Consider the following 40,786-nt stretch of genomic DNA (forward strand, 5'->3'; position numbering starts at 1 on the left):
TTTTGGCGCTTGGCGAAGAAGCGGATTTCGAAGCACTAAACTGTCTGCCAGCACTGAACTTGATACAGAGCACAAAGCTTCATTTAAGCACTGAACCCGCTTTTTTGCCAAACGCCTGTTATGGGCTGGGCTTCTTTGTCCGGTACTAATTTGTTTCGTATTCAAGTCCAGGGAATTTGTCCGTAAACTTATTTATGAGTTTGTGAATATTTCCAATTCCCCAATTTCTTGCAACATAAAATTCTTCTCCGTTGAAAATTAATTCAGGTGCGTCATTAGTTTTGTACTTTCTGTATTTAATTTCCGTTTCGGTAAAGTCTTCTTTCTTTTTTAGTAGAAGAAAACTACAACTTTTATCTTCTTTAAGATAATTGATAATGTTCTGGTCAATCAAGCCTTTCGCATTTAACAAGTTTATTGTTTGAAGTCCAATGTCAGATTTTTTAAAGTTTCTTTTAAATGCTGAACCATCATATTTGATGTTATATGTGCTTCGGTCTTTGTCAGAAGATAAACTGTCAAGTGCTTCTCTGATGCTGTCTCTTGTGTCTTTTTCTTGTTCTGGGTCAGAACTTATTGCATAAAGTGATGCTAAAATTAATTTTTGGTTTTTCTCCCAAAAACTTGACAGTAGTTTTCTTTCTTCGTTTCCAAGTGCCATAATTAATTCTTGTTTATGTCCGTCCGCTTCTTCGTCTATTGAAGGCTGGCTTAAAGATTTTAAATATTCAGTTAGTATATTTTGTGTTCGTGTCGAAATGTTTTGATTTAAAGCAGGTTCAATCAAATAATCGACAATTGATTGATAGTTAATTTGAATAAACGCTTTACAGTTGCATTCTGGCTCGGTCAATTCTATGAGTTCAAGTGTTGAAATTGGTGTTAAGTAAACATATATTACAATGTTGTCGTCATTTTCTGTTGGGTTAAAAAAATTGAAGTAGCTGTTCGTTTGGTCATTGTTCTCTCTGCTTTCAACTTTATTTTCAATTACTAACTTGATGTTTTTTGTTTTTCCTGCAATTAAAAGTGTCAATTCAATGTAAATGTCAAGCCTACCAACATTTTTAATTGCGTATTCAGACTTAATGAATAGTCTTTCAATTAAGTAATCTTCTGTAACAAATGAATTAAAAAGGTCGCTGTGTTTAGTTTTTAACTTGTCATTACTGAATTTTAAAATAATGTCTAAAAACTTTTTGATTGGAAATTCACCCAAATTATGACTTTCCAAATTTCCGAGTAACCAAGCAAGGAAACCGCTGTGACTTATTTCTCGTCTGCTTACTCCCAAAATTTCTGAGAATGATTTTGAATAATAAAAATTTTCCAACTTTTGAAAGTCAGGGTCATTTTTGAATTTTATTATTTCATCTCTGATTTGGTCTATAGTAAAATTGTCTGTCATTGTCGATGTTGTTGCGGTCTGTTAGCCTTGCCCATAACGGTTGTGCTTCCGCAACAACCTTCGTAAGGCATCCATATAGGTAGGCATTGCGAATGTGGTTGCGGGTATATTTGAATTATATTTTTCCCACCCCATTCTCCAACATCCCGATCTCGTCAATACTGATCCTCACCTTATCTCCCACGGCCAATGTAAAATCATCCGGCACGATACCCGTTCCTGTCATCATAAAACACCCAATCGGGAAGGTATTCGCTCGAAAAAGCCAAGCTGCCAATTCCTGTGGCTTGCGCTTCAACTGTGTCAAAGCAGTCTCACCGGTAAAAGCCAACACGTCATCTCTATAGATTTCCAATTTGATATTGGCAGTTTCTTCGATGGCTTTTTCTGTGATAAAAAGACAAGGCCCAATCGCTGCGCAACCTGCATAAACCTTAGCTTGAGGTAAATAAAGTGGGTTTTCTCCTTCAATACTTCTGCTACTCATGTCATTTCCGCAGGTATATCCCTGGATTTTTCCAGATGGTGAAATCACCAAAGTCAATTCCGGCTCAGGCACATCCCAAGTAGAATCCTTACGGATATTTACGGCCGCTCCAGGAGCAGAAACTCGACTGGCAGTCGCTTTGAAAAATAACTCTGGTCGATCAGCATTGTACACTTTATCGTAGAAATCCGCTCCGCCGGCATCCTGAGATTCTTCCATTCTGGCAGTTCTGCTGCGGTAGTAAGTCACTCCGGCCGCCCAGATTTCCTGATTTCCCATTGGAGCCAAAATTCCTTTTGCAAGTAATTCATCCGCTTCTTTAGAAGAAACCATTTTCCAAGATTTGGATTCAGAGCTTAGATGATCTTTTAGATTTTCTTGCGCCAGCAATACATCCCAATCTAATACTGGTCCTAAAAATGATTGATTCTCATGATTCAAAAGTGTGCCTGATGGCAGTTTGTAGATTTTCATAGGTTAATGGGGTTTGATTGGAAATTTATGAAAAAGATTTGAGAGAAGGGTAAAAGAATTGATCTGAAAGACTTCCAGCAAACCGACTAATTGAGATTTAACCAGATTAATTTTCTAATCCGCAAATTTGCTAAGCAACTTTTCCCCATTACCTTTGCTCATAGATCATAGGGGGTGCCTTAACAAAACGGGCTGAGATCATACCCATACGACCTGATCCGGGTAATGCCGGCGAAGGGAAATGAACAAGCGTAGCAACAAACAATATCAAACAACCGAAGCGGTACCCTTCTGGATTTTCGATTTTGTCATTGCCACAGGGTAAACAATAACGGGGAGCTTCCCTAGAGCTTTCTCATGTTTCACTCAATCTCCCACAAGGGAATTATTACACATGAAAAAAGTATTATTTAGCTTGGCTTTTTGCCTTGCCGCCATTTCAAGCTGGGCTCAGCAAAGCCTTAGTGGAAAAGTACTGGATGCAAAATCCGGAGAACCATTATTCGGTGCTTCCGTCTGGACAGAAAAACAAGGTCGAGGGGCAGTAACCGATGAAAATGGAAATTTTACTATCTCCAAACTGCAGACAGGAGAAATCCAGCTTCGCGTTTCTTTTGTAGGCTTTGAAACTCTTCAGCAAAGTCTGACACTTCCCAAATCGGAAGAATTGACGGTTAGGTTGAATCCCACTGAATTGCTAACTGAAGAATTCATCGTGTCTGCCACACGAGCTTCGGCGACTACTCCAACTACTTTCCAAACAATCGATAAAGCGGAGCTTTCAAAACGAAACTTGGGTCAGGATATCCCAATTCTCTTAAATTTCACGCCTTCGGTAGTCACTAACTCAGACGCCGGAGCAGGGATTGGCTATACCAGCATGAGTATTCGGGGATCGGATCAGAGCAGAATCAATGTTACAGTCAATGGTATTCCGATGAATGATGCCGAATCACATGGCGTTTTTTATGTCAATATGCCTGATTTTGCATCATCAGTGGATAATCTCCAAATCCAACGCGGAGTAGGCACCTCCACTAATGGAGCAGCAACATTTGGAGCAAGCTTAAATTTCCAAACTGACACACGTCAGGACGAACCTTATGCTGAAATATCCAATTCCGCCGGTTCTTTCAACACTTGGAGACATACAGTAAAGGCAGGAACAGGCTTGCTCAATAATCGATTTGCAGTAGATGCACGCCTTTCCAAAATCACTTCAGATGGTTATGTGGATCGGGCATTTTCGGATCTCAAATCCTTCTTTGTTTCGGGAGGCTATTATGGAGAAAATCACGTGGTAAAACTGAATGTTTTCTCTGGAAAAGAACAAACCTATCAAGCATGGTATGGGCTTCCAGAATCCAAATTGGAGGATGATCGGACTTTCAACTATTATACCTACGACAATGAAACTGATAATTACCAACAAGATCATTATCAGTTGATCTACACCGGAAAAATAGGTTCTAACTGGAAAACGAATGCTGCACTTCATTACACCTACGGTCGTGGATATTATGAGCAATTCCGAGCAGATGATGATTTTGCAAGTTATGGACTTCCTGATGTAGAAATTGGCGGTGAAATGATTTCAAGCACCGATATCATCCGAAGAAGGTGGCTAGACAATGACTTCTTTGGCGGGATTGCATCCATCAATTACATTTCTGACGATGGAAAATGGGATGTAATCTTGGGTGGTGGTGCCAACAGATACGACGGTGATCACTTTGGCGAAATCACGTGGGCAAGAATCGCCGGAGAAACCAATATCCGTGATCGTTATTACGACAACAATGCGGTAAAAGACGATCGCAATATCTATCTAAAAGCTACTCATGAAATTATCTCCGGCTTATATCTTTTTGGTGATTTGCAGGTTCGGAGTATCGACTACTCCTTCTTCGGAGTCAATGACGACAGAAGAATCGTTGATGGTCAGGAAAGCTACACCTTCTTCAATCCGAAATTTGGGTTAAGCTATGAAAGAAGTAACGGCCAAGTTTGGTATGCAAGCTATGCTGTTGCAAACCGTGAACCGAAACGATCGGATTTTACTGATAATCCAATCACAGAAATCCCAAGACCGGAGCGCTTGAATGATATTGAGGCTGGTGTGAGGGCTCAAAAAGGCAAATTCAATTATAATGCAAATTTCTACTTCATGGACTACAAAGATCAATTGATCTTGACTGGCCAAATCAATGATGTAGGAGCTTATATACGCGAAAACGTAGCCAATTCTTACCGTGCAGGTATTGAGCTCTCCGGGGCTTACCAAGTTTCCAAAATGCTGACAGTAGGAGGAAACTTGACATTGAGCCAAAACAAGATCAAGGAATTCACCGAATACATCGATGATTATAGCACCGAGGAGTTCCAGCAGGAAGCGCTGACTTATGAAAATGCAGACATTGCTTTTTCTCCCAATACGATCGCGTCTGCCATCGTAGAATTTAAACCAGTGGATAATCTATCTCTGAATTGGATGTCAAAATATGTAGGAAAGCAATTCTTGGATAATACTAGCAACGATGCAAGATACTTGGATTCTTTTTTCACCAATGATATCCGAATAAGCTATCAAGTTCAGCCGAGGTTCTTCAAAAGTTTAGAGCTAAATCTATTGGTTAATAACATCTTCAATGAGCTGTATGAGCCAAACGGCTATACTTTCAGCTATTTCGTACCTGGAGAAAGACAAAAGGAATTGGTGACTGAGAATTACTTCTATCCAATGGCCGGGACCAACTTTTTGCTGGGGTTAAATTTGAAGTTTTAAGCAGAAAAGCACTGATTTCCCCTAAGTAGATTCGGGAAAATCAGTGCTCTCTTGTTACCGTCATTGCGATGTCGAGGTAGGAGACAGAAGCAATCTGTTTCTGAACTTATGATTTCAATTTATATCCATTCATAATGCTTGGTTTTGAAAGCTAATTTCGAAAACTACTCCCCACACCTATATTGAAGCTATTATAGTGATCATTTACGGATCCTACAAAGCGCTTAAAGTAACTCAGTCAATATGGTGAGAATGTACGAAAAAGAAAGGTAATGAATCTCCACATCCGATAATCCGGACAATTGAACTATGAAAACGATTGAGATTCAACAGATAATGAGAAAATATTTGAAGCCTTTAAAAAACTTGCGTAGGCATTCAAAGTTGATTTCTTAGAAAAGGATTTAGCTACAAGCGATACTAATCTTTCTCTAAGCAATGACCCTTATTTCGATAATCCAAAAAATCTTGCTGAAATTGAAGCCGGAATAATTGATGTGAAAGAAGGTAGGGTAGTGAAATTATATCGAATGGAGCGGAAAAAGTTATTCCACCTTTAATCTGCGAAATTTTCCCAATAAGTAAGCTGCAATTTTTTCAAATCTCCAACCTCTCCTTTATTTCCTCCAAAGCAGCTATTGCATCTTTCTCTTTACTGAAATCAAGCGCTAAAAATTTGGTGCCATTTGCAAGTAATACACATTTATAGATCGTGACTTCCCTCGAGAGTGTGGGACTAATCCCATTCGGAGTATTTGTACTTCGAAAACTATGAAGAATCAATTCCGCATGCTCGATCTTCGGTAACTCTTCCCATTGGCCAAATTTGAACCAGAGGACACTTTTATATTCCTTGAATCTATTACTGCGAAAATCAATACGTATTCCTGAATAGATAGAAATCAAAAGCATTCCAAACAAAAATGCCCCACCTCCAACTAGACCTATTTTCTGAGAATCTGTGCTCACGTCAATAAAAATTGGAACAAGCAAAACAATCAGCCCTGCAGAGATGAGGCATATTCCAAGTAGCCTAGCACCATTAATTCCAGAGTTTTGATTTTTGTGATTGAATTGATCCAATTGAGTTTGACTTATTTTAAACCTCAATAAAATAAAACAATCGCTCATTTACATACTATTTCTACCTTAAGCTCTATTTCTCGATCGACCAAGGTGCGGTCCACCCAACTTCCCTTGTAGGCAATATCCCATTCAAAGCGATCAATTTGAAGGTTGGCTATGAAATGATTCCTTCCTACATTTTCCACCCCAAAAGAAACCTTATTTGAAATTCCTTTGATAGTAAGCGAGCCTGTGACGAGCAATTTATTGCCTTGAGATTTCTGAACTTTGCGAATATTGAGATGAGAAAGAGGGTACTTATCCACATCAAAAAAGTCTGAGCTTTTAAGGTGATTGGTAAGATTCCTGATAGGTATGGGGTCACTGGCCGGGATATCAGTCACGGTAATGCTTTTCATATCTACTGTAATTTCTCCACCAATCAGTTCATCATTCTGATAGAGAAGAAACCCTTTTTGAATTGCAATCTCCCCTTCGTGCTTTCCCATTCCCATCATTTTCGTCCCTTTCCATAAAATCTTGGACTTGATAAGATCAATTTCTACCGTATCGCTTTTGCATGCGAAAGTTGAATGAAAAGTGTCCGCAATATCAATTCGAGAATCATGGCTAACTTTCTCTTCATTTAAGACAAAAGTCAGTACAACCAGAAAGTAAGCTATCCCTTTACTCATAATCAGGAATATTCAAGCCCAAAATAAGGTCACGGTGAATTGTCATCATTCCATTCTCAAGAACAGGATTCATTATCCCTGAGCCGCTTCGATTGTCCGAATTCCTTTTCTTTTCCTTTGTCAAAAGTGGGTCATCTGCGAACACATATTCATCTAGGTAATACGCAGTTTTTCCGGGCTCTTTTACCGTGATATGAATATGCTCAGGCTCATCCCTACTTGGATATGCACCTGGCCGGAAGGTGTAAAAAGTATAGCTTCCGGCAGCATCCGTCTTCACCCAACCTCGAATAAACCCGTGTCGCTTTGCCCAGCCCGTTTCATCTCCTTTGGTTTGGTAAACGCCTTTCCGGTTGGTATGATAAATATAGATAATCACATCAGCCGCGGGTGTTTCTCCATCTTTTTGAAATACACTGCCAGTGATTTTTAGCTTGGACTCGTTTTCCAAAAAGAGCGGAAGCGTATCAATCGAGCTCAATTTCTTGTCTCCCGACTCAAAGATTGCTTCGCAGCCTTCGCAAGGGCCACCGACAATTATATCAGCGGGAGTTTGCGCCTGGCAAGAAATGGAAAGCAAAAAGAGTAGTACTAATATGTAGTTGTCCATCTTCAGATTTTTTTCCAAAAGGTTGATAAAAGTTATTTTGGTAAAAAATCGACTACGCTAAGCTGAGGGAAAAGTAGGTCAAGACGATTGCAATGCAGAAAATCTATGCTTGAAGTTATCCACATAATTTCTACTCAATCGGAGTACCTGTTGATTGGAAAGCTGGATATCATAGTCCCCATTTAGGCGAGATTTATATGAAATAACTTTGGTGAGATTTACGATAGTGGACTTATGAATTCTCACAAACTTCTCAGGATCCAGCTGATCCAAAACCGATTTGAGTGTGGCTGTATGAAGGTGTTTTCTGTCTAAAGAATGAATGGCGATGTAAGGAGCTTCCGCTGCTATATAGAAAATGTCCGAAGTTTTGATCGCAGTTTTTATCCTTGACGAACCTACAATCAGCTGGTCTATGTATTTTGAATTAGATTTCTCCTCTTTGATTGGCTTCTTTTTTCGTATCAACACCAAAGCAATCACCGAATAGATCAACAAGTATTTGTACAAATCCTCTGAGACCGTGTATCTCAAATTCCTGAGGAAAGTAAAGGTATGCTCATAGAAAAGTGCAGAAACCAAATGCACCAACCCCGCAAAAAGCAGCATGTGAAAAATGGAAGCGAGCAAAACAAAAAGTAGTCTCTTCACCAACAAAACAGGAATCTTGGCAAGTGCCAAAACCTTACTAAAAACACGATTCAGGATGAGAGCCACTGGCAAAATCAGGATCCAGAACGTATTGAAAAGGAAGGACTCTGATGCGTAAAACGAGTAATCATTATACCGTGAATGGAGGTAATCCTGAAAAATCGTCACCAGCAATATCAGAACCAAGACGACGAGATATTTCAGCGTCGCTTTGATTCTGGTTTTCTTTTGCTGGATTTCTTTGCTCATGGATCTAAGGTCTAACTGTCAGCAGCGCAAATAACTTCTCGTTCACATAGTAATTTCCCGTACCCAATTTCTCCTTTCGAAGTACGCCATCCTCCGCAAGTTTATTGAGGTAATTGGCAGCGGTGATTCTTGATACGCCCAGATCTCGCACGATAAACTCAATCTTAGTATAGGGATGCTTGAAGAGATTATTCAGCAGCCCCTGAGAGTAAAACTTGTAATTGTCACGTAGTTGAATCTTCATTTCTGCCATCAGAACTTTCAGGTTTTCGATCAAAATAATTGTCTCACGAGCAGTATTTTCCACTCCCGATATCATATAAGATAACCAATTTTCCCAATCCCCATTTTCTCGGACTCCTTGAAGTAACCTGTAATAATCCGCTTTGTTTCGAATGATATGGCTACTGAGATACAGAATTGGAATCTTCTGCAATCCACCCAAAATCAGATACAAAATATTGATAATCCTTCCTGTCCGTCCATTTCCATCATAGAACGGGTGGATACTCTCAAACTGAAAGTGAATGATAGCCATCTTCACCAGCGGATCATAATCGCTTAGTTCTGGTCGATTGATAAACTGCTCCAGATTTGACATCAGCGCAAGGATCTCATCGGCATCTTGCGGAGGTAGGTAGACAGTCTCTCCAGTCTGAGCATTTTTCAGCGCCGTGCCGGGAAGCTTTCTAAAACCCGCATTATTTCCCACCAAAATTTCTTGAATCTCCAATATGATCTGATTGGTCAGCAATCCTTTCTTCTCCACCAACTCAAATCCATGCTTCATCGCCGCCACATAATTCTGAACTTCTTTGATCGCAGGAGTCATGGATTCAAATTCCAAGTCAGACTTGAATAGCTCATCATGTGTGGTGATAATATTCTCCACGGCAGAACTGTCCTTGGCTTCTTGGATCGCCAAGGTATTCAGCAAAATCTCGTGATTGGGAATGGAATAAATCAAGCCTTTCAGCTCCGCCAAAGCTGCATGAGCAGCTGGAAGTTGCTTGAGGATGGACTTGGATTCCAAGTCATCTTCGTAAGGCAAAGGAGTCAGTAGCCAAGTCATATGTAAAGATTTTTCGATTTTCTTTACAAAGGTAGATCCTTATGTAAAGAAAGCAAGGGTTTTCTATACATATCATTAGACATATGTAAAGATTATTCGATTTTCTTTACATATACAAAGGGATATGTAAAACAACTTTATATATAGGTATGGAAAAATATGTGCGAATGTAGGGACGAATAATGATTCGCACCGCCAGTCTGCGAAAATTTAGTTATTTAATTTAGCGCAGATCCAAGAAGCCTCTGCCACAAGTTCATCCATCACATAAGCAACACCTTCTTGTTTAATCAAACGTTCACTCACACGTATGTTTTTTACAACGTATTTGATTTCCGTTTCATACGTTACTCCTTTAAAGAATTTAACTTTATCCATGCTCACAAGCCCAAAAAAGCCATCTGCAAGTCCAAGCATTTTAATTCCTGCACCTCCACACTGAGCCATTGATTCAATTAAAATCATTCCCGGAATAAATCCTGAATCTGGAAAACTCCCCAAAAGCATTGCATCATTGCTCTTGCTAAATGTCTTAATCCCAATAATTTCTTCAGCAGAAGCACTGACAATTTCATCTACAAAAAGGAAAGGGAAACGATGAGGAATTAAGGATTCAATAGTAGTATTCATGATGAGACTATAATTTTCATAGGAAAACATAATATATCAATTTCACAGGAAAGACACTTTAGAGCGATGCGAATAAAATTCTGAATACCAGCTAACAAGGTTGCTAACTTTTCTGGGCGAAAGATTTTTCGCCCCTTCTACCAATCCAACCATATCAATCCGGAAACAACGTCTTATCCATTCCTGGTACAATCCGCAACGCATTTTTGTAATACAATTTTTTCAAAACCTCATCGGAAAGCCCCAAACCATACATTGACCAGAAGGCATGGTACTTTTTGTAATAAGGAAAATACTCGTCCTCAGTCTCTAGCACCCGGAAGTAAGTGTAAAACTCCTCTTTATTGTAAGCATCCTTTCCGAAAAGAACGCGATCCTGATACTTTTCAAAAAATTCCTTGGCACGTCTCGGCTGGCGACCAAACTCAGCAATCACAGCACCAATCCCAAAATTCACGTTTGGATACTTCTCCAAATGCGCACTTGCCGCATCCAGGTCATTGGCCATCCAGCCCATGTGAGCATTGATAAATGTCGTTTCCGGGTGCTTCGCAAAAATATCGTGTTGCTCAGCCATAATCTGCTCGAAAGGCGCTGGATTATCAGCTCCTCGCTTACGATTTGGATTGATTTTCAATTCTAACCAGCGCTCATTGTTTTCATCGACGGGCTGCCAAAACTGGGCAGGATCGGCAGAGTGAATGATCACAGGTATTCCCAATTCACCTGCTTTTGCCCAGACAGCATCCAAATCCGGATGATTTACCGGAACTCTTTTACCAGTTACATCTGTCACATTCAGACCAAGACTTTTATAGATCTTCAAGCCACTTGCGCCTGCGGCCACATCTTCCTCCAATTCCTTCACTGCTATCCTAGACCAATTTTCATCCCCAAATCCGGCAAAATTGAGATTGGTGAAAACCATAAATCTCCCGGGAGCATGGGTATTGAATTCTTTGATCATCCCTTTGATATATTCCTGCTGGGTATTACTATCTCCGCGACCAAAGCCTCTCCCGCTTAGATTCACCATCACTCCCATGTTGATCTCATCCATTTCGGAGATCAACTGATCGATTTTCTTCTCGTCCACTCCGCCCTGATGGCTGTGAATATCTACAAAAGGAAATTTTGCCCGCTTTACTGGATGCTCAGGTACTTTCAAGGTGGAAGGTGGATTGTATTCCTCAAAACTCATGTCTTGGGCTAGGGAGGCATTTCCAAACAATAGAAGTAACGATACAAACAAAAATTTTGTAGAACTATTCATAGACTAGCTTTTAGAGTTGATTAGGCTTGCTTACGCAAAATATTATAGAACAGTTAAGTATATTGAAAATAGAAAATCCCGAGTCTTCGCTCGGGATTTTCAAATATGAGTATTTATTTAGTCGTGCCACTTTGGATCACCTGTCCAAAGAAGATGGCATTCATGTAGAGTTTATTGGTACCAAACCAGAATGCCCGGAAGTTCATATTATCAGCGAAGGCAACGATACGCCCGCTTCCAACTCCAGAAATTTGAATCACAGATCCGTTCTCAATACCCGGAAGATTTGAAGGATGAATATATCCTGATGCCAACGGCTTATCTGTGTAAACCAATGGATTTGCATACGGATTTTCTGATGGCTCTAAGAATAGGTTGTCATTTCTGAAGGTGTGGATATCTGAATTGATATAACCATAGCCGATTGGGTGAGTGAGGTCAAGTGTCGCATTGAAAATTGCTCCACCTGTTACTTTCGCCCCTCTTTCGTTTTCATAATCTGAGTAGCTTTTTTGAAGAGCAGAATCTGGTTCAGCTCCATCACGAAACTTCAAATCCCCCACTTCATTCTCAGAAAGGAATTGAAGTGCTCCGCCTTTTGCAAGCAATGTTCCTCCACCCGAAATCCAGGATTTAAGTGTAGCAGCTCCAGGTTTTCCCAAACTACTGTATCTACCATCTGGCATTAGAATAACATTGTATCTGTCCAGCGTGCTGCCTCCGATTCTATCCATTGGCAGCAGAGTGATAGGCATTTCGTAGCGCTGATCCAGCAAGTGCCAGATTTCACCTGCTTCGTAGCTGTCCACGCCACCCTCTACCAGCAAGGCAATTTCCGGCTTGTCCAGCGGCAACATATTTGGAGAACCAATATTCAGCCCTTCAGTATATCCAGTGGTCAACCCGTAGATATCTACCGTGGATTCCAGGGCTATTTCAGAAAGTTTGTTGAAAAATGCCTGATCATCCAATCCGCTATCTCCTTTGTCAATGAGCAAAGTACCTCGCCCATATTCTTTACCTTCTGCTGTGGAGAATTCTCCTGTAGCGACTCTAACCTGAAAATCTGCTTCCATCAACTTATATGCAGCCTTCGGTGAATAATAATCCGTCCACTCCATCGCGTACTGATAAGCTCCCACATCACCAATCACTTTTCCTGGAGTCAAAGCCAAAGAACTTTTTGAGATTTCATTCACACTTGCAAGGTTCAAAATCTGACTATTCAGCGCCATATAGTCCAAATTGAAAGCCATAGGATAGGTCCAAGCGGAAATATCATAAAACAAGCTGTCCTTAAATGTATTTCTTGTCTCGAACATCGCCTTGATCAATCTATACTGAGGCTGATCCGCTGGAACTATGTAGGAATTCTCGCGCTGAAATTCTTTCCCATTTACAGTAATATCATCATTCAGACTGAACACTTTGATGTCATGCTGCAAGATCAAATCTGCTAAATGATAGCTTCTCGCATCGTCATCCTTACTTCCAAAAATGTAGGCTTTATTCACATCCGCATCCACTTCCTTTTGAATGTCGTTGTAGAAATCCTTCATGAATTGATTCAACTCCTGACGCATTTCCTTAGCCGCCTGAAAGGAGGAAAGGTTTGCCGTGAATTGATTTCTGATGGTAAAAGGAAAACTCAACATACCATTTACACTTTCTTGCAAGTGACCTCTTGAGCTTGCCTGCTCAAACAAAATCCCGATAGATCCCTGCACATCCGGATAGGTTGAGCCTTTTCCATAATAATAGTCATCGTAACTCTCCTCACTATAATACATCGAGCCAATCTGATCCAACGCTTTTGCATGGTAGGTTCCGATTTTCTTCGTCAACTCAAAGTTTTTCACCGGCGTAAGTGGGTGCATTCTTGCCGGTACTCCTGGCTGGAAAAAGAACGTACTGTTTGTTCCCATCTCATGAAAATCCAAATGGATATTCGGTAGCCATTCTTGGAAAACACGAACTCTATTTCTAGACTCTGGATGCTGAACCGGTAGCCAATCACGATTCAGGTCAAACCAATAATGATTAGTTCTGCCTCGTGGCCAAGCTTCGTTAAACTCCGCATTGTTAGGATCCCCGTTCATATTATACGACTTGTGCGTATTTACCCAAGACGCGAAGCGATTCAAGCCATCGGGATTAATAGCTGGATCCAGTAGCAAAATCATGTTGTCCAAGTCTCCGGCGATTTCCTTGGCGGCAGCAAAATGATACGCTGCCAAAAGAGAAGCATTGGCACCACTGGGCTCATTGCCATGAACAGAATAGCCCATAAACATCACTACCGGCATTTTCTCAATATCTACTGAAGCTCCCGAATCTCTAAGTTTTTTCCGATCCGCTTTGATCTGCTCAATCTTCGCAAAATTAGCCGGAGAAGTGATGGTCAGCAAAACCTGCGGTCTTTTCTCGTAAGTTCTCCCTGTTTCTTCGAAAGTCACACGATCCGAAGCCTCTGCCACAGCCTTCATGTACATCACAAGTTGATCATGACTTACATGCCATTCTCCCACTTCATAGCCCAACACTTCCTTTGGTGTCGGGATGGATTCATCGTAAGTATATCCCTTGGGTAGGTAATAGCTTAAGTCAACCTGAGCGTAAGTACACAGCGCAAAAAAGGACAAAAGCAGAGAAAGAAGACTTTTTTTCATAGAGAGAGGGTGTTTAACTTTTTGCTAAATTGGTACATTGATTCCTTAAAAAAAGCTATTTTGGTTCAATGGTTAAAATAATTGAAGAATACACATGGATTTATTAGCTCCCGGAGAAGGCCTACTTACTTGGCAAATTTCATTCCTTTTATGTCTCGTTTACCTAGGTTTCTGGGCTTATGCGCTTTTCGATGCTTTACGCTCAGAATTTAGAGCGCCTCATAGCAAGTTTTTATGCGTACTAGCCATTCTCTTGGCACCAGTTATCGGCACATTTCTTTATTTGGCTATGGCGAGAAGTAGCAGAAAAAACAGACGTAATTTTAATCCCGAATTTTCAAAAAATATAACTTCTAACTAAATGACCCTTTCTTTTATTCAAAATATGGGCGGTGGCTTCATAATTATCTTCCTTCTTTTTGGTATTCTATATGCCATATTGTGGATTTACTGTCTAGTGGACATCATTCGCTCTGAATTCAAAGACCCCAACATGAAAATAATCTGGATTGTAATTCTCCTTTTTGCGCAGGGAATCGGTCCGATAGTCTATTTAGTTTTGGGAAAAGGTACGAAAACCACTTACTCTTCTTGATATGTTTGGATTAGGAGCTATTGGATTAATAATCTACGTATTTACTATTTTCGATGTGGTGAGCGGTAAGTTTACCAACCCAAACGACAAATTGATCTGGGTTGTGATTGTGGTTTTGGTTCCATTAGTAGGGGCTATTCTTTGGTTTTTGATCGGTAGGGGGAAGAGGATTTGAGATAAACATTTATGATTACCCGCGATGATGCCAGTAGCCATAATTTCTTTGCTTTACTTGATGGAAGACAGAAGACGAATGACCGAATGACCTTGCCTTTTTCTGGTGCAAGTGAGGATATACATATCTGATAATTTGTATGTACGCTTTTTCTGCCAGTAAGCGAATTCTCTTTGGTTAACGGATTGAAAGACCGATGACCGGAGTAAAGCAGAATTCAATATGCCTATGGATTTTCGATCATAAATTTTCTACTGGCAAGATTCCGTATAATCATATCTGATAAAATTGAGAAAGCACTATCCAAAGCTAAAAGCCAGAAAAACTTTAATGTTCACAAATATTGTGGAAGCCTAACACTAAAGAAAGACCCATAAGTCATTCAGAAGTTGATGAGAAATGAATGGGGATAGTTCAACATCACTCTTTACTAGCTATCATGTGATCACACTCTAGCTAATTTTTTGAACAATAGAACAGTGTTTGTTTCTTTTGTTACTCAGTTAGAATTATTGGGATATAATGGCTTAGATTCTGAGGGAAAGCTGATTATTGGAAAATTCTACTATTGTTGATATCAATTCAGAGATAAAGAAGATTGTGGTTGAATTTCGAAAAGCATACAAAATCCAGGTGCCTGAAGCAAAAATTGCAGCGACAGCTTTTTACCTAAACATGTCTTTGTTGACTGGTTATACACCTCTTTCGAAGCTCAAGAAATTAAATATTCTCCTTTACCTAAAATAAAAATTTATATAGGCTTACCCTGCACTAGGCATAAGCTCGATTGCTCATCCCTTTCCATAAATCTCCTTCAATGCCCCAGTAAGTTCAGGACATTCAAAATCAAACCCAGCTTTTTGGATCTTTTGTGATGAAACCCGATTGCCTCCCAAAACCATTCCGGCCATTTCCCCAAGGGCTAGTTTCAGCGCAAAGCCTGGCACTCCAATTCCCACATAAGGTTTTCCCTTAGCTTTGGCAGCAGCCTGAGTAAGTTCCTGGTTGGTCGCAGGATTTGGACCGACTGCATTGAATACTCCTTGAAGCGTAGTCTTTTCCAAAGCGAACACAAACATCCTCGCCAGATCCTCAATAGCAATCCAACTCATCCACTGATCTCCACTTCCTAAAGGAGCAGTAATCGGTGGCTTCATCATCTCGCCAAGTGCTCCACCATTTGCATCAAGCACGATACCTATTCTCAGCATCACCGTGCGCAGCTGAAGTTCTTCCATTTTCTTCATTTCATTTTCCCAAGCAACGACCACCTGAGCCAAAAAATCCGAGCCAGCTTCCTGTGTCTCATCCATCAGGGAAGTGCCCGTATTGAACCCATAATACCCCACGGCTGACGCAGATATAAAAGCACTTGGTTTCAAGGTTGCTTTTTCCACAGCATCATGGAGCAATCGTGTGCTTTGAATTCTGGAATCCAAAATAAGTTTTTTACGCTCATCTGTCCATCGCTTGTCTGCAACTCCAGCGCCTGCCAGGTGTATGATAGCATCTGCCCAGTCCACTGCAGCTGGATCTATGGTCTGCTTTTCCACATCCCATATAAATGATCTTTGCTTTTGCTTGGATCGGCTGAGCCAAGCCACTGAATATCCCTTCAGTTCCAGCAACTGGGTAATTTTGTGGCCAATAAGACCAGAACCTCCGGAAATAAGAATATTTTTCATATGATTATAATAACTTTTTAAAGGCCATATGGAATCTCGCCAGAATTAATCATTCCTCTCTACGATTTTTACTCATGCTCGATTTCATAATTGGGTGATTTGTATTTAGATAACCCCAAAACTTCCAAATAAGTTAAACTTCTCAGATTGATTTAGGATTATGAATGCTTCTTTAAATTCAATATCTATTCCTAATTTGGGCTAACTATTTGAAAATACTAGTTTGAACAGCGCTTCTTTTTTTCGGTATATTCTACTCTGGATCATTTTAGGTCTCTTGGTTGGCTTACTTTCTGGCTCTGCATCCGCCATTTTTCTTGTGGTGTTGAATTGGGCTACGGATTATCGAGAATCTCATATTTGGATCATTACTTTGCTTCCCATAGCAGGCTTTGTGATCGGCTGGAGTTATTACCGTTATGGGGAAATTTCGGTGAAAGGAAATAATCTTTTACTCGATGAGCTTTATAAAACTGAAAAGCCAATTCCGCTCAGAATGACTCCGCTGGTTCTTTTTGGGACGATTTTGACTCATTTATTTGGCGGGTCGGCAGGTCGTGAGGGTACAGCCGTACAGATGGGGGGCTCGTTGGCGGATCAACTCACCAAGTATTTTAACCTTGATCCAGGAGACCGCAGAATCATTTTAATCGCTGGCGTTGCCGGTGGATTTGCTTCTGTATTTGGAACTCCGCTGGCAGGTGCAATTTTTGCCTTAGAATGGATGCTTCATCGGGAAATCCGCTGGAAATCGTTGTTTCCAGCCATTTGGACGGCCTTAGTTGCCGATTGGGTCTGTGCGACTCTATTTGGCGTGGGTCATACTCCTTATTTTATAGATCTCGTCCCTCCACATACTTTGGTCAACCTACTTTGGGTCATTCCAGCGGGAATAGCCTTTGGGTTTTCTGGGAGATTATTTGCCCAAAGCACTCACTTTTTTTCTCATCAATTTTCAAAGTACATTACTTATCCACCACTTCGCCCGGTCATAGGCGGGCTCCTGATCGCAGCATTTGTATATTTTTCGGACAGTACTACCTACATTGGTCTGGGCATTCCTCGGATCGTAGAAGCATTTGAGACCCCACTTCCTTGGTATGATTGGCTCGCAAAAACCGGCCTGACCAGCTTTACTTTAGGAGCTGGATTCAAAGGAGGGGAAGTCACTCCATTATTCTTCACAGGAGCTACCCTGGGCAACGCACTTGCTACCTGGATTCCACTTCCGCTTGCCTTGCTGGCAGGAATGGGTTTTGTAGGTGTTTTTTCTGGCGCGACCAATACGCCAATGGCATGTACAGTGATGGGTATGGAATTATTTGGCTATGAATCAGGCATCTTTTTGGGTATTGCATGCCTGATAGCGTATCTTTTCAGCGGAAAATCCAGCATCTATTCTTCCCAAAATCTGGATAAGAAATTCCATTTGTATCCTGGAGAAGGAATTTCCAACATTTTGCGAAATAAGTCCCAAAAGAAAGATTGATATCCCTTCAAAGTCTATTTCCAAAGCATGAGCCTCAAGCTGAAATTTTTCTCCAATCCTGATCGTAACATCATCTTCATAAAGAAGGTGATCAAGGTGCAGGAAAAAGTAGTTCAGATCAGCAGTATTTTCGCTTTTGGAATTTTACTTTTTCACCTGGGATATTCCATAGATCCTCAAGATCAAGTCACTACTTCTACACTCTTCAACATCTCGCTGACCCTTATAGGACTCGGTTACTTTGCTAAAGTACTATTGGTAGAAAAATCCATCTTTCCTGCGCGGGTGCTTCTTGAATTACTCCTTTCGATTATACTTATTCTCACGGCGCTAATCCGATGGAATGTACTCGGAGACGAAATGACGCAAGTGATTTTAGATTTCACTGCGCATTATCACCTTATAAATGGGTTGGTGATCATTCTTTTCTTTATAGAGCTCAGCAAGTTCAGCCTCACCATAAATGAGCTGAAACTCAGTCCTTCGCTTGTATTTATTCTTTCATTTATCCTGTTGATCTTAGTGGGCGCAGGACTTCTCAGCCTTCCTGAAGCTAGTACAGACAGCATAAGCTTCATAGATGCCATATTTACTTCGACTTCGGCAGTCTGCGTCACGGGACTGATTGTGCTGGATACTGCTAAGGATTTCACGTTTTTTGGTCAGGTAGTCATCATGATTTTGTTCCAGATAGGAGGGCTTGGAATCATGGTTTTCACGAGCTTTTTCGGATTCTTTTTTAAGGGCAGCTACTCTATAGAAAACAGACTGTTCATCCGTGATTATATCAATGAAAACAATGTAAATGAGATCTATAAGACCTTATTTAAGATTATCTCTTTTACGGTTTTAGTAGAAGGAATTTGTGCTTTTATGATCTATCATTTCACAGATTCAGCTCAGTTTACGGGTCAAGGTGATCACCTTTTCTTCTCGCTTTTTCATGCTATTTCAGCATTTTGCAATGCGGGTTTTTCTACACTGAGTAATGGCCTGTATGAAGAAGGTTTTCGAGAAGCGTACAATATGCATTTAGCTATTGCATTGGCAATAGTACTGGGAGGAATTGGCTTTCCAGTGGTTTTAGACTACTATTCATATCTAAAGCACGTGATCATAGGAAGCGTAAAAAGCCTCTTAGGAATAGAAAAATACCGGCATGCTCCGCGCGTTTCCAGCGTCAACACTAGATTGGTGATTTATACGACGGGAATCCTACTTGTCATAGGAATGATCGTATATACGATATCGGAGCAAAATTCCACCCTGAAGGGACTTAGTGTGTATGGGAAATTTGTTACGACAATTTTTGGGGCTGTGACTCCAAGGACAGCAGGATTCAATACCGTGGATATGCGGGAATTAGCTGTTCCCACGATATTAATCTACCTTTTTCTGATGTGGATAGGCGCATCTCCCGGATCTACTGGAGGTGGACTAAAGACCAGTACTTTCGCAGTTGCGATGCTCAATACTTTTAGTATTGCTTCCGGAAAAACCAGAGTGGAAGTTTTTAGAAGACAAATTAATAATGAGACTCTCAATAAGGCTTTTGCCGTGATATCCCTATCGGTATTGGTTATGGGAATAGGTGTATTATTATTGATGATATTAGATCCAGAGTTGGCCTTAATGGATGTTGCATTTGAAATATTCAGTGCCTTCTCCACGGTCGGGCTCTCGCTGGGAATCACCTCGCAATTAAGCACAGGTAGCAAATTAGTTTTAATGGCCATTATGCTTATTGGAAGAGTAGGTACACTAACTATTCTAGTTGCAATCGTGCGAAAAATAGGTGAGCAACGCTACAAATATCCAGAGGAAACCGTATTTATAACTTAAAAAAATAACACATGAAATGAGCATGAATGAAGTATTCACAGCGAGGATAAAAAAAAGCCATGCAAATCCCATGTAATCATTAATTATCAACTATTTGTATATCCGCTTTTCTGCCAGTAAAGAGACAAAAGCATCAATGAATTGGGTGAACTCAAGCAATCACGCTACTTCGGCCACTCGTCATCCCCGCCTTACATTAGGCAGGGGTCTTCGGTACATTAAAGCAAAGAAGATAAGGCCACTGGCATCATTGCGGATAATCATAAATATACCACATGAAATATATAATCGTAGGCATAGGCAACTTTGGAGGCTATCTGGCTAAGCGTCTAACTAATCTTGGTCATGAAGTGATCGGAATTGATTCCAGCGAAAGCAAAATAGAAGTGATCAAGGACAGCATCACACATTCAATCGTAATGGATGCAACAGATCAGGCTGCAGTGAAAAATCTACCTCTTAAAGATACCGATGTAGTCATCATTGCCATCGGTGAAGATATCGGAGCATCGATCATGAGTACAGCTATTTTCAAGCAGCTAAAAGCAAAGCGAATTATCGGCCGTGCTATCAATGACCTTCATGAGACAGTCATTCAGGCTATAGGAGTGGATGAAATAATCCATCCGGAGGAAGAAACTGCTGATAGACTTGCTAAAAGACTTGAGATGAAAGGAGTGCTGGATTCACTGGAAATTTCTGACGAATACAACATCGTGGAAGTCAAGGTGCCAAAACGCTATTTAAAAATGACTGTAGCAGAAGCTGACATTCGAAAAGAGTATAACCTTAATATACTGACTGTCATAAAACTAGAGCAAAAGAAGAATCTATTGGGTATCAATACTCCGCACAAAAATGTGATAGGTGTGGTCACTCCAGAATATAAGTTCGAAGCTGAGGACATCTTATTACTTTTCGGAAAGATCAAAAACATTCAGGAATTCCTACAGCTGGGAGATTAAAACAGCTTCTCTCCACAGTTTTTGCAGTAATTATCAGTCAAATGAACTGGGCTGAACCTACATTTAGGACAGCTATTTTCTCCCAAAGATTTTTCATCTTTTCTTTTCTGAGAAGCCATCTCGGAAGATACAATCCCAGTTGGAACTGCAATTATCGCATAACCAAGGAGCATAATAAGCGAAGAAACAAACTGTCCCAGCGGCGTCACTGGATAGATATCACCAAAACCTACCGTAGTCAAGGTTACTATAGCCCAATACATCCCTACAGGAATGCTCGTAAAACCATGCTCTGGGCCTTCGATGAGAAACATAAAGGTTCCCATAATTAAAACTATTGCAACTACGAATCCTATGAATAGCAGAATCTTATGAGAACTACCTCTTAGCGATTTGGTCAAATATTCTGCCTCCGCCACATAGCGACCAAGCTTCAAAATACGGATCACGCGCAAGAGACGTAAGGCTCTCACCACAGTCAATAATTGGGAATCAACTATAAAGAAACTTAGATAGGTAGGTAAAATTGCAAGCAAATCCACCATACCAAAAAAACTAAATATATATCCACTAGGCTTTCTGGATAGCCAAACCCTCAATAGATATTCTATTGTGAATAAAATGGTAAAGAGCCATTCTAGAATTAAAAAAGTCTCACCATACTGAGCTCTAAGACTAGCAACCGAATCTAAAATTGCAACGAAAATACTCCCGAAAATCATAAACAAGAGTATGATATCGAAGGTCTTAGAAGCCCAGTCATCAGACTCAAATACAATATGAGCAAGTCGTTTTTTGGAGAGTATCATGAGGGAATTTAGAAAAATTTAAAAGCTAAAACCAAAGCTAGTCGAGGTAATATACCCGCTTCACACGGGTACTGATATTTGTCAGCAACTCATAGGGAATCGTTCCAATTTGATCTGCCAGTTCTTTCAGAGAGATTTTCTCACCATATACGATGGCTTCATCTCCTGCCTTCACGTCCATCCCGCTCACATCCACCATGCACATATCCATGCAGACATTTCCGATGACGGCAGCCTTTTGACCCTGGATAAGTACATAGCCTTTTCCGTTGCTGAATCTACGGTCGTAGCCATCTGCATAACCTAGCGCTAGGGTTGCGATTGTACCACCAGCAGGCAAAACACCCTTTCGGGAATAACCGACAGTTTCGCCAGCTTCTAATTCTTTTACCTGCGAAATTGTAGTTTTCAGCGTGCTGATCGCCCGAAGTGCCAACTCATGCTTGCCAGTCACTTCAACTCCATACAACCCAATCCCCAGTCTTACCATGCTAAATTGAAATTCTGGGAAAGCAACTATTCCAGCAGAATTGAGCGCATGAATCAGCGGATGGTAAGAAAGAATATCGAGCACTTCATTTTTCATTCCCTCAAAACTCTTCAGTTGGCTCAAAGAAAATTCACGATGGATTTCCTCATCAGCCCCGACTAGGTGGGTATATATAGAAGCTATTTCCAATTGTGGATTTGACTGAATCAAGCCCTTCAATAGCTCTAACTGTTTTTTCTCAAACCCCAATCTGTGCATTCCAGTATCCATATCGAGATGAATTCTCATTTTTTTCTGATGAATAAGACACCAAGAAGCGAGACTCTCAAAAAACTCTGGACTAAAAACTACCGGCTCCAAATCAAACTCGCTGCAAAGTCCAAAGGATTCCTGCATGGCATTCAAAACCATTATTGGAAGCTTGATGCCTTGCTTCCGCAAAGCAATGCCTTCATCCGAAAAAGCAACTCCCAAGTAATCCGCGCCCATAGTCTGGATTTGGTTGGCGATCTCCACTGCACCTCCACCATAGGCAAATGCCTTCACCATCACCATTACTTTGGTTTTTGGTGAAAGCTGCTTTTTATAGAAATTATAATTGTGCGTGAGTGCATTGAGATTGATCTCTAAGGTGGTGCCATGGATTCGCTGTTGAAGGCGATTGACCACTTCCTCAAATTTGAAAACCCGAGCGCCAGTGATCAAAATCATATCATTTGCAAAAGTCTCAGGATCCAGACTAGCCAAAAGTTCTTCTGTAGAACTGAATCCTGTAAAAGTTTCTTGAAATTCCTTCTCCAAAAAGAAAATCTCCTTGCCCACACCATACAGATGATCGAATTGATATTTCCTAATCAGTTCAGCAACTTCCCTGTAAATTTTCTCTGGTGAACCTTGCTGAAGCAAATCCGACAAAATCAGAATTTTTCGTCTTTTAGGCCGCTGCTGTTGCATAAAGTCCATCGCAACCTTCAACCCGGCCAAGTCATTATTATAGGTGTCGTCGATCAGCAGCGAATCATTGATTCCCGGCTTCAGCGTCAATCGCATGTCTACGGATTTCAGATGCGCAATTCCTTCCTGAATCGACTCTGCATTTTGTCCCAACGTCATCGCAGCTACGATCACATGAGTTATATTTTCTAAGGAAGCCACATCGGTAAATGGCACCTGAAAAGTATGAGTGCTGAGATCCGCTTTCATTAAAATCAACCTCGCTCCATTTACTTTCACTTTTACCGATCTGGTAAATTCAGCTCCTGCCCGATCTGACCATCCTACTAGCTTTTCCTTAGAAAAAAGTTTTTCAATTTGGATAGAAACCTCTTTTTGATCAGTGCAGTAAATCAAGAAATTTGAAGCCGAAAAGAGAGATAGCTTCTCTTGGAGCTTAGATTCTAGATTATCAAATCCTTCCTGATGTGCAGTTCCCAGATTGGTAAAAATCCCCAAGTTCGGCTTGATCATTTCTTCCAAAGCGGCCATTTCACCAGCTCTGGAGATTCCCGCTTCCAGTATTGCTACTTGATGATATGGTTCTATTCCAAAGATCGAAAGCGGAACACCAACTTGGGAATTATAACTTTTTGGACTTTTGGCCACTGCATATTTTTGTCCCAAAATCTGCCCTAGCCATTCCTTTACAATTGTTTTCCCATTGCTTCCCGCGATGCTTACTACTGGATTTGAAAATAGCTCTCGCTGATATTTAGCCAACAGCTGAAGTGCCCACCGTGTATCTGAAACTTTAATAAAACAAACATCAGGAATGCCTAACGCATCAAAATCCAGATGAACCAAGAATGTCTTGACTCCCAATTCTGCCAGCTGAGGGATGAAATCAGCACCATCGGCTTTGGCTCCTCTCAGAGCCACAAAAAGCGTTTTTTCAGGATGAAGAATTTGTCTGGAGTCAATGGCAATTTGAGAAACCAGTAACTCATCCTTTCCACTCAGGAAACTTCCTTCAGTGATTTCAGCGATTTGTTTTTGACTAATTTCCTGAAACATCTTGCTCCGGATTTATTTTCTTTTTCTTAAAAAACACCTGCTTCACCCAGCGCGGAAGGAAAAATGCCCCCAAAATCAAATATGGATAGTAAGAAAGAAGTCTCCACAAAATGCTCGTAACGAAGGTATAATTTGTCAAGAATTCAGTAAAGAATTGACCAAAGAAAAACTCCGCTGTTCCGCTACTGCCAGGAGTCGGTGAGATCATCATCACAATCCACATGATGACCTGTCTAGCAAAAACGATCACATGATCATATGCTGACAATGGCACAAATGCGGAAATCAGTGCATTCAGCATCAGATATCTGGAACTCCAAATGAATATCGTCACTAGGGTGATTGGCAACCAATAATTCCATCTTTTGCCAGAAAGCTCTTTGGAAGCTTCAATGATCTGGTTACCATATTCCTGTGCGTCGTGCTTCCATTTACGCAGCCATTTGATCGAAAAAATCTTTATCAAAACCCACTTGAAGACTCTAGGTCTATAGAACAATGCCGCAGCCATCACTAAACTGTAAGTAGCATAAAGTGAGTAAGAAATCCAGAAAACAGCCTCGAGGCTACTTTGAAGTTGTATTTCCAGTAATTTACTATCTGGAAAAATATATCCTTGAGCGAAAAAGAGAATAATAGGCGCACCTATTACAAAGAATAAGTTATCCAAAATCGCGGTCACCATCACGTATGCAACTGCTCTTCCGAGTTTGATCCCTTCCTTGTTCAAGATAAAAATAGCAACTGCTGTCCCTCCCACCACGGATGGCGTCACTGCAGAAGCAAACTCCCAAAGGATGATGACATAAATGGAGCGCTTCCAAGTCAATTGCCTGTCAGTGATCTCCCTTATTCGATACACATAGCCCACATCTCTAAATAAGATCACAAAAATGGCAACGATAATCCAGGGAATGGATGCGTCAAAAACCCCGCTCAGAGAATCCTTATTGACCGATGGATCGAAGTAAAACATGCCGAATACAATGGCAAGACCAATGATTACCGGCACCCAAATTTTATTCGGATTGAGTGTCTGAAAAATCTTTTTGTTATCCAATTTCATACGCTAGACAGCAACTATTGGCTCAGTCTTTTCCACCCAAAAGTTATTGAAACCATCTCCTATGACGATGGTAACCAAGGAAAGTTGAAGTAATTCTAAAATTGCTAGAAAGGTATAAATCACAAAAATTTTATCGGGTTTGTAGCTGATGAATTCAGCGAATGGTACTTTTTTCTTAAAACTGATTTTCTCCAAGACGAAGTCTTTTTGCTGGGCAATAGTATATGGATACTGGATTACGGTGTGTTTTGTTTCATCCACACGTGATGCCATTTTGGCCATAGTCCGCTGGAAAACTTTCAGCAGTTTATACAAATCCATATCCTGCATTTCCGCATCCACATCATCTACTTTGCTAAGTACTTTCAATTCCGCCTCGATATTTCCTCGCTTTTGCTTTGACATCTCTTCTGCTTCCATGGAGGAAAGCTCCTCGATGACAGACTTGTACTTTTTGTATTCCAGTAGATTCCTGATCAATTCCTCGCGAGGATCTATCTCCTCGCCAGCTTCATTAAGATCTGGTCTTGGCAAAAGCATTCGAGATTTAATCTTCATCAGCGTAGCTGCAAAGAGAATAAAATCACTGGCGAGTTCCATTTCCAATTGCTCCATCTGATGCACATAATCTAGGAAGTCATTGGTAATCTTGGAAATAGGAATGTCATAAATATCCAGTTCATCACGCTCGATGAAGAAGAGCATCAGGTCAAAAGGACCTTCGAAGAGTGGTATTTTGATTTCGAAACTCAATGGATATCTAAATTATTGGTTAATTTTGCCACCTTGTAGCCAAAGATATTCAATTAAGCTAAATTAATTGAAAACGGCAGGAGAAAGAGGCAATCGCCTTTTGACCAAATTACTTGATCGGAAAAACAAAGGAGCATAGTTGTTGTTATTCTACTTTGACCACATTACCGCTGTAAAATGCTGATTGAACCAGGAGAATTATTAGCCCAAATAAATAGCCCCGCTGACCTTAAAAAGTTTCCGAAGGAAAAACTAGTACAAATCTGCGATGAACTTCGACAGTTCATTATTGATAATGTATCTGTTTACGGAGGACATTTTAGCGCTAGTCTTGGAGTAGTTGAGCTTACAGTTGCCCTTCATTATGTACTTAATACCCCAGAAGATCAGTTAGTCTGGGATGTAGGGCATCAGGCTTATGGCCATAAAATTCTGACAGAAAGAAGAGAACGGTTTCATACCAACCGTCTTTACGGTGGCCTTTCAGGTTTCCCTAAAAGAAAAGAAAGCGAATACGATACATTTGGAGTAGGTCATTCCAGCACATCTATTTCTGCTGCATTGGGAATGGCCGTAGCTTCGCAATACAGAGGACTTACTAAAAAGCAGCACGTAGCTGTGATCGGTGATGGATCCATGACTGGTGGAATGGCGTTCGAAGCCATGAACCATGCAGGAGTGGCAGACACAAACTTGTTGATCATCCTGAATGATAATTGCATGGCAATCGATCCAAATGTCGGTGCGCTGAAAGATTATTTAACAGATATCACTACCTCAAAAACCTACAACAAAGCAAAGGATGAGGTTTGGAAGATTTTAGGCAAACTGAGCAAGTTTGGAACAAGCGCTCAGGATGTAATTTCCAAAGTAGAAGGGGGAATCAAATCCACTTTACTTCATCAAAGCAATCTATTCGAATCATTAAATCTCCGATACTTCGGTCCGGTTGACGGCCATGATGTCAATCATCTGGCAGAAGTGCTGAAAGATCTGAAAGACATTCCAGGACCAAAAATCCTTCATTGTGTCACGATGAAAGGGAAAGGATATGGCCCTGCAGAAAAAGGTAATCAAACGACTTGGCATGCGCCGGGGGCATTTGATAAAGTAACTGGGGAAATATATAAAACGACTCCCACTACTCCACAAGCTCCAAAATATCAGGACGTTTTTGGACATACCTTGGTGGAATTGGCTGAGCTAGACGATAGAATCATGGGCGTGACTCCAGCGATGCCTTCTGGTTCGTCTATGAATATTATGATGAAAGCGATGCCAAATCGGGCATTTGATGTGGGAATTGCCGAGCAACATGCCGTGACTTTCTCCGCTGGATTGGCTACACAAGGACTCGTTCCTTTCTGCAATATCTATTCTACTTTCATGCAGCGTGCATACGATCAGGTCGTACATGATGTGTGTTTACAAAATCTACCCGTTGTATTTTGTTTAGATAGAGCGGGATTTGCTGGCGCTGATGGACCTACACACCACGGTGCTTATGATATCGCATACTTCCGTTGTATTCCCAACCTAGTGGTGTCAGCACCTATGAATGAGGAAGAGCTGCGAAACATGATGTATTCGGCTTCGATTCACAATGGTCCATATTCTATCCGATATCCAAGAGGTAAAGGTGTGATGCCAGAGTGGAAAACGCCGTTTGAGAAGATTCCATTAGGCCAAGGTAGAATCGTAAAAGAAGGCGAAGAGATCGCAATCCTAACGATTGGACACATTGGAAACTATGCGGTAGAAGCCTGCGAAAAACTTGAAAAAGAGGGTTTAAATCCAGCACAATACGATATGCGATTCGTGAAACCTCTAGATGCAGAGCTACTTCATGAGATTTTTGGCAAATTCAAAAAGGTAATCACGGTAGAGGATGGTTGCCTGATGGGCGGATTTGGTTCGGCTGTGATCGAGTGGATGATAGATCATGGGTATCAATCTCAAGTGAAGCGTCTGGGTATTCCTGACGATATCATTGAGCATGGAGAACAGGATGAGCTGCATAGAGAATGCGGTTTTGATCCAGAAGGTATAGCTGAAGCCGTTAGAGAAATGGCTGAAGTTTCCAAAACAGTTTAAACAAATGTCTGCTATTCATTTTTTTGAAAAAGGTAAAGGTCAGCCTGTTGTACTGATTCATGGTTTCTGTGAAATTGGGGAGATGTGGAGGGGTTTTGCGGAAGTTTTATCTACTGATTTTAGAGTGATTTGTCCAGACCTTCCAGGTTGTGGCGGATCTCCTATTAGTTCAAATTCTATTTCGCTAGAGGAAGTTGCTATTCTCTTGGAAGAGTGGATGGAAGAAAATAATATCCAAGATCCTATCGTCATTGGCCATTCCCTTGGTGGATATGTCACGCTAGCTTTGCTAGAACTCATGGGGTCTAAACTCAAAGCAGTAGGACTATTTCATTCCACTGCTTTTGCGGATGACGAAGAAAAAAAGGGAATGCGAGATCGCACTGTTATTTTTCTGAAAAAGCACGGTGTAAATACCTTCGTAACTTCTTTTGTTCCACCACTTTTTCCTGAGGAAAGAAGAGATGAATTAGCTAATGAAATCAATCAAGCTATAGCCCAGGCAAAGAATTGTAGCTTAGATGGATTAATCGCATTCACCAAGGCGATGCGAGATCGCAAGGATCGATTTGAGGTGTTAGAGAATTTCTCAGGGCTAAAATTGATGATCGCTGGCACACTAGATGGCGCGGTAAAAATCGATGCTAGTCGAAAGCATAAATCAGCAATCACCGACTACTTCGAACTTGAAGACACAGGTCACGTCGGAATGATCGAACGAAAAGAGGAGACTTTGAAAATGGTGAGGGAGTTTTGTGAGCGAATTATCCAATAACTTTTTCTACTTCAGAAATTAAGGCTTTCACTTTTTCTATATATGGAAATACGGTCTCTCTATCAAAGTCAAATAGGTCATCGTAGTCGCCTTTTTGCCTCCAAGTGAAAAGTTGAGAATATATTTTTCCATGCTCCTTATCGATTATCCCTGTTTTTATAAATAGGGCAGAAAACACGGTTTTTACACCATTGTGAGTGTAGGAATCTTGATTTTTTAGGATGATTAATGCTGATACTGCGTAGAAAGCAGCATAATAAAGTCTATTAATTGCCGAATTCCACTTATTGTTTTCCGCAAGAAGTAACGCATCATCAAAAGTTTCGCGAGAACGGGCTAAGCGGTATTTAACAAGGTCGGATTTAGATGCACTCATTTTATTCGAATTGCTCCCTTTGCTATTCTCTTAAATAAAGGCGTAAAGGATCGCGTCTTATCCCAGACACTTTTAGAATATATTATAGGTGAGATAACTGCACCTGTGCGAAGTTCCAGCTCATAAAAATCATCCATTATTTCGAGTTCTTTTTCTAAAGGAACAATGTCAGAATCGAACAACAAAAGTATATCCCAATCTGAGAGGCTTTTAGCAGAACCATCAGTCTGAGAACCGAAAAGGTACAGTTCTGAATCGGGATACTTAGCTGTAGCTAAGTCCACAATTCCTTTTACAATTTTATCTTTATCAGACATATACAAAAATAGTAGAAATTGTGGGGATTGAGTAATTCCTTAATAAGTGAAGGAAACTTTGAAAGGGTTTCCAGACTAAATTTCTCCCTTTCGCAAACTGGAAATAGGGAAAATCAAGTCGTAATTGTTCCAGTTAATATTTCCATCAATCACCTCAAAGTCAGCAAAAAGTTTTTGATCCAAATATTTTTTAATCTCAGGATGTGATGACTTTTCAAGAAACCCCTGAAAATCTACAACGCTCTCCACTCTATCAGAAAATATGATCTTGATTCTAAATTCGCCCAAATATTCAGCAGAATCTACTGACAACAACTCTTGTAAATCTTCGCTATAATTAACTGTTACCTTCATTTGATTAACTTTGGTGTTTTTTCAAGCGGGCCTTGAATTCGCTCAGATCACCTCAAATAGAACTAAGAGAGGAACGGATAAAAGCTTGACTATTATTTATTTCTTTGATTCATGTATTCGGTAAAATTCCAGCCAACCATTATCCTATTCTCTGCTTTTGTTCTTTCAGGATTCTGCTCGATAAATTCATCATAATAATACCCTTCACATTCAACAGTCTTATAATAATAGTTCAACAATTCTATTAGCGATTCTTTGTCGAATAGTCCATCAGTTCCCATCTCTTCTGGAATTTTACTTTGAAGTATCGGCTGGATTATCAAAAGGGATTGTAGATCCAATTTAAACATTCCAATGTCATTAGAATGGAAGTTCAATATTTCAGACGAATCGCCATCTTTCATCATTTGGACTTTAACAGAAAAACCGCCAGTTGAAAAGGTTCTTAAATTTTGCCATCCTTTACAGATGTTGAAAGAATCTATTCTAATTTTTTCTTCTTCTATTTTGAATGTAGTTTTATACGATGAGTTTGGTAAGCCTAAATTGGAAATATCAACACCCAACTCATCCAACAAAAATTCAGATTTTTTTGTCGATACCCAATTGTTGAACTTTTCAAGTTGTTGGGATTCGATTACAATTGGTTCTTGAAGTTTAACTTTCTTTTTTTTCTTGTATTGGTTTGTGTAATAATCGGCACTGAGAGATTTAGAGCCTTCTGAAACAAAGGCAATTTCGAAAACCTGAGGACCATACTTGGTCGGTGGCTCATCTGAGAGCATAACCTGAACGAAAATTGATTCGATATCCTGGCCAAAAACTAATAGTGGAAAAGATATGAAAAGCAGTATTATCAAAGTCTTATTCATATAGAATTATAGCTATCTATCAGATATCAAACAAAATCAAAGCTGACTCCCCAACACCCCCATCAACCTCTCCAAATACTCCTGATCCACGGCATCAAAATCATCCAATTGATCGGAATCCACATCGAGTACCATGGCGACTTGTTCCCCTCTAAAAACAGGGACTACAATCTCAGACTTGGAAGCAGAACTGCAGGCGATATGACCTGGGAAAGCATCCACATCAGGAACCAACATAGTTTTGCCTTCTTGGCAAGCCGTACCGCAAACGCCTTTTCCCAAAGAAATCCTAGTGCAAGCAATCGGTCCCTGAAAAGGACCAAGTACTAACTGATTCTCTTTGACCAGATAAAACCCAACCCAAAAGAAGTCAAAAGCCTCTTTTAGCGCCGCGGAAATATTGGCAAGATTTGCATAAAGGTCAGGTTCGCCAGAGATCAAGGCTTCGATTTGCGGCAAAATTGCTCCGTATTTTTCGGCTTTTGTAGCCAACTCAGGAATGTATAGATTTTCAGACATGATGATAAATTCTTAAGGTATCTTCCAAGATTTCTATTGTCTCGGAAACAGGGGTAGGAGGAACAGGAGCTGCTATTCCGCTACCAAATTTGTTACTGCTTGTAAACACACGCGCTTCGTCCCATAGTTCGGATGCCAAAAATTTATTCAATGAATAACTCCCTCCTTCGATAATTACACTTTGAATGTTTCGCTTGTAAAGATCTTCCAAAATATCCCTAATCTGAAAATTAGGGATCAATTTGACATATTCAAGCGTTCCTCTCACTTCAGCTTTCTGTGTATTATAGCAAATCGTAGGCACTGCTTCATCAAACAGTTTGAGTGAATTGGGAAGCTCCAACTTGCTATCAATAACCAATCTGAGTGGGTTTTTGCCGACCCAATCTCTTACATTCAAAGCTGGATCATCGTATTTGGCAGTGTTTTTTCCCACCATTATCGCATCTTCTTCAGCTCTCCATTTGTGGACTAGTTGACGGCTGGAAGCATTGGTGATCCACTTGGAAGAAAAGTCCTCTCTAGCCACAAAGCCATCCAGCGTCTGCGCCCATTTCAAAATGACATAAGGTCGCTTCTTTTCGATCTGGGTGAAAAAGCGTTTGTTTTGAATCCGAGCTTTTTGTTCTAAAAGACCTGTTTCCACTTCAATACCCGCATCCTTCAGAATCTGAATCCCTTTTCCTCCTACTAATGGATTGGTGTCAAAAGCAGCAATTACTACCTTCTTGACCTTTTTCTCTACCAACAAATTAGCACAAGGGGGTGTTTTGCCGAAGTGAGAACAAGGTTCCAACGTCACATAAACGGTGGCTTCAGCCAGTAATTCTTGGTTTTTCACAGCATTGACTGCATTGACTTCTGCATGTGCTTTGCCGTATTCCTGGTGGTAGCCTTCGCCAATAATCCTGTCCTGATGAACGATCACGCAACCCACCATGGGATTTGGACTTACTTTTCCCCTACCAAACTCAGCCAGTTCAAGGGATCTTAGCATGTATAGCTCGTCGGAAATCATCAAGGCTTTTTCTTAAATGTGATTTGCTTGAGAACAGAAACCTCTCGCGCAACAACGTCTATATCGAAGATAGTGTCTAGGTAAAGATCGTCCTTGGCATCGAAGTAAATGCGGTAGGATCCTTCCGGAGCTTGGAAATTAAAATTCCCGGAAGCATCTACATGAGTGGAAACGCTGTCCTTTCCATCGCTTAAATAGATGGCAGGGTAAAGTGCCAAAGGTTTTAGAATGCCACTAATTTGACCTGTACCAGTTCCTTTAATCAGAGTAAAAAATGGATCCAAATTATAAGTAAGCGGAGATTCGGAAACTTGCTTGATTGACTTTTCAAGATCTAAATCCAATATAATATCGTAGGATATCCCTTGCTCGATATCTATCGACGTGGTCAAATTAATTTCATTAAACGTTGGATCAGAAAGCGCCAAAACATAATTTTTCTCATCCAAAAACATAGAGTGATTGTCACCCAAGATGATTTTGGCACTGATAATCTGCCCGGTAGGTAATTCGTTTCTACCTAAAAGCAATTGATTCCCACCAACCAATTCACTCACTTTTACGCGCTTATCCCCAGATTTATATTCTAAGAAAAAAGTCTGGCTCTGCGTCTCTCTGCCCTCTACCAAAACTTCGATATCCACTCCTTCAATCTCTACGAAAACAGAATCCCATTTGGCAGGGCTGTCCACCAAAATGAGATTTAAAAGTGCCTTTGGACTAGAATCCGGATCTTCACAGGATGAGAAGATTAACACACAGATAATGGGAATTAGATAAAAATGCAGTTTTTTCACAGGGTAAATTTAGTCCAAATCTTTTCAAACCGGGAAATCAAGTAAATCTACATAGGATTCGAAAAACGCACCCTTTAAGTTGTCAAAAATCTCAAATACTAACTGATTGTCTGAATAGCTTCCTATTTTTGGGCATGATGAAATGGGAACGCCTTTTATCCCGAGGCAGATTTGGGGACAGTCCGGGGTTTATACCTACACAAGTGGCTAGAAGTGAGTTTGAAGTAGATTACGATCGAATTATTTTTTCTTCACCCTTTCGAAATCTTCAGGATAAAACGCAGGTATTCCCATTGCCCGAGCAGGCTTTCGTGCATACACGACTTACGCATAGCCTGGAAGTTTCCAGTGTGGGAAGATCTCTGGGGAAATCAGCTGGGGAAATGCTCCTAGAAAAATATCCACAGCTGACCAAAACTGGTATTACGCCATTTGAAATAGGGGCAATTGTGGCTGCTGCAGCTTTGACGCATGATATAGGAAATCCACCTTTTGGTCACGCAGGAGAGGAGGCAATTTCTGATTTCTTCAAATTCCACCCTGCGGGAAAATGCTGGGAGTCTCACGTACGTACAGAACAACTAGCTGATTTGCAAAATTTCGAAGGAAATGCTCAAGGCTTTAGAATGCTCGTTTCCAAGCAATTTGGGCTGAAACTCACCTATGCTACTTTGGCTGCATTTACCAAATATCCTCGTCCAAGCATGATTGCACAGCGGGATATCGCCCGTAGAAGTCAGAAAAAATACGGCTTCTTTATAAATCAAATAGCAGATTTCGAGCAAATGGGTGCAGTCTTGGGGATGGAAAAATCCAGCCCAGAATGCTGGTTCAGACATCCGCTGGCATTCCTGGTAGAAGCCGCTGACGATATTTGCTACTCTATCATCGATCTGGAAGATGGCTGCACGCTTGGTTTGGTAGGTTTTGAGGAAACGGTGAAGCTTCTTGCTCCAATTTTGAAGGATAAGTTTGATCCGAAAAAACTGAAAGAACCTAGAACTGAAGCGCAAAACCTTGGTGCTCTCCGTGCCTTAGCCATCGGAGAATTAATCGGTGAATGTGTGGATGTATTCGCAAACTATGAGGAAAGTATGTGTAAAGGGAATTTTGACAAAGCCCTTACTGATATCATTCCTTCTGCCAAAGCCTTACAGAAAATCACCGACGTTTCCATTCAAAAAATCTACAGGTCTAAGATTGTTTTGGAGAAAGAAGCCGCTGGATTCCAGGTCCTGGAAGGCTTGTTGGAAGTATTTTCCAAAGCACTTTATCACCAGTTTTATGATCCGGAGAAATTCTCTGGTCAGGACAAAAGCATACTTCGTTTGTTGCCCGAGGATTTCCCGCTGAAGGGTTGGGGAGCGGAAGTCAATCCGTATCCGTTGCTTCGAAGTTTGGTGGATTTTATTTCAGGAATGACAGATAAATATGCGCTAAATCTCTATCGCAGGGTCAAAGGAATCTCTTTCCCAGGATCTTAAATTACAGAAGTGATCCACCAAGTATTCCCGAATGGATCTTTAACCCCTCCACTTCGTCCATACGGCTGATTTGAGACCTCTACAACCTTCTCAGATCCTAACTACATTGCATTCGCGAAAGCTGCATCTGCATCTTTGACATATACAAAAAGTCCAGCGTTCTGCGGGTCATAATCGGCAGTAGCTTCAGCTATCATCAGAGTGCTATCTCCGATTTTGATCTCCGCATGCATAATTATATTCTCGTCTCGCATCTCTTTCAATGCTACTTTTGCATCAAAAACTTCCTCAGCAAACTTGATAAAAGAGGCAGCATCTTTAAGAATCAAATAGGGCATGACAGCCTGATAATTTTCCGGAACCTGAAGTTCATTGTTGATAGCTTCTTGATATTATGGTCTTTCTAAAAACACATTCCTCTTGAAAATAGATCAAAGGAAATTCCACCAAACTAAATCAAATACCAAAGCGGCTTAAATCTTGTTACTATTTAGGCTCTAATTGGTAACCAATACGTACCTAAGTCTGTCTGGAAACTATATATTCCAAGCTAATTTACTTATCCGCTTAATAAAACCCATATATGAAAAAGACCCTGATCATCATTCTAGGTGTATTTATATTTCTGATAGCTGCCGCAGTGGCTGTTCCGTTTCTCTTTAAGGACAAAATCGCTGCAAGGATTGACAAAGAAATTGCCCAATCTGTGAATGCCAAGGTTATTTACGACGTAGATAATGTGAGCTTAAGCCTCTTCAGAAGGTTCCCCAATGTCTCTGCCAGAATCAAGGATTTTGATATTGTGGGAAATGCTCCATTTGAAAACGACACCCTGGTTTCTCTTCAGGAGCTAGCTATAGATTTCAACCTTAAATCTGTCCTTTTTGATGATTATCCAACTTTGACTGGAGTGCATTTGAATGGTGGAAACGTTTATATCAAAGTCTTGGAAGATGGTACAGCCAACTATGACATCACTTTTCCTTCAGAAGAGGTAGCCGAAGACTCCACTGAGAGCAATTTTCAAATCGGTGTCGATGAGATGGAAATCAGCAATTTAAATGTCGTTTACGACGATAGACAACTTAATTATTTCATGGCTTTGGGAGGAGTAAATGCCAAAGGATCCGGTGAATTCACTGCAGATGTCTATGATCTTCCGATCGAAATGGATGCTTTGATCGCAGACATTACATATGATGACATCAGCTACATTTCCAACAAAACTTTCAAGGGAGAAACACTCCTAAACATTGATATGGAGAACATGAAATTCACGTTGGGAGAAGGTAATTTCCAGTTGAATGACTTTCTTTTTAATCTAAATGGATACCTCGCAATGCCAGGCGACGACATGGAGATGGATTTCAACATCGAAGGAATAAACAATGAATTCAAAAGTATTTTGTCGTTGGTTCCGGGGATTTATTCAGAGAGTTTTTCCAGTTTGAAAACTTCCGGGACGATGGATTTTACTGGAAAAATTAAGGGTATATACAATGACGATAAAATTCCGTCTTTTGATATTTCCTTGAAAGTGGCGGATGGGATGTTCCAATATCCTGATCTGCCAAGACCTGTGAAAAACGTAAACATTGACCTGCAAGTCAAAAACGATACGGACAACATAGATAATACTTCCGTCTCCATACCCACCTTCAATCTAGACTTTGGTAGCAATCCGATCTCAGGAAAATTGTACCTATCTGACTTGGTCAACTACACGATTGATGCAGCGCTGAAAGGAAAATTGGATCTGGAAGAATTGACCTCTATTTTCCCAATTGAAGGAATAGCATTGAAGGGAAATCTGAACGTGGATGCCACTGCTAAAGGTAGATATGATTCCGTTGCAGGTATTATTCCTGCAATTGACGCTAAATTACTTTTGGCTAATGGCTATGTGAAAAGCTCGGAATACCCAGCGCCAATAGAAAAATTAAACGTCAACGCATCAGTCCAAAACCCTAGTGGCAGTATGACGGATTTTCTTGTAGACCTGAGCCAGTTTGGTTTCGAACTTGAAGGTGAAGCTATCAACGGTAACATGAAAATCCGAGATTTTGAAAAGCTAATCTGGGATGGAGAAATCAAAGGCGGAGTGGATTTGAAAAAGATTCTGGCCATTTTCCCAATGAATGATATGACTATGGAAGGCCGCATACAAGCTGATATCAACACCAAAGGATCATATGCAGCTGTGGAAGCCAAGCAGTACAACCAACTGGAAACTCGCGGATCTATGGATATCAGCAATTTCAAGTATTCTTCCACAGATATCCCACAAGGAATTCAGATCGCAAAAGCCAAAGCGGAATTCACTCCAGAGCGAATTAATCTGACAGAGTTCGACTCTAAAATCGGTGAAAGTCCACTTCAAGCCACAGGCTCACTTTCCAATTACATGGAATATTTCTTGGGTGAAAATGGCACGCTGAAAGGACAACTGACCATGAACAGCACTAGGTTTAATGTGAATGAATGGATGAGTGAAGATGCATCCGCTGATACGACAAGTACGGAGCTTTCGGTCATTGAGCTTCCAAAAAACATTGATTTCAACATGTCTGTTGCGGCAAATGAAGTTTTGTATGATAATTTGAATCTCAAGGAAGTGAAAGGAAATATGTCCTTAAAAGATGGTGTGTTGAGCTTTTCCGATGCATCTATGAAAACCATGGGAGGCATGATCGCATTAGACGGAAAATATGATCCTAGTGATCTGACTGCTCCAGCATTCAACTTCAATTTGAATATTGCTGAGCTTAGCATTTCTGAGGCTTTTAAATCTTTCAATACTATAAAAGCTTTTGCTCCGATTGCACAGAATCTAACAGGTAAATTCAATTCCAATCTTAATTTCTCAGGAAAACTCGGTCAGGATATGATGCCTTTACTTGCTAGTCTAGATGGTAAAGGTTTGCTAAAAGTAGCCGAGACAGCCTTGAAAGACAGCAAAATCCTCGAAGGAATCACCAGCCTGACCAAACTCAAAGACGTCAATACGCTTCAATTGAAAAATGTTTCCATTCCGATTACTATTGAAAATGGAGTGATGGACGTTAAGCCGTTTGATGTGAAACTTTGGGATTACCAAGCCAATATCCAAGGAACCGCTGGTTTTGATGGCTCGATTAATTACCTGATAAATATGCTGGTTCCTGCTGGAAAGTTTGGTGCTCAGGCAAATTCCCTTTTGGCCAGCATCACTGGGACGGAGATGGATGAGAACAGCACAATTCCGCTTGCATTGAATCTTTCTGGAACTTATAACTCACCGAAAATATCCCTTGCCGGTGGTAGTAGCATAGAGTCTTTGCTGGCAAATGCACTAAAAGCGAGAGTAAGTGGGGAAGCACAAGGGCTACAAACAAAGGCAACGGAGCAGTTTAACGCAGCTCAAGACAGCATGAAGCAAGTACTTAAGGCAAAATCTGAGATTGCTCAGGACAGCGCAAAGAAGCAACTTGAGAAGCAAGTGGACGTCGCCAAGGACAAAGCTGTGGATGAGGCAAAGAAGCTGCTAAAAGGGTTTTTTCCTAAAAGTACCCCTGTAGCAAAACCTGATACTACAACTGTGAATAAAGACTAGTCTTTGTGAGGCTGGGCGTCCGCCTCTTCCGTAAGATAGGAAGTCAAAGCCTTCTTATTCCTAAGAGAATTATCCTCAAATTCCTTTCAGCCTGGAAGCGTGCGATCGGACAGACACAGCATTCAGCTATTTATTGAATTCACGGCCAAAACCGATGTTGTCCACAACCACTACGCCTGAAGGACTTTGGTCGAAGACAAACTTTATGGTTTTGATCTGTGTAGGTTGAAAGCTTGAATTTTGTTTTGCAAGTTTCCCCAAATTAAATGAGAAAGTCTGGAAGACAGTTTCTGACTGACTGTCACCTATAATGAAATCGGATTTCCAGATAGTAACTGATATTTGCCGTTGCAAAGGAGAAAATTCGCTTAGTAAAAATTCGATGGATTGACCAGCCGAATCCACCAAATGAATGGTGAAATCCAAGGGTTTTTCTGCTTTCTTTTCTTCCGATTCATCCTCTTTCTTTTTTTTACTATTTAAAGTTTCTTCCGTAGAGTTTGCCTTATCTGTTTCTACGTTTTCTTCTTTGTTATTTTTATTAGGTTCGTTAATCCATTTACCAGAAGATTTAGGATTGGAACCTTCGGTTGATTCTGCCATCGAGAACATCAAAACACTTGCTGAATCAAGCTGGAAAGCCGTAGTATCGAAGTTCAAACTGTAGCTGGCAATTAATGAATCTGACACAAAATCTATTGCTTTTTCATCCTTCAAACTATCCTCCAATTCATAATTCCAACCCAAATAAGCTGCGCGTGATCCTTTCTTACCCCATTTCAATTGGATTTCTGATTCTCTCCACACGCTCAGGTTGTCAGATTGTATACTTCCCGAATCAGTAGAAGTGGTACTCACATCGAAGTCTTCGTCAAAGTTTGCTATTGTTTTCAGATTTGAATCCTCAAACTGACTTAGGTAGATGGTCTCTGGTAACCAATTTCCCCCTTTTCTGGCATCGATAAATAGTGGCAAATATTCCTTTTTGTTTAGTAAAGTAGCTTCCAGAAACGCTGAAATATAGACTTTGGCAATCTCTTGCTGGGTGGAATCTGTCAGCTGTTGTTGGAGATTTAATAAACCCGTAAAAGGATTTCCGGTGTCATTTTTTCCCCAAGAAGTATTGAATTGTCCATGATTGGCTCCATAGACGTAAAGTCCGGACTTGAAATGATAGCTTGAATCCTGAAAACTGATTCGCTCATATTGCATTGATCCCAAGTAGGAAGACACATCTGCATCCTGAGCTCCATGGATCACAAAGTAATTAATGTCTTTAAGCTTTGTTCTCGTGTCACCTGGCTCATATTGTCCATCTACTGGAGCTATGGCTATAATTGACTTAATATTGAAATGATATCCCAGTTTGACATTGGCATCATCTGGATAGTATTCCAATTCATTAAGCATTGCGGCATGGGCTACAGCTTCTCCGCCACGTGAATGGCCAATCAGCGCAATCTTCGTAGTATCTATTTTTTTATAAAAAGGATGATCTGATTTAGAATTCCATTTGTGCCATACTTTAAGATGTTCTAATAACAACCAACCTCTAGCGTCGTTCTCTTTTTCCAACCTTCCCTTAATATCCGTCCAAGAACTGTTGATAAAATTCTCGTCAACCGATGCTAATATCATCCCCCTGGAAGCAAGCAACTCGCCCAAATAATCGTAACCAAGATCTGAATAATCTTGCATGCTGTGGTTACCGTGGACTATAAGCACCAGAGGAAACGGCCCTTGTCCTTGGGGATACCAAACGCGCCCGTTAATAGGCAGAGATTTATCATCAAAACCCCAGTATTTCTCCCTCCACCAACCAGAAAACCCTTTCCAATTATCCAAAAAAGCTACTCCATTGACTGAATCTGTTATAAAATTATAGGTAACCTTATCTGCAAATTCGGGTCGATGTTTATCCTTTCCACTACCATAAGTAAACTTTTTAACGACGTATCGGCCAGGTTCTGCAGGTGATTTCCCAAGGATCGCAGCTATTTTATAAGTAGAAAGTAGCGCCGCATTTTCAATGGGATCTACATCCAAACCCGTTAGCGAATAAAAATAAACCGATGCTCCCAATCCGATAAGTCCAATAAACAACCCGAATATTACAATTACTTTTTTGGGAATCTTCAAGGCAGAAAAACGAGATTTTATGAAAATATAATAAGCTGCTCCCAGTAAGGATGAGATTAAAATAAGTCCAGCAACGAGAACAAGTTGTTCATTAACAATCAAAAACAATAAAGGCCCAGACATAATTAATGCAACCCTATAGATCCTTGGAATAAAAGAAATTTCCTTGATCAACCATGACCCAAGTAGTCCAAGTAAAACGGCAACAATTATAATAACCAGCCCGAAAAGTAAATACCAAGGATCCCCTATTTCAAAAGTGAATAATATGGAATTCATAAGTACCAAGGAGACCGTAAGAAAAATTAAACCTATTGCCGCTCCTTTTACGGCAGATTTACCAGGCGCAATTAGTAAAAATTTTGACTTAATCCATAAAATTGTATTTCTAATCCTTTTTTTCATGTTTAAAATGCAATTCCATCAAATTTATGCTAAGCTAAATTAATCCAGCTTAATAATAGAACCGTCTATACTCTTTTTTTTTATTCTGTATGTACGC

At 40.5% G+C, this 40,786-nt stretch carries 35 protein-coding genes and 1 riboswitch; of the genes, 11 read left to right on the forward strand and 24 right to left on the reverse strand.

Annotated elements, in window-relative coordinates; genetic code table 11:
- Nucleotides 1-145: 145 nt before the first annotated feature.
- Together BVH04_RS21745 and BVH04_RS21750 are read right to left on the reverse strand one after the other, a co-directional pair.
- The gene (locus BVH04_RS21745; protein ID WP_086543569.1) at nucleotides 146-1,408 is read right to left on the reverse strand and encodes a PDDEXK-like family protein; all 1,263 of its coding nucleotides are present in this window, start codon (nucleotides 1,406-1,408) and stop codon (nucleotides 146-148) included.
- A 115-nt stretch (nucleotides 1,409-1,523) separates the two neighbouring features.
- Nucleotides 1,524-2,369 carry a fumarylacetoacetate hydrolase family protein gene (locus BVH04_RS21750; protein ID WP_086543570.1) on the reverse strand — a complete coding sequence of 282 codons (846 nt, stop codon included), beginning with the start codon at nucleotides 2,367-2,369 and terminating at the stop codon, nucleotides 1,524-1,526.
- A gap of 160 nt (nucleotides 2,370-2,529) precedes the next feature.
- Nucleotides 2,530-2,626: riboswitch (TPP riboswitch) on the forward strand.
- Between the two features lie 137 nt (nucleotides 2,627-2,763).
- Between BVH04_RS21750 and BVH04_RS21755 the strand changes: the two genes are divergently transcribed.
- On the forward strand, nucleotides 2,764-5,154 hold the full coding sequence (locus BVH04_RS21755) for a TonB-dependent receptor (RefSeq protein ID WP_086543571.1): 2,391 nt from the start codon (nucleotides 2,764-2,766) through the stop codon (nucleotides 5,152-5,154).
- A gap of 597 nt (nucleotides 5,155-5,751) precedes the next feature.
- On the opposite strand, the gene BVH04_RS21760 is transcribed toward BVH04_RS21755, so the two are convergent.
- The 8 genes from BVH04_RS21760 to BVH04_RS21795 all read right to left on the reverse strand — a co-directional run bounded on the left by BVH04_RS21760 (nucleotide 5,752) and on the right by BVH04_RS21795 (nucleotide 14,068).
- Nucleotides 5,752-6,285, reverse strand: coding sequence for a hypothetical protein (locus BVH04_RS21760; RefSeq protein WP_116116546.1), 534 nt, complete (start codon nucleotides 6,283-6,285; stop codon nucleotides 5,752-5,754).
- Nucleotides 6,282-6,914, reverse strand: a complete 633-nt coding sequence (locus BVH04_RS21765; RefSeq protein ID WP_086543573.1) for a YceI family protein — start codon at nucleotides 6,912-6,914, stop codon at nucleotides 6,282-6,284. The genes BVH04_RS21760 and BVH04_RS21765 overlap by 4 nt, the downstream gene beginning before the upstream one ends.
- The gene (locus tag BVH04_RS21770; protein ID WP_086543600.1) at nucleotides 6,907-7,524 is read right to left on the reverse strand and encodes a dioxygenase family protein; all 618 of its coding nucleotides are present in this window, start codon (nucleotides 7,522-7,524) and stop codon (nucleotides 6,907-6,909) included. The genes BVH04_RS21765 and BVH04_RS21770 overlap by 8 nt, the downstream gene beginning before the upstream one ends.
- A gap of 78 nt (nucleotides 7,525-7,602) precedes the next feature.
- Nucleotides 7,603-8,424 (reverse strand): LytR/AlgR family response regulator transcription factor, encoded by an 822-nt coding sequence (locus BVH04_RS21775; protein ID WP_086543574.1) that lies wholly within the window; start codon nucleotides 8,422-8,424, stop codon nucleotides 7,603-7,605.
- Nucleotides 8,425-8,428: 4 nt separating this feature from the next.
- Nucleotides 8,429-9,496, reverse strand: a complete 1,068-nt coding sequence (locus BVH04_RS21780; RefSeq protein WP_086543575.1) for a Fic family protein — start codon at nucleotides 9,494-9,496, stop codon at nucleotides 8,429-8,431.
- A 210-nt stretch (nucleotides 9,497-9,706) separates the two neighbouring features.
- On the reverse strand, nucleotides 9,707-10,126 hold the full coding sequence (locus BVH04_RS21785; RefSeq protein ID WP_086543601.1) for a 3-hydroxyacyl-ACP dehydratase FabZ family protein: 420 nt from the start codon (nucleotides 10,124-10,126) through the stop codon (nucleotides 9,707-9,709).
- Between the two features lie 154 nt (nucleotides 10,127-10,280).
- Nucleotides 10,281-11,399, reverse strand: a complete 1,119-nt coding sequence (locus BVH04_RS21790) for an amidohydrolase family protein (protein ID WP_116116544.1) — start codon at nucleotides 11,397-11,399, stop codon at nucleotides 10,281-10,283.
- Nucleotides 11,400-11,512: 113 nt separating this feature from the next.
- A complete protein-coding gene (locus tag BVH04_RS21795) occupies nucleotides 11,513-14,068 on the reverse strand; it encodes a M14 family zinc carboxypeptidase (RefSeq protein WP_086543576.1) in 2,556 nt (851 codons plus the stop codon).
- A 94-nt stretch (nucleotides 14,069-14,162) separates the two neighbouring features.
- Between BVH04_RS21795 and BVH04_RS26730 the strand changes: the two genes are divergently transcribed.
- The 3 genes from BVH04_RS26730 to BVH04_RS21810 are packed head-to-tail and all read left to right on the forward strand — an operon-like array spanning nucleotide 14,163 to nucleotide 14,838.
- Nucleotides 14,163-14,429: a PLDc N-terminal domain-containing protein gene (locus BVH04_RS26730; protein ID WP_086543577.1), complete on the forward strand. Its 267-nt coding sequence runs from the start codon at nucleotides 14,163-14,165 to the stop codon at nucleotides 14,427-14,429.
- Entirely contained in the window at nucleotides 14,430-14,663 is a 234-nt protein-coding gene (locus tag BVH04_RS21805; protein WP_240511020.1) for a PLDc N-terminal domain-containing protein, read from the forward strand.
- Between the two features lies 1 nt (nucleotide 14,664).
- A complete protein-coding gene (locus BVH04_RS21810) occupies nucleotides 14,665-14,838 on the forward strand; it encodes a PLDc N-terminal domain-containing protein (RefSeq protein WP_086543578.1) in 174 nt (57 codons plus the stop codon).
- A 791-nt stretch (nucleotides 14,839-15,629) separates the two neighbouring features.
- Here BVH04_RS21810 and BVH04_RS21820 read toward each other — a convergent pair.
- The gene (locus BVH04_RS21820; RefSeq protein WP_086543580.1) at nucleotides 15,630-16,523 is read right to left on the reverse strand and encodes a TIGR01777 family oxidoreductase; all 894 of its coding nucleotides are present in this window, start codon (nucleotides 16,521-16,523) and stop codon (nucleotides 15,630-15,632) included.
- A 223-nt stretch (nucleotides 16,524-16,746) separates the two neighbouring features.
- On the opposite strand from BVH04_RS21820, the gene BVH04_RS21825 reads away from it, so the two are divergent.
- From BVH04_RS21825 to BVH04_RS21835, 3 genes are all read left to right on the forward strand, one after another.
- A complete protein-coding gene (locus tag BVH04_RS21825) occupies nucleotides 16,747-18,012 on the forward strand; it encodes a voltage-gated chloride channel family protein (protein ID WP_086543581.1) in 1,266 nt (421 codons plus the stop codon).
- Nucleotides 18,013-18,039: 27 nt separating this feature from the next.
- Entirely contained in the window at nucleotides 18,040-19,854 is a 1,815-nt protein-coding gene (locus tag BVH04_RS21830) for a TrkH family potassium uptake protein (protein WP_086543582.1), read from the forward strand.
- 275 nt (nucleotides 19,855-20,129) lie between these two features.
- Nucleotides 20,130-20,819 carry a potassium channel family protein gene (locus BVH04_RS21835; RefSeq protein WP_086543583.1) on the forward strand — a complete coding sequence of 230 codons (690 nt, stop codon included), beginning with the start codon at nucleotides 20,130-20,132 and terminating at the stop codon, nucleotides 20,817-20,819.
- On the opposite strand, the gene BVH04_RS21840 is transcribed toward BVH04_RS21835, so the two are convergent.
- From BVH04_RS21840 to BVH04_RS21855, 4 genes are read right to left on the reverse strand one after another with little or no spacing between them, the layout of a single operon-like run.
- On the reverse strand, nucleotides 20,816-21,628 hold the full coding sequence (locus BVH04_RS21840) for an ion transporter (protein ID WP_086543584.1): 813 nt from the start codon (nucleotides 21,626-21,628) through the stop codon (nucleotides 20,816-20,818). The two genes, BVH04_RS21835 and BVH04_RS21840, sit on opposite strands and share 4 nt — an antisense overlap.
- A 37-nt stretch (nucleotides 21,629-21,665) precedes the next feature.
- Nucleotides 21,666-24,128, reverse strand: a complete 2,463-nt coding sequence (locus tag BVH04_RS21845; protein WP_086543585.1) for a bifunctional UDP-N-acetylmuramoyl-tripeptide:D-alanyl-D-alanine ligase/alanine racemase — start codon at nucleotides 24,126-24,128, stop codon at nucleotides 21,666-21,668.
- Complete coding sequence (locus BVH04_RS21850) at nucleotides 24,112-25,194, reverse strand: lysylphosphatidylglycerol synthase transmembrane domain-containing protein (RefSeq protein WP_086543586.1); 1,083 nt, start codon at nucleotides 25,192-25,194, stop codon at nucleotides 24,112-24,114. The genes BVH04_RS21845 and BVH04_RS21850 overlap by 17 nt, the downstream gene beginning before the upstream one ends.
- A 3-nt stretch (nucleotides 25,195-25,197) precedes the next feature.
- Entirely contained in the window at nucleotides 25,198-25,947 is a 750-nt protein-coding gene (locus BVH04_RS21855) for a segregation and condensation protein A (RefSeq protein ID WP_086543587.1), read from the reverse strand.
- A gap of 177 nt (nucleotides 25,948-26,124) precedes the next feature.
- Between BVH04_RS21855 and dxs the strand changes: the two genes are divergently transcribed.
- Both dxs and BVH04_RS21865 read left to right on the forward strand, forming a co-directional pair.
- Nucleotides 26,125-28,041, forward strand: coding sequence for a 1-deoxy-D-xylulose-5-phosphate synthase (gene dxs, locus BVH04_RS21860; protein WP_086543588.1), 1,917 nt, complete (start codon nucleotides 26,125-26,127; stop codon nucleotides 28,039-28,041).
- A 4-nt stretch (nucleotides 28,042-28,045) separates the two neighbouring features.
- Complete coding sequence (locus BVH04_RS21865; RefSeq protein WP_086543589.1) at nucleotides 28,046-28,816, forward strand: alpha/beta fold hydrolase; 771 nt, start codon at nucleotides 28,046-28,048, stop codon at nucleotides 28,814-28,816.
- On the opposite strand, the gene BVH04_RS21870 is transcribed toward BVH04_RS21865, so the two are convergent.
- The 7 genes from BVH04_RS21870 to BVH04_RS21900 form a co-directional block, all read right to left on the reverse strand.
- Nucleotides 28,806-29,192: a HEPN domain-containing protein gene (locus BVH04_RS21870; RefSeq protein ID WP_086543590.1), complete on the reverse strand. Its 387-nt coding sequence runs from the start codon at nucleotides 29,190-29,192 to the stop codon at nucleotides 28,806-28,808. The genes BVH04_RS21865 and BVH04_RS21870 overlap by 11 nt on opposite strands.
- Nucleotides 29,189-29,509: a nucleotidyltransferase domain-containing protein gene (locus BVH04_RS21875; RefSeq protein WP_086543591.1), complete on the reverse strand. Its 321-nt coding sequence runs from the start codon at nucleotides 29,507-29,509 to the stop codon at nucleotides 29,189-29,191. Before BVH04_RS21875 ends, BVH04_RS21870 begins: the two co-directional genes overlap by 4 nt.
- Before the next feature lie 75 nt (nucleotides 29,510-29,584).
- A complete protein-coding gene (locus BVH04_RS21880; protein ID WP_086543592.1) occupies nucleotides 29,585-29,863 on the reverse strand; it encodes a DUF2442 domain-containing protein in 279 nt (92 codons plus the stop codon).
- A gap of 92 nt (nucleotides 29,864-29,955) precedes the next feature.
- A complete protein-coding gene (locus BVH04_RS21885; RefSeq protein ID WP_086543593.1) occupies nucleotides 29,956-30,735 on the reverse strand; it encodes a hypothetical protein in 780 nt (259 codons plus the stop codon).
- Between the two features lie 36 nt (nucleotides 30,736-30,771).
- A complete protein-coding gene (locus BVH04_RS21890; protein WP_086543594.1) occupies nucleotides 30,772-31,254 on the reverse strand; it encodes a GAF domain-containing protein in 483 nt (160 codons plus the stop codon).
- The gene (ribD, locus tag BVH04_RS21895) at nucleotides 31,247-32,272 is read right to left on the reverse strand and encodes a bifunctional diaminohydroxyphosphoribosylaminopyrimidine deaminase/5-amino-6-(5-phosphoribosylamino)uracil reductase RibD (RefSeq protein WP_169714482.1); all 1,026 of its coding nucleotides are present in this window, start codon (nucleotides 32,270-32,272) and stop codon (nucleotides 31,247-31,249) included. Before ribD ends, BVH04_RS21890 begins: the two co-directional genes overlap by 8 nt.
- Nucleotides 32,272-33,069 (reverse strand): DUF4382 domain-containing protein, encoded by a 798-nt coding sequence (locus BVH04_RS21900; RefSeq protein ID WP_169714483.1) that lies wholly within the window; start codon nucleotides 33,067-33,069, stop codon nucleotides 32,272-32,274. Before BVH04_RS21900 ends, ribD begins: the two co-directional genes overlap by 1 nt.
- Before the next feature lie 137 nt (nucleotides 33,070-33,206).
- On the opposite strand from BVH04_RS21900, the gene dgt reads away from it, so the two are divergent.
- The gene (dgt, locus tag BVH04_RS21905; protein ID WP_086543605.1) at nucleotides 33,207-34,553 is read left to right on the forward strand and encodes a dGTP triphosphohydrolase; all 1,347 of its coding nucleotides are present in this window, start codon (nucleotides 33,207-33,209) and stop codon (nucleotides 34,551-34,553) included.
- A 101-nt stretch (nucleotides 34,554-34,654) separates the two neighbouring features.
- Here the strand turns inward: dgt and BVH04_RS21910 are convergent, their stop codons facing one another.
- Nucleotides 34,655-34,891, reverse strand: a complete 237-nt coding sequence (locus tag BVH04_RS21910; protein WP_086543596.1) for a VOC family protein — start codon at nucleotides 34,889-34,891, stop codon at nucleotides 34,655-34,657.
- Between the two features lie 245 nt (nucleotides 34,892-35,136).
- Here BVH04_RS21910 and BVH04_RS21915 point away from each other — a divergent pair, with 245 nt between their 5' ends.
- Nucleotides 35,137-38,145 (forward strand): AsmA-like C-terminal region-containing protein, encoded by a 3,009-nt coding sequence (locus tag BVH04_RS21915; protein ID WP_086543597.1) that lies wholly within the window; start codon nucleotides 35,137-35,139, stop codon nucleotides 38,143-38,145.
- Nucleotides 38,146-38,271: 126 nt separating this feature from the next.
- On the opposite strand, the gene BVH04_RS21920 is transcribed toward BVH04_RS21915, so the two are convergent.
- Nucleotides 38,272-40,689: a poly(ethylene terephthalate) hydrolase family protein gene (locus tag BVH04_RS21920; RefSeq protein WP_116116542.1), complete on the reverse strand. Its 2,418-nt coding sequence runs from the start codon at nucleotides 40,687-40,689 to the stop codon at nucleotides 38,272-38,274.
- Nucleotides 40,690-40,786: the final 97 nt, after the last annotated feature.

Source organism: Algoriphagus antarcticus, assembly GCF_002150685.1.
Lineage (GTDB): Bacteria > Bacteroidota > Bacteroidia > Cytophagales > Cyclobacteriaceae > Algoriphagus > Algoriphagus antarcticus.

Excerpts from the sequence above, each read along its gene's own strand:
- BVH04_RS21745 (WP_086543569.1), bottom strand. The coding sequence starts at position 1,408 with ATGACAGACAATTTTACTATAGACCAAATCAGAGATGAAATAATAAAA.
- BVH04_RS21760 (WP_116116546.1), bottom strand. The coding sequence starts at position 6,285 with ATGAGCGATTGTTTTATTTTATTGAGGTTTAAAATAAGTCAAACTCAA.
- BVH04_RS21750 (WP_086543570.1), bottom strand. The coding sequence starts at position 2,369 with ATGAAAATCTACAAACTGCCATCAGGCACACTTTTGAATCATGAGAAT.
- BVH04_RS21770 (WP_086543600.1), bottom strand. The coding sequence starts at position 7,524 with ATGGACAACTACATATTAGTACTACTCTTTTTGCTTTCCATTTCTTGC.
- BVH04_RS21890 (WP_086543594.1), bottom strand. The coding sequence starts at position 31,254 with ATGTCTGAAAATCTATACATTCCTGAGTTGGCTACAAAAGCCGAAAAA.
- BVH04_RS21755 (WP_086543571.1), top strand. The coding sequence starts at position 2,764 with ATGAAAAAAGTATTATTTAGCTTGGCTTTTTGCCTTGCCGCCATTTCA.
- BVH04_RS21870 (WP_086543590.1), bottom strand. The coding sequence starts at position 29,192 with ATGAGTGCATCTAAATCCGACCTTGTTAAATACCGCTTAGCCCGTTCT.
- ribD (WP_169714482.1), bottom strand. The coding sequence starts at position 32,272 with ATGATTTCCGACGAGCTATACATGCTAAGATCCCTTGAACTGGCTGAG.
- BVH04_RS21830 (WP_086543582.1), top strand. The coding sequence starts at position 18,040 with ATGAGCCTCAAGCTGAAATTTTTCTCCAATCCTGATCGTAACATCATC.
- BVH04_RS21775 (WP_086543574.1), bottom strand. The coding sequence starts at position 8,424 with ATGAGCAAAGAAATCCAGCAAAAGAAAACCAGAATCAAAGCGACGCTG.
- dxs (WP_086543588.1), top strand. The coding sequence starts at position 26,125 with ATGCTGATTGAACCAGGAGAATTATTAGCCCAAATAAATAGCCCCGCT.
- BVH04_RS21780 (WP_086543575.1), bottom strand. The coding sequence starts at position 9,496 with ATGACTTGGCTACTGACTCCTTTGCCTTACGAAGATGACTTGGAATCC.
- BVH04_RS21765 (WP_086543573.1), bottom strand. The coding sequence starts at position 6,914 with ATGAGTAAAGGGATAGCTTACTTTCTGGTTGTACTGACTTTTGTCTTA.
- BVH04_RS21840 (WP_086543584.1), bottom strand. The coding sequence starts at position 21,628 with ATGATACTCTCCAAAAAACGACTTGCTCATATTGTATTTGAGTCTGAT.
- BVH04_RS21845 (WP_086543585.1), bottom strand. The coding sequence starts at position 24,128 with ATGTTTCAGGAAATTAGTCAAAAACAAATCGCTGAAATCACTGAAGGA.
- dgt (WP_086543605.1), top strand. The coding sequence starts at position 33,207 with ATGAAATGGGAACGCCTTTTATCCCGAGGCAGATTTGGGGACAGTCCG.
- BVH04_RS21835 (WP_086543583.1), top strand. The coding sequence starts at position 20,130 with ATGAAATATATAATCGTAGGCATAGGCAACTTTGGAGGCTATCTGGCT.
- BVH04_RS21915 (WP_086543597.1), top strand. The coding sequence starts at position 35,137 with ATGAAAAAGACCCTGATCATCATTCTAGGTGTATTTATATTTCTGATA.
- BVH04_RS21910 (WP_086543596.1), bottom strand. The coding sequence starts at position 34,891 with ATGCCCTATTTGATTCTTAAAGATGCTGCCTCTTTTATCAAGTTTGCT.
- BVH04_RS21820 (WP_086543580.1), bottom strand. The coding sequence starts at position 16,523 with ATGAAAAATATTCTTATTTCCGGAGGTTCTGGTCTTATTGGCCACAAA.
- BVH04_RS21880 (WP_086543592.1), bottom strand. The coding sequence starts at position 29,863 with ATGAAGGTAACAGTTAATTATAGCGAAGATTTACAAGAGTTGTTGTCA.
- BVH04_RS21790 (WP_116116544.1), bottom strand. The coding sequence starts at position 11,399 with ATGAATAGTTCTACAAAATTTTTGTTTGTATCGTTACTTCTATTGTTT.
- BVH04_RS21810 (WP_086543578.1), top strand. The coding sequence starts at position 14,665 with ATGTTTGGATTAGGAGCTATTGGATTAATAATCTACGTATTTACTATT.
- BVH04_RS21850 (WP_086543586.1), bottom strand. The coding sequence starts at position 25,194 with ATGAAATTGGATAACAAAAAGATTTTTCAGACACTCAATCCGAATAAA.
- BVH04_RS21795 (WP_086543576.1), bottom strand. The coding sequence starts at position 14,068 with ATGAAAAAAAGTCTTCTTTCTCTGCTTTTGTCCTTTTTTGCGCTGTGT.
- BVH04_RS21865 (WP_086543589.1), top strand. The coding sequence starts at position 28,046 with ATGTCTGCTATTCATTTTTTTGAAAAAGGTAAAGGTCAGCCTGTTGTA.
- BVH04_RS21785 (WP_086543601.1), bottom strand. The coding sequence starts at position 10,126 with ATGAATACTACTATTGAATCCTTAATTCCTCATCGTTTCCCTTTCCTT.
- BVH04_RS21805 (WP_240511020.1), top strand. The coding sequence starts at position 14,430 with ATGACCCTTTCTTTTATTCAAAATATGGGCGGTGGCTTCATAATTATC.
- BVH04_RS26730 (WP_086543577.1), top strand. The coding sequence starts at position 14,163 with ATGGATTTATTAGCTCCCGGAGAAGGCCTACTTACTTGGCAAATTTCA.
- BVH04_RS21920 (WP_116116542.1), bottom strand. The coding sequence starts at position 40,689 with ATGAAAAAAAGGATTAGAAATACAATTTTATGGATTAAGTCAAAATTT.
- BVH04_RS21875 (WP_086543591.1), bottom strand. The coding sequence starts at position 29,509 with ATGTCTGATAAAGATAAAATTGTAAAAGGAATTGTGGACTTAGCTACA.
- BVH04_RS21885 (WP_086543593.1), bottom strand. The coding sequence starts at position 30,735 with ATGAATAAGACTTTGATAATACTGCTTTTCATATCTTTTCCACTATTA.